Source organism: Methylobacterium sp. 285MFTsu5.1, from assembly GCF_000383455.1.
GTDB lineage: Bacteria > Pseudomonadota > Alphaproteobacteria > Rhizobiales > Beijerinckiaceae > Methylobacterium.
In genome coordinates this window covers 220,475-275,466 of record NZ_KB911270.1, presented here as the reverse complement: position 1 = coordinate 275,466, position 54,992 = coordinate 220,475, and the positions used below count along the sequence as shown (strand labels likewise).

Sequence of the window (54,992 nt, the reverse complement as noted above, 5' to 3'; positions counted from 1 at the left end):
TCAGGAGCGCGATCACGAGCGCACCCTTGAGGTCGAACAGCACCCGGTAGCGCTTCAGGCCGGCGCCCAGCGCCACCAGGGCGCAGGTGGAGGCCGTGCCGGCGAAGGCGTCGATCAGCGACTGGGCGATGCCGACCGGCGCGAGGCCGAGGGCCTTCATGGCCATGCCGATCAGCAGCGCCACGAAGATCGGGTTGCGCAGCAGCACCAGGGCGAGCCCGCGGATCCGCGCCAGGACCGGCAGGCCGGAATCGGACTCGATCAGGAAAGTGGCGCTGCCCATCATCAGGGGCAGGTGGACGGCCAGCAGCATGAACAGCGGGAAGGCACCCTCCTCGCCGTAGGCCTGGAGGATCATCGGGACGCCCACGAACACCGTGTTCGACTGGCTCGCCGCGAAGCCGTGGAGGATCGCACCCCGGCGCTCGATCCCGGCCCGCCGCCGGGCGATCAGCGTGCCGACGGACCACGAGATCGCCGCGCCGCCGAAATACGCGACCCAGTAGGACCACGCGATGGTCCCGCTCATCCCGGGCTTGGTCAGCGTGGCGATGATCAGCGCCGGGACGGCGACGGCGAAGACGTATTCCGACAGCCCGTCGCTGACCTTGTCGGAGAGGAGCCCCGCGAGGGCGGCGGCCCAGCCGATCAGGACGATCCCGAAGATCGGGGCGATGATGGCGAGGGCGTTCACGGGGCCGGCGGGAGCGGGGGCTGGTGCGCGGGGGGAGGACTCGGCCCATAGCACGCCCGCGCGCCGCGTCGCGCCCCGTCGGAAGCTGTGCTGGCATGCCGGACGAGAGGGGGGAGAATCACCGCGCCGCCGAGCGCGCCCGGGTCGCCGCGGCGGTGCGGGCCCTCATCGCGGGCACCCAATAACGCGCCGGCCGCGAGACCGTCGACCTCCCCTCCGTCACCAAGGCCGACAGCGGCGCGTGACGGCGCCCGCGCCGCCTACTTGTTCTCCAGCACCTGGATCGGATCCGTGCGCTGGCTCGCGGGCGGTTCCTTGGTCAGGTTGGCGCCGCCCTCCCGCTGCACCTTGACGTCCTTCGGCGCACCCGGCCCGCCCACCGCGCGGCCGCCCTCGGCGCTCTGGGTCGGCACCGTGCCGGACGCCAGTTCCAGGCAGGTCACCATCTCGACGTAGGAGGGGAAGCCGCCCGCCTTGAATTGGTTCTGGCACTGGCTCTTCGCGGCGGGCGTGTAACTGCTCCAGTGGCGCTCAGCCTCCTTCTTGGCATCGCGCTCGGAGCGGATGCAGCCGTCGTAATTCGCCTTGTCGCTGATGCTCGTGTTGGCGACCTGAGCCGACCGGCAGGTCCGCTCGACGTCGAGATCGGGCACCGCGTCGGCCCGGGCGGAGGCCGGCGCGAGCGCCAGCATGAGCAGCGCGAAGGTGCCGGGGACCAACGTGCGGGAACGGGTCGTCATGTCGTCAGACTCGCGATCTGTGGCGGTTCGCGCCGCCGGAACTGCCGGCACAACGCGCCAGGAGCCGGTTCGGCACCAAGCGCCCGCGACGATCAGCCCGCGTGGGCGCCGCGCAGGGCCTGGTCGAGATCGCCGTACAGGTCGTCCGTGTCCTCGATGCCGGTGGACAGGCGCAGCAGGTCCGGCGGGCAGGGGCTGCCCGGGCCTTCCACCGAGGCGCGGTGCTCGATGAGGCTCTCGACGCCGCCGAGCGAGGTCGCCCGCTTCCAGAGCCGCACCCGCGCCGCCGTGGCGATGGCGCCGGCCTCGCCGCCGGCGACCCGGATCGACAGCATGAAGCCGAACCCGTCCCGCATCTGCCGGCAGGCGACCGCGTGGCCGGGATCGTCCGGAAGGCCCGGGTAGAGGACGCGGGTCACGTGCGGGTGCCCGCTCAGGCGCCCGGCGAGGCGCAGGGCGCCCGCCGCCTGCGCGGCCGCCCGCAGGTGCAGGGTCCGGAGCGAGCGCATCAGCAGGTAGGCCTCGAACGGCCCGAGGATGCCGCCGCTACCGGCGCGGATCCCCCGGATCCGTTCCCAGAACGCGTCGGCCCGCGCGCCCGCCAGCACGCCCGCCACCACGTCGGAATGGCCGTTGAGGATCTTGGTGGCCGAGTGCATCACGATGTCGGCGCCGAGTTCCAGGGGCCGCGTGTGCACCGGCGAGGCGGCCGTGGAATCCACGGCCAGCCGCGCCCCCGCCGCGTGGGCGATCTCGGCCGCCGCGGCGATGTCGGTGACCGTCCAGAGCGGGTTGCCGGGGGTCTCGATCCAGACGAGCTTGGTCCGGCCGGGCTCGATCACGGCGCGCAGGGCGTCCGCATCGTCCGTGTCCACGAAACTCAGTGTGAGGCCGCGCCGGGGCGCCTCCTCGCGCAGCCAGCGCTTCAGCGCCCAGTACATGACCGTGCCGGCGACCACGTGGTCGCCGGGCTCCAGCGCGCCGAACACCGCGGTCGCCGCCGCCATCCCCGAGCCGAACAGCAGCGCGCCGGCGGCGGCGCCCTCCAGCATCGCCAGGACCGACTCCGCCTCGCGCACCGTGGCGTTGTCCGGCCGCGCGTAGCTGTAGCCGGAGCTGTAGCCGTTGTCGGGATCGCGGATGAAGGTGGTGGCGACGTGGAGCGGCATCACCACCGCCCGCGTCTCCGGCTCGATCCGCCCCATGGCCTGGGCGGCGAGGCTCCGGCGCGTGTATTCCGGCTCGGCGTCGCTCCGGGTATCCGACGGACCCTGCGGCGCGTAAGGCTGTGACATCTGGCGATTCTCGGCGGATGGAGACGGGCGCGTGCCACGGCGCGCGGGTGCCGGCAAGCCGCGCCACATGCCGGGCCACATGCCGCGCCACATGCCGCGCCCCGTGGAGACAGACGATCATGACCGCCGCCACACAGGTCCCCGAGGGATCGCCCCTGCCGCGCTGGCTGCGCCTCGCCGCCGCGATCCTGCCCGTCGCGGCCACGGCCGCCGTCGGCTCGGTGTCGACCCAGGCGGAGATCCCGGGCTGGTACGCGAGCCTGAACAAGCCGGCCTTCAACCCGCCGAACTGGGTGTTCCCGGTCGCCTGGACGATCCTCTACACGATGATCGCGGTCTCGCTCTGGCGCCTGCTCGGCGCCATGCCGCGCACGGGACCGAGCCGCCAGGGCTGGTGGCTCGCCCTCGCGGCGTTCGTGGTGCAGATCGCGCTCAACGCCGCCTGGACGCCGGTCTTCTTCACCGCCCACGCGATCGGCGCCGGCCTGATCGTCGTCGCGATGCTGCTGGTGATGGTGCTCTGGACGATCCGGCTGACCTGGCGGTTCGACCGGCTCGCGGCGTGGCTCCTCGTCCCCTACACGGCCTGGGTCGCCTTCGCGACGCTCCTCAACGCCGCGATCCTGCGGATGAACTGATTTCCAATTCCGGTTCGGTTTCCTTCCGTCATCGCGAGCGAAGCGACCCAGTGCAGCGTTACCTCGGTCGGCGTGGCGCAACTGGATTGCTTCGCTGCGCTCGCAAGGACGGTCAGGGCAATCCGGACGCCGTCAGGCGTACGGATCAGTGCAGGTCCTTCGTGAACGCCGCGAAGGCGCGCGGATCTCAGGACACGTGCTCGGGCTTCTCCTCGCCGGCCGGCTTGCCGTCGTCGCGCGCGCGGTGCAGCAGGAAGATCGCGAACACCATCGTGAGGATCAGCCCCGCCAGCACGCCGAGCTCGATCATCGAGGCCTGGAACAGCGCCTGCTTCTCCGGCGACCAGTCCTTGGCGTGCATGATCTCCGACGATTGCAGGGTGATCACCAGAACCCGCCGGATCGAGGCGATCAGCCCGACGATCAGGAACGGCTCGCAGGTCAGCGTCCCCGACCGCATCGAGACCCGGACCGTGTGCAGGATCTCGATCAGCATCAGCAGGAACAGCAGCCGGTCGATCACCTCCAGGATCTGCTGCGCGCCGCCGAGCGCCCGCATCGCCTCCCAGGTCATCCCGGCGGCCTCGATCAGCGCCACGAGGGCGGTGAGCGCCAGCAGGATGCCGAGGGCCGCGTAGATCGCGTGCTCGGTGTGCAGGAAGATCGCGCTGGCGACCTTCGTCAGGCGTCCCTGGTCTTCTGAGTGTTCCGACATCATTCCCCCCTGGAATGCGCCGAGACGATCAGCTTCCGGACCGCGCGTCCAGCCCGGCGACGCTTGTGCTCGATCGATCGGGATCGGGGGTGGCGTTACGTCGCTGCCGGCGGCCGGGGCCGCTCAGTGGAAGAACGGCAGGGCGTGCGGCGCGAGGTAGCCGAAGCCGAGCAGCGCCGCCCCGGCGAGGCCCAGGAAGCCGCCGGCGAAGACCAGCAGGCTGATCCCGGTGATGACCTCGGCCGAGGCCAGCACGATCCCGATCTGGAAGGCCGCCGAGGCCAGCTCGTAGTGGTGGTAGCGCAGCAGCGCGAGGTCGCGCCGGCCCTCCGAGGCGCGGGCCTTCTCGGACAGCTCCTTGCGGCCCTCGCCGGTCGACGGCTCTGAATCCCAGCGTGCCAGCGTCTTCGACCACTCGGCGCGCTTGGCGGCGATGGCCTCCTGGTTCGGTCCCGGGGGCACCAGCGCCAGGGCCTCGTCGGCGGTCTTGAGCACCGTCGCGCGGATCGTGCGGGCCTGGAAATAGGCCCACTGGTTCGCGGCCTCGACGTTGGCGCCGATCGAATCCGTCTGGGACGCCTTGCCCAGTGTCTCGCTGAACGCGAGGAACAGCGCCAGCACCGAGATCAGCAGCGCCACGCGCTTGTTCGACCCCTCGACCGCCCCGTGACCACCCGACATCGTCTCGCTCGTCTCCGTTGATTCGGCGGGGCCGAGTCACAGCCCATCGCGGCGCGCGACGCAATCCGCGACACCGATCCGGCACCCGCTCTCCGCGCCGACCCGCTCTACTCCGCGGCGATCCGCGGCGGCGGCGGGTGCCCGTCATTGGCCGGATGGGCCGGATCGAAGACGGAGGCATCCTCCGGATCGTCGCGCTCGCCGATGAAGCGGCCGAACAGCCGCGTCAGCAGGCGGGACAGGTCGTCCATCAGCACGAAGATTGCCGGCACGAAGACGAGCGACAGCACCGTCGAGACGATCAGGCCGCCGATCACCGCCACCGCCATGGGCGAGCGGAACTCGCCGCCGATTCCGTAGGCCATCGCGGAGGGGACCATGCCGGCCGCCATGGCGATGGTGGTCATCACGATCGGCCGGGCGCGCTTGCGGCCGGCATCGACGATCGCGACGTTCCGGTCGACGCCGGCGCGGATCTGCTCGACGGCGAAATCCACCAGCATGATGGCGTTCTTGGTCACGACGCCCATCAGCATCAGGATGCCGATCACCACCGGCATCGAGATCGGCATGTGGCAGATCAGGAGCGCCAGGATCGCGCCGCCGATGGAGAGCGGCAGCGAGAACAGGATGGTCAGCGGCTGCAGGAAGTTGCCGAACAGCAGGATCAGCACGCCGAAGACCATCATCAGGCCGGCGCCCATGGCCAGCGCGAATCCCTCGAAGACCTCGCCCATCACCTCGGCGTCGCCGGTCTGGCTGATCGTGACGCCGGGCGGCAGGTTCTTGGCGGTCGGCAGGTTCATCACCTGGCCGATCAGCGCGGCGAGCGCGTCGGTGCCCTGCATGTCGCCCTCGAGCGCGACGCGCACGGCGCGGTCGTAGCGGTCGATGCCGGTCGGGCCCTGGCCGAGGCTGATGTCGGCCACGGTCGCGAGCGGCACGGCCGTCCCGCCCTTCACCGGCACCTTCAGGGTCTCGAGGTCGGAGAGCCGGCCGCGCACGCTCTCGGGGAGCTGCACGCGGATCGGGATCTGCCGGTCCGTGGCGTTGAACTTGGCGAGGTTCATGCCGATGTCGCCGATCGTCCCGACCCGCACGGTCTCGGCGATGGTGTCGGTGCTGACGCCGAGATCGGCCGCCACGGCGGGCTTCGGCCGGATCCGGACCTCGGTCCGGTCGAGGGGGGCCGTCGACATGACGTTGACGAGGTGCGGGACCTGCTGGGCCTCGCGCTGGAGCTTGGCCGCCGTCTCGGCCACCACGGCCTTGTCGGGGCCGGCGATGATCAGCGCGAGGTCGCGCTGGCCGCCCTCGCGCAGGGCCCAGAAGCGCAGGTCCGGCTCCTCCCGGAGGATCGCCGCGACCTCGGCGTCGATCTGCTTCTGCGTCTTGTCGCGGCTGTTCTTCGGCGTGAGGTTGATGGTGAGGCTCGCGAGGCGCACCTCCTTCTTGGCCGGCAGCTGGCGGCCGCCGTCCACGAACACGCTCTTCACCTCGGGCAGCGCGCGGATCTTCTCCTCGATGCGGTCGGTGACCCGGACCGTGTCCTGGAGCCGGGCGCCCGGCGGCAGCTCGACCACGAACAGGGTGCGGGCCTGGTCCTCCGCCGGCAGGAAGCCCGCGGGCAGCAGGCCCGTGGAGGCGATGGAGCCGGCGAAGCACGCGAGGCCGAGCACCAGCGTGATGAACTTGTGCCGGACCGACCACGCCACGAGGCGGGTGTAGCCGCGCATGACGACGCCGTCCCGCTCGTGGTCCGGCCCGTGGTCGCGCAGGAAGTAGGCGGCGAGCAGCGGCGTGATCAGGCGCGCCACGAGCAGCGACATGAACACCGCGGCCGCGATGGTCAGGCCGAACTGCTTGAAGTACTGGCCGGCGATGCCGCCCATGAACGACACCGGCGAGAAGATCGCGATGATCGTCGCGGTGATGGCGATGACCGCGAGGCCGATCTCGTCCGCGGCCTCGAGCGACGCGCGGTAGGGCGATTTCCCCATCCGCATGTGCCGGACGATGTTCTCGATCTCCACGATCGCGTCGTCCACCAGGATGCCGGTGACGAGCGTGATCGCCAGCAGGCTGACGGCGTTGAGCGAGAAGCCCAGGGCGCTCATCACCCAGAAGGTCGGCAGCACCGAGAGCGGCAGCGCCACCGCGGCGATCAGGGTCGCGCGCCAGTCGCGCAGGAACAGCAGCACCACCACGACGGCGAGGAGGGCCCCCTCGATCAGGCCCATCATGGCCGAGTGGTAGTTGCCGATCGTGTTGACGACGCTGGTGTCGATCAGGTCGAACCGCACGTTGGGATTGGCCGCGTGCAGCGCCGCGATCTTCTTGGCGACGCCCACCGACACGTCGGCGTCGCTGGCGCCGCTGGCGCGGGAGATCGCGAAGGCGACCACCGGCTCGCCATTGAAGCGCGCGAAGGTGCGGGGCTCCTCGGCGGTGTCCGATAGGGTCGCGAGCTCGTCGAGGCGGACCTTGCGGTTGCCCGGCACCACGATGGAGGTCTTGGCGAGCGTCTCGAGACTCGCCGAGGCGGCCAGCGCTCGGATGGACTGCTCCTGGCCGCCGACCTCGGCCCGGCCGCCGGCCATGTCGGCCGAGGTCAGGCGCAGCTGCCGGTTCACGTCCGCGGCGGTGATGCCCAGCGCCAGCAGGCGGTCGGGCTTCAGGGTGACGCGGATCTCGCGGGCGACGCCGCCGAGGCGCTCGACGCCGCCGACGCCCTTCACGCTCTGCAAGCCCCGGGCGACGACGTCGTCCACGAACCACGACAGGTCCTCGGGCGTCATGGCGGGTGCTGAGGCGCCGTAGACCATGATCGGCAGGCCGGCGATCTCCACGCGCGAGACGATCGGCTCGTCGATCGTCCGCGGCAGGTTCTGGCGGATCTTGGCGATCGCGTCCTTGACGTCGTTGGTCGCCCGATCCTGGTTCACCTCCAGGCGGAACTCGATCGTGGTGGTGGAGGTGCCCTCCGTGATCGTCGAGAGGATGTGCTTGACGCCCTTCACGCCGGCGACCGAATCCTCGACCCACTTGGTGACCTGGGTCTGAAGCTCGGCGGGCGCGGCGCCCGACTGGGTGATCGTCACCGAGACGATCGGGATGTCGATGTTGGGGAACCGGGTGATCGGCAGCGCGCGGAAGCTCACCAGCCCGAGGATCATCAGGACCAGGAACAGGACCACCGAGGGCAGGGGCCTTCGGATCGCCCAGGCGGAGACGTTGAGGCGCATGGCCGGATCCTTCGACTCGTCCTACCGCGGGGCCGCGTCGGCGATCGGCGTGCTGGTGGGCGCCGGCACGGGGCGCACCCGGTCGCCGTCGCGCAGGAAGCTCCCCGCGCGGGCCACGACGCTCTCGCCGGCCGCGACGCCGGAGCGGAGCTCGGTGAAGCCGTCGGCCGAGAGCCCCGCGGCCACGGGCCGCGCCTCGACGCGCCCGTCCTTCACCACGAGGACGCTGGCGCGGCCGTCGGCCGCGTAGAGCAGGCTGGAGACCGGCACGGCGACGCCGGTGCGGCGCGCGATCTCGACGTTGCCGCGCGCGAAGGCGCCGATGCGCAGGGCCGGATCGTCGCCGAGGCGGATGCGCACCTTGCCGAGCCGCGTGGCCCGGTCGACCTCCGGGTAGACCCGGCGAACCTTGCCGGCGAGGCGGCGGCCGTCATCGAGGTCGAGGCTCGCCGGGTTGCCGACGTGGATGCGCGCCAGCGACGTCTCCGGCACCTCGCCTTCCAACTCGATCTCGCCCCGGGCGATCAGCCGGAACAGCGGCTCGCCCACCGCGGTGGCTGTGGCGCCGATCCGGGCGGTGCGGCGATTGACGATGCCGGCCTCCGGCGCCCGGATATCGGTGCGGGCACGCCGCAGGGCGATCTCGGCGCCGGCCGCCCGGGCGGTGGCGAGGTCGGCCTGGGCCGATTGCAGGCCGCCCCTGGCGGCGGCGAGGCGCCCTTCCGCCCCCTGCGCCGCCGAGACGCGCTGTTCCAGCACGGCCGCGGTTGCGTTCCCGGTCTTGGCGAGCGCCTGGGCCCGCTCCAGCGACTGCTTGGCTTCGACGTTGGCCGCCTCCGCCTGGACGATCTGGCTCTGGGCCTGGACGATGGCCGCCTCGGCCCGGGCGATCGCCGCGGCGTTCGAGGCCTCCTGGGTGACGATCATCTCCAGCGACAGCTTGGCGAGAACCTGTCCCTTGGTGACGCGGTCGCCCTCCTCGACGAGGAGATCGGTGATGCGCAGGCCCTCGACCTCCGGGGAGACGAGGATCTCGTCGCGTGGGACCAGCGTGCCGGTAACGACCGCCCGCTCGACGATCTCGCGGTTCTCGGCCGGGACCACGGTGACGGCGGGCGCGATGGCGGCCGCGTCGGGAACGGCGGCGGTCTCGACGGCCCTGGCCGGCGCCCCGGCGAGGATCGCGAGCCCGCACAGGAGAGTGAGGCGGGGCGCGCGCCAACGGACGGAGTTCACGACGGGGGCCTCGCAATCGGCGCTGGACTGGTATTGCCTCTCCCTCGCTGGGCAGGTCGGCGTTTTCATGGCGAGCCACTCCACCGGAGGTCGAGCATAGCGCCATCCGGCGGGGCCGTCGCCGGGCCTCGCGCCGCAGGTGATCGGGGCGGCCGGAGCGCGGCCGTTCACGGCGCTCAACCTGCAACCAGCCACGAATAGCGACGTTAATAGGCCGATGGTCTTCTCGGGACCGGGGAGGGGTCGATGAGCATTTTCCAGATTAGGCAGACGAAGAGCGGCGCGGTGCTCTGGACGGGGGCGGCCGACGACGAGCAGACGGCCCTCGACGCCATGGCGCGCGAGGCGGGCTATCGCGACTTCTCGTCCCTGCCGGACACGATCCGCGCCGACGGGATCGAGGCCGCGAAGCTCGACCTGATCTCCTGAGTCCGGACATGAGTGCGGACTGAGGCACCCGCGCCGGCGCGGCGACCGCCCGCTCCGTCGCGGCCCGGCCGTTCAGAGATCCGCGATCAGGGTCTGGATCGTCGCGGCGCAGGTCCGGACCGCGTCCGGGTCGTGCAGGCCGCCGATCACCGATGGGTCGATGGCGCGGGCCGCCGCGATGAGGCCAGGCCACGCCGCGGCCGAGGGCCAGCCGGGATGAACGATCGCGGCCCCGAGCCGGGCCAGAGCCTCAGCCTTCTCGGTCTGCTCCCCGTAGGCACGCTCCTCCGGGAGGCAGACGAAACGCTTCCGCTGCGCGGCCGCCAGGGCGACCACGCCGTCGCCGCCGCCGCCCACCAGCAAAGCCGCCCGGGCGACCCGCGCCTCGACGTCCGGGACCCAGCCGTGCAGGTGCAGGTTGCCGGGGACGGCGCCCGAGCCTGATACCGGTCCCAACACGTGCCACGGCCGGTCCGGCACCGCCCGCGCGGCCGCGGCGAGATCCCCGAGGTCGCCCCCCGCGCCGCCGCGGCCGAACACGACCACGATCTCGCGTCCCGCCTCGATCGGGGCCTGCGCCGGCGCGCCCAGGAAGCCCGCGTAGAGCGTCTTGGCCCGGACCCAGTCCGGCACGGCCGCGCCGTCGAGCGCCGCGGGGAAGGGGGCCAGCAGCCGCGTCGCGCCGCGGAAGGCCTCCAGATGCGGCCGGTCGGTCCGCGTCCCCGCGAGCCGCACCACCAGGGTCGGCACCGACAGGAGGCGCGCCAGGAGCGCCACCTCCACCGAGACGTCGACGACCAGGAGGGCCGGCTCGGCCCGCTCCGCCCAGGCGGCGATGCGCGCCATCCGCGCGCGGACCCCCGGATGGTTGAGCGGCGCGTAGTGCAGGGCCTCGGGCCGCCCGGTCGCGCCGTCCCGGCCGTCGAAGGCTCCGTCGCCGAGGGGGCGGTCGTCGGGCAGGTCGACGATGTCGAGGCCGGCGGTGTCGAACCCGGCCAGCGTCCCGAGGATCGTGCAGGGCCGGTCCAGGGCGCGGGCGACGGCCCGGGCCCGCTGGAGATGGCCGGCGCCCTGGTGATGGACGTACCAGCCGATGCCCCGGGTCACGCGGCGTCCCTCAGGGACGACGCGAGGGCGTCGAGATCGGCGACCGCCTGGTCGAGGGCGCAGTCCCGCGCCGGCGGGCTGCGCGACTCGAGGATCCGGTCGGCCCGCTCCACGAAGGCGATGTCGTTCGGGCAGGCCCCGACGGCGGCGAGGTCGTCGGCGTCGAGACCGAGCCGTGCGCAGGCCGCGGCGCGGGCCTGCGGGTCGAGGTGGAAGGCCCGGCGCAGGGCCGCGCGGCGCAGGATCAGCGCCTGCCAGTGCGCGGCCTCCGGCAGCAGGTAGGCCTCCCCGTCGAGGACGCGGGTCCGGCGCAGCATCTCGGTGGCCATGCCGCCCGAGACCCGCCCCTGGTGGCGGGACGAGACCAGCACCTGCACGTCCGGGCAGTGGCGCAGGCGCGCGCCGTTGGCGCGCAGCAGCCCGACGAGGGCGTTGTCCTCGCCGCAGGGCAGCGCCGGCAGCCCGCCGACCGCCCGGTACAGGATCGCGGGAACGGCGAGGCTCGCGCCGGTATGGTCGCCGTGACGGGGGGCGGGATCGTAGGGCGGCGGGTCGAGCAGATCCTCCAGGCGTCGGACGCCGGACCAGTAGCGCTCGATGCGCGCGTGCAGGTCCGTCAGGGCGGGGTCCGGCGTGCCGTCGTCGTCGATCACCAGCCGGCCACCGACGATGTCGGCGGCCTCCAGCGCGCGGAGGTTGGCCGCGACCCACTCGGCCGGCAGGCGGGCATCCGCGTCGGTGGTGAGGAGGATGCCGTCCGGCTCCCCGTCCGCCTCCAGCCACTCGGCCCCGGCATCGAGCGCCATGCGCCGCGCCGTGCCGACATGGGCGTCCGCGCCGCCGAGCTCGACCGCGATCAGCCGGAGGGTCAGGGTCGCGAGGATGCCCGAGGCCTCAACGTCCCGCACCGCCTGGACGGTCCCGTCCGTGCAGTTGTTGGCCAGCACCACGACGCGCAGGGGCGCCCGCGCCGAGACGCCGTTCTGCGCAGCCAGGGAGGCGAGCAGGCGCGGCAGGCGCTCGGCCTCGTTCCGGGCGGGGATGCAGACGACGCAGGGCGGTGGGGCCGGATGGTCGGCGTCGGTGGTCATGGCAGGTCTCCCGTGGCACCCTCGTGCGCCGCGGAGGTCGTGGGCGGCCCGTCATGCCGCCGGGCTCCGGGCTCGGGTGCGGATTGCGGCGCGCGGATCCGCGCCGTTCAGCCGCGTCCTCCGGCGACGCGCAGGGCCGGCCGCGCCCGCTCGGCGCAGCGCGCGATCACGGCGTCGTAGGCCTCCAGGTAGCGCCCGGTCATGGCGGCGGCATCGTAGAGCGCCTCGGCGCGGTCGCGACAGGCCCGGCGCGACAGGCCGGCGGCCTCCCGGATCGCCACCGAGAGATCCTGCGGGTCGTCCGGGCGGGCGAGGCGGCCGCAGGACGCGTCCAGGATGTCGGGCATGGCGCCGCGCCGGAAGGCGGCGACCGGCGTGCCGCAGGCCAGGGCCTCCGCCACGACGAGGCCGAAGGGCTCCTCCCAGCGGGGCGAGACGATCGCCACGCGGGCCCGGCCGAGATGATGGGCGAGGTCCCGGTGGGAGAGATGGCCGAGATGCGTCAGGTCCGGCCCGAGACGCGGGGCGATCTCTGCGGCCCAGTAGCCGGGATTGAGCTTGGGACCCGCGAAGGTCAGCGGCAGCCCGGCGGCGCGCGCCGCGTCGATCGCGAGGTGCAGCCCCTTCTCGGGCACGATCCGGCCCGACCAGAAGGCGAAGGGCGTATCGTCGGCAGCGTGTGAGAACGCGAAGGTCGAGAGGTCCACGCCGTTGTCGACCACCTGGGCGCCGGGCACGAGATGCGCCCATTCCTGCGCCAGCGACGGGGACACCGCCAGGAAGGCCATGTCGGGGTCGGCCTGGACGACGCCGCCGACCAGGGAGTCGAAGGGCGGCGTGTGCAGCACGGTGACCCAGGGCAGGCCGAGCCGGGCGCTCTCGCGCAGCGGCAGGGCGTGCAGCGCGTTGTTGTGGACGAGATCGAAGCCTCCGGCCGCGACCATCTCCATCATGCGCCGGTAGGCGTCCTCCTCCTCCCGGTCGATCGCCTCCTCCCGCTCCGGGTCGAGGAGCGCGTCCCCGGTCGGATCGCAGAGCATGACCGGGTCGAGCGCCGGGTCGGACCCGCGGCTCGCGAACAGCGTGACGTCGTGCCCGTGCCGCTTCAGCGCGACGGTCAGGAGATGCGTGTGCATCTCCAGGCCGCCGGCGTAGGGCTGGCCGATCGGGTATTTCAGATGTGCGAGGACAGCGATCTTCACGCGCGCACCGAGTCCGGTTGGGTGGGGATTTCTGCCGCCCGCAGCGGCGCGAAAGGACTTCTTTCCGCAGCGAGGGTGGCGGGGATCATGCCGAATATTTCTTCAACAAGCGTTGCGTTGACGGGGTCCGAGCGACGACGAACGCGACGCTTGCCGGCTTCCTAAGCGCGGCGGCCTGAACCATTGATGATCGACATCCGCGGGTGACCGTTCACGCCGCGGCGCGGCACGCCTCCGGGCTGCCCCGCGGACACGCGGTCGCGGAGCCCCGATCGGCCTGTTAGGCTGCGCGGCCGCGCCGGCCGTGGCGCCGTCAGGGGAGGGGTGTCGATGGGGCTTCCGTTGGGGCTGAGCGTGTTCGCCGTGGGCTTGGCGGTGCTGGCGATCATCACCCTGGCCGCGGGCGTGAAGATCGTGCCCCAGGGCCACGTCTACACGGTGGAGCGCTTCGGCCGCTACGCCCGCAGCCTCGACGCCGGCCTGGGCCTGATCACGCCCTTCGTCGAGCGGATCGGCCGCAAGGTCAACGTGATGGAGCAGGTCATCGACGTGCCGAGCCAGCAGGCCTTCACCCGCGACAATGCCGGCGTCACCATCGACGCGGTGGTGTTCTACCAAGTGCTCGACGCGGCGCGCGCCTCCTACGAGGTCTCGAGCCTCGACCTCGCGGCCACGACCCTGACCATGACCAACATCCGCACCGTGGTCGGCTCGATGGATCTCGACCAGCTCCTCGCCCACCGCGACGAGATCAACGAGCGCCTGCTCCGGGTGATGGACGCGGCGGCCTCGCCCTGGGGCGTCAAGATCAACCGGATCGAGATCAAGGACATCGTGCTCCCGGCCGACCTCGCCGGGGCGATGGCCCGGCAGATGAAGGCCGAGCGCGAGAAGCGCGCCTCGATCCTGGAGGCGGAGGGGCAGCGCGCCGCCGAGATCCTGCGGGCCGAGGGGCGCAAGCAGTCGGCGATCCTGGAGGCGGAGGGCCGGCGCGAGGCCGCGTTCCGCGACGCGGAGGCGCGGGAGCGCTCGGCCGAGGCCGAGGCGGCCGCGACCGGCATGGTCAGCCGGGCGATCGCCGAGGGCGACATCGCGGCGGCGAACTTCCTCGTGGCCGAGAAGTACGTCGACGCGGTGCGGGCGATCGCCACCGCGCCGAACCAGCGGGTCGTGGTGGTGCCGATCGAGGCGGCGGCCCTGGCCGGCACCCTCGGCGGCATCGGCGAGCTCACCCGCACGGTCTTCGGCGACGGCGCCGCGGCGCCCCGGCGCGCGGGGAGCCCGCCGAACGTCGCTCCGCCGCGGGCCTGACGCCGGTGACGCTCGATTCCCTCGCCGGAACCCTCGGGACCCTCGGGGCGGCCTGGAGCTGGGTCATCGCCGGCCTCGTGCTCGCCGGTGCCGAGATCCTGCTGCCCGGCGTGTTCCTGATCTGGCTCGGCCTCGCCGCCGTCGCGACCGGCCTCGCGGCCGCGGCGCTGCCCATGCCCTGGCAGGGCCAGACCCTGCTGTTCGCCGGTCTCGCCGTCGCCCTGGTGGCGCTCGCGGCGCGCCTCCAGCACCGCGGCAGGCGGGCCGGGCCGGACCTGAACCGCGCCGACCGCGGCCTGATCGGGCGCGAGGGCGTGCTCGACGAGCCGATCGTGCGGGGCGCGGGCCGGATCCGCTTCGACGACACGCTGTGGCGGGTCGAGGGGCCCGACCTGCCGGCGGGCCGCCGGGTGCGCGTCACCGGGATCGGCGGCACGGTCCTGCGGGTGGAGGCGGCCTGAGGGCCGCGCCTACCCGAACGCCCCGACCTCGTGCTGGATCATCCCCGAGATCTCCCGCACCTGATCGAACATCCGGCGGATCGGCTGGAACAGGTTGGCGTGCTCCGCCTCGTAGGTGCCGACGTCGCGCGGGCCGGCCGGCTCGCCGAAGTTCAGGCCCAGCGTCGGGTCCGGCGTGACCGGGAAGATCGCGTCGAGGAGCTTCAGGCAGCCGTCGATGTCCAGCCGCAGGAAGCGCTCCAGCAGCTGCTCGCGGGAGATGCCCGCCTGCGGCCGGAAGCCCGGGATGTGCACCGCCAGGAACCAGATCCGGTGGATCAGGGCGAGGCGCAGGGCGTGGAGCAGCGTCAGCCGGGCCGACATGGCGGGCAGGTCCGGGGCGGCAGCGCTCAGGGCGAGCCAGTCCCGGGTCAGGCGTCCGAACAGGTTCCGCAGCGCAGGAGCGAGGTCGAGGCGTTCCAGCGCTCCCGAGATCACCACCAGCTCGTCCCGGCGGAAATCCTTCTGGGTGCGCCGCGCCCGCTCCAGCCACACGGCCGGGTCCAGGGTGTCGATATAGGCCCGCAGCACGTCGAGGTCGCCGACTGAGGCGGCGTGCTGGACCAGCCGGAAGGCCCGGGAGAAGCGTACCGAATCGCGCCGCATGTCGCGGAACAGGTCGGGGCCGCGCTGGGCCGCCCGGCCGATCCCGTGGAGGGAGTTCGCCAGGAAGCCGAGCTGGTGCAGGATCGCGTTGTTGGGGATCGCCCGCATCTGGCGCGGATGGGTGATCCGCGCCGGGCCGCCGTTGTCGGTCTGGCGCGCCACCGGGCGCGACCCGGTCCGGTCGATCAGGCTCGGGCCGAAGGTGCCGAGGAGCGCCGCGTAGCCCGGGTCGTCGACCAGCGACTCCATGTCCTGGCGGGCTGCGGTGAAGAATTCGAGGGCGAAATCCGGCTCGGCGTAGATCGGGTCGACCTTGCCGTCGGAGGCCTTCGGCCGGTCGTTCAGGGCGTAGTCCGGGAACGAATCCTCCTCCGTCACGTCGAGGGCGTAGACGTGCTCGGCGATGCGGGCGACGCAGGCGCGCGCCAGCGCCTCGGTGCCGTACAGCAGGTAGCCGTCGGTGCCCTGGAAGCTCGATTCGAGCCGGACGCGGATGCCGGCCTTGCGGGCCCGGTCCCGGGCATCCTCCGGGGCGAGGTAGGCGAGGCGGTCGCGCAGGGAGGTCGGATGCGCGCCGCGCCCGATCGACTCGCCGTGCGTGTCGAAGATCGCGAGCTCGACGTCGGACAGGCCGTTCTGGACCAGCATCTCGGTGATGCGCAGCCGCAGCCGCTCGATCCAGAAGGTCGCCGCGAGCTGGCCGACGTAGCGGCCCGAATCGGAGTAGCCGAACTGCACGGTGAGGCGGCCGATGCGCTTCAGGTACTGGCGCCAGTGCGGGTTGCGCAGGGCGTCGTCGAGCACCCGGATGCCCTGCTCCAGCGCGCTCGCCGTCTCGAACAGCGGCGTGATCTCGAGCTTGTCGGCGATGCCGTAGTGGCGCGCGAGCCAGAGGGCGGCGAGCAGGGTGTAGCCGGTCTCGGTCTCGGCGATGAGGAAGCGCACCGGATGGGTGCCGTCGACGTGCTTGAGGATCTGGGCGATCGTCATCATCAGCCGCGCCGCCGAGGCCCGCTCGGCCGCGAGCGCCCCGAAATCGACCGCCACCGGGCGGACGTCGTTCAGCAGCGTGTGGATCGTCGCGAGGTGCGAGCGGCGCCGGGCCGCGTCGGTGGGCTCGCCCTCCAGGTCGATCACCCGCCGCACCGCGTTGTGGATCTGGCTGGCGTTCAGCCGGAAATGCGGCAGGGCGTTCGACAAGCCGTGCGTCGCGACGCCCGCGCGCAGGACGGCGATCCGGCGCTGGTCGGCCGCGTCGTCGGCGGCCTCGAGGGCCTTGGTCAGCGCGGCGACGAGGGCGCCGGCATCGGTCTGGGCGCGCTCGCGCTCGATGATGAGCGCCAGGGCGAAGCGGTGCACCGCCTCGAGGGACGGCTGGTCGCCGAGGCGCGGCGCCACCGTGAGCTGGCGGTTCACCGCCGCCAGGGCGTTCTCCGCGAGGGCCCGGACCTCGCGGCAGGCGGGGATCTCGGGCAGGTCGCGCATCACCCGGTCGAACTGCATGCGCTTCGAGATCAGCCGGTAGCGCAGGGTGTCCCACCAGCCGATATCGGTCCGCCCGTCGGTGTCGCAGCCGACCCAGCTGGCGATGGCGAAGGGGCGGGGCGTCAGCTCGGTCCAGCGGTCGGGCCAGCGGGCGCGGGCGGCGTCGAGCAGGGCGCCGTTGAAGGCGTCGAGGGCGAGCCGGCCGTTATTGGCCGCCGCACAGGCCTGCTCGAACTCGACATCCAGGGTGATCGGGGCGTCCGGCCGGGTCGACAGGGCCGCCGCGCGCGCGATCAGCCCGGCGCGGTCCCTGGCGTTGGGCAGGCTCGCGGCCTCGGCGAGGAGGCCCGCGACGGCCCGCGGCATGCCGAAGGTGGGGTGGGCCGTGAACACCACCGCGAAGGCGGTGCGGTGGATCAGGGCCGCGAAGGCCTCGACGCCGTCCGGCCGGTCGGGTGCCGCCGCCACGAGCCGCGCGGGGATCGCCGCCTGCGGATCCTCCGGCCCGGCATCGAGCCCGACATAGGCCCGCAGCCGTTCCGCCCGCGCCGCCAGCGCTGCGGCACGCAGGCGCACGAACAGGCCGTCGAGGTCGCCCGTCGAGATCTCGTTCCGGTCGAAGCGCCGGGTGATCGCCAGGGTCACCGCCAGGACGGGATTGCGGAACGGGTCCTCCCGGGCCTGATCCCGGGCGGCCTCGATCAGTCCCAGGAGGTGCGCCTCCAGTTCCTCGGGCTCGCGGCTCGGCTCGTGTTGCATCGGTCGGTCCCGGCTCCGGTCTGCCCGCATCTACCCGGTCCGCCGGCCCACGCAAGGAGCGTTCCGCACGTGACCCGGGACTGACCGGCTACTGACCGAGGATGTGACGTTGGACGTGAGGGGACACACAACCGCGACGCGGCGGGGCGATATCGACGATGGGATGGGGTGGCGGCGGCCTGAACCGCAGGCTAGAGCTGACCTCCTGATGGAGCGCCTGTTCATCATCCTGGCTATTCTGGTCATCGCTGTCGCCATCGTCGCCGTGGCCGCGATGGCGGCGCGCGGCCGGCGCGAGCCCCTGCGCATGGGTTCCGAACTCGACATCGAGGACGAGGACCTCGTCATCGGCTCGGTCGGACCGCGCAAGAGCCCGATCGACCGCAGCGCCCAGGTGCTCGACCCGCGGGTGCTCGATCTGGACGCGATCGAGTTGGAGCCGATCCGCGCCCTCGACCGGACGCAGCGCGACGTGCCGCTCCGCCGGGACCCGCCGGGAGCTGGGCGATGAAGCTGTGCGCGCGCGGGGCGGCCGGGCTGCTGCTCGCCGGCCCTCTCTGCCTGTCGACGATGACGGGCGTTACGGCCGCGCCCGCCGGTAAGCCGGCCGCGGCGGCCATTCCGGCGCAGGCCGCGCCTCCCCAGGCTTCGCCCGCGCAAGTCGCGCCTGCACCGGCCGCGCCCGCCGCGACGCCGCCGCCAGGTGAAGCCGCCCCTCAGGCGGCGAGCCCCACGCCCGCCGCCGGCCCGACCCTCGAGCAGCCCTGCGGGACGCAGGCGGCCCGCTTCGAGAGCGCCAAGGGGTTCAAAATGGTGATCACGCGGGCCGGGCAGGTCCGCACGACGAACCCGCTCAGGCCGCTGACGACCGAGGTGAACGAGGTTCTCCAGGTGGTGATCGCCGGAAAGGTCGCCACGGCCTACGGGCCCGATTTCACGACGCTGCGGCGCGGCGGCGCCGCGTCGGGTATCGAGGCGATGCTGGGCGGTTCGATCCACTGGGAGCCGACGCTGCCGACCTTCCCCGATCCGATCGCGATCGTCAGCGAGGAGGGGACGCCCCTGGCGCAGCTGACCTTCCGCGCCTGCGAGGCGGCGCCCGCCGTCAAGGCGCCGAAGGTGCCGAAGGCCGAGGCCCGCAAGAAGGCGCCCCGCCAGGCGGCACCGAAGGCGGCGGCCCCGAAGACGCCCCCCGGCTTCTCCATGCCTCAGGGGGCGATCGCGGAGTAGCGGCTACTTCTGCTTGGCGATGACCTTGTCCTTGATGCCGTCGTAGACGTTCTGCGGGATGATCTTCTTGGAGACGAGATCGTCCTTCCCGCGATACGGCCGTTCCTTGATGATCGCGGCCGCGCGCGCCGCGCCGATGCCGGGCAGCGCGTCGAGCTCCTCGGTGCTGGCGCTGTTGAGATCGATCAGCGCCCCCTTGGCGGCGTTCGGCGATCCGGCGACGGGCGCGCTCGGGGCGGCGGGCTTCGCGGGGGCCGTCGGTGCCGCGGTCGTCGGCGCCTGCGGCGCCTGCGCCAGGGCTGGGGCCGCGACGAGGCTCGACAGGAGGGCGAGGAGGGCGAGGGTCTTGGTGGAGGAAGCCATGGCGTTCTCCCGAGAGGCGCGGCCCGCACCGCGGTGCCGTCCGGCCAGATCTGCGCCGCTCCGCTTGAACCCGCCCTTAACGGTTGTGGTCCGGCACCCCTAGTCACGGGCCGGCGCCGGAGCTATAAGCCCGGCCTCATCCGTATCCCGCGGTGTGCGTGGCGATCCTCGATCGAGGAGCCGCCCGCGCGCCGCTTTGTCCGCGGCGTCACGAAGGATCCAGCCATGGCCGTTCCGAAGCGAAAGACCTCCCCCTCCCGCCGCGGCATGCGCCGCTCGGCCGACGCCCTCAAGGCGCCGACCTACGTCGAGGACAAGGATTCCGGCGAGCTGCGCCGTCCGCACCACATCGACCTGAAGACCGGCATGTACCGCGGCCGTCAGGTCCTGAAGGTGAAGTCGGCCGAGGCCTGAGCCTCGCGAAGGCGGCGCCTCAGGCGAGGCGCCGCGCGGCCTCCGCGTAGCGCGCGGCGGCCATCCGGGTCCGTTCCAGGCGCGACGGCAGCAGCGTCGGATCGCCCGCCGTCAGCAATTGCGCGATGAAGCCGGCGCGGGGTCTCCCCGCGGCCGTGCGTTCCGCTGTCCGGGGGGCGGGCGGCTCATCGGACCGGCCCCCGTCGATCAGGGCGAGCGCCTGGACCTCCGTCCGCGCCGCCTCGGGGGAGGCGTCCGCGTCCGGGACCGGCGCGCGCCGGGTGGAGCGGACCTGTGTCGGGCCGAGACGGCTGACTGTTCCGATACGCACCATGCGCACATTCTCCGCACGTTTCCGTGCCCGTGTCGCAAAGGTGGGGCCGACGTTTACCGATCGTCAACCCTTCGTCCGGTCGGTCCGGCCGAATTACTTTTTCGCGAGCGCCTCCAGGCGCTGCTGCATCTCCAGCATCTGGCGCTTGAGATCGTCCAGCTCGCCGCCCCCGTAGGATGTGGGCTGAGTCGCGGCCGGCGCGGTCGGCTGGGCTCCCGGCGCGGGCGGGGCGAAGCCCGTGAACATCTTCATGGCATCGCCGAAGAAGTTCATGTTGGTGCGCACCTGCTGCTCGATGGCGTTCTGGAACGCCGCCGGGCCGAAGCTCTGGGCGAATTTCTCGCGCAGGCCGTCCTGGTCCTTGGCGAAGTTCGCCATCGAGAACTCGAGGAAGCTCGGCACCATCGTGCGCATGCTGTCGCCGTAGAAGCGGATCAGCTGGCGCAGGAACGCCACCGGGAGCAGGTTCTCGGCGCCGGCCTTGTTCTCCTGCTCGAAGATGATCTGCGTCAGGACCGAGCGCGTGATGTCGTCGCCCGTGCGCGCGTCGTAGACGACGAAATCCTCGCCGTTCTGCACCATCGTGGCGAGGTCCTCCAGCGTCACGTACGTCGAGGTGCCGGTGTGATAGAGGCGCCGGTTGGCGTACTTCTTGATGACGGTCTGGGTGGCCTTGACGGTATCCGCCATCGGGAACGGCCTTTCTGGACTCGGGACCGGGGGGCGTTGCAGACGCGCGGTGCTGTCTGACGGGGGCTGTCTTCGCGCCCGCAACACGATCCTTAAAGCCTTCCCCGGGCGCAGAAAACAGCAAACTGCAGCTGTTCAACGCAGAATAATGCAGAGCGGGCGGGACGGTCGCGCCATTTCAGTCTCGCGGTCGCGTCATCGGCGCGTTTGGCGCGTTGATCCACAACCTTGACTTCGCCCACCTCAGGCCCTTCATCCCAGGGCCGGCACAGAGCGCGCCCCGGGACGTGGAAGGCGCGCCGGCTCGCGAGAGGAGAACGTTCACATGGCAGGCAGCGAAGAGATCGTCATCGTCGGGGCGGCGCGCACGCCGGTCGGCTCGTTCGGCGGCGCCTTCGGGGCGGTGCCGGCCCACGAGCTCGGCGCGACGGCGATCAAGGCCGCCCTGGAGCGCGCCAAGGTCTCGCCCGACGAGGTGGACGAGGTGATCTTCGGCCAGGTCCTCACCGCGGGCGCCGGCCAGAACCCCGCCCGGCAGGCGGCCATCAAGGCCGGCATCCCCGAGAAGGCCACCGCCTGGAGCCTCAACCAGGTCTGCGGCTCGGGCCTGCGCACGGTCGCGATCGGCATGCAGCAGATCGCCAACGGCGACGCCAAGGTCATCGTGGCCGGCGGCCAGGAATCGATGTCGCTGTCGCCCCACGCGCAGTACCTGCGCGGCGGCCAGAAGATGGGCGACGTGAAGCTCGTCGACACGATGATCAAGGACGGGCTCTGGGACGCCTTCAACGGCTACCACATGGGCCAGACCGCCGAGAACGTCGCCCAGGCCTTCCAGCTCACCCGCGAGCAGCAGGACCAGTTCGCGACCCGCTCGCAGAACAAGGCCGAGGCCGCCCGCAAGGAGGGCCGGTTCAAGGACGAGATCGTCCCCGTCACGGTGCCGGGGAAGAAGGGCGACACGGTCGTCGACACCGACGAGTACATCCGCGACGGCGCCACCCTGGAGGCGATGGGCAAGCTGAAGCCGGCCTTCACCAAGGACGGCACCGTCACGGCCGCCAACGCCTCGGGCCTCAACGACGGCGCCGCCGCCCTGGTGCTGATGTCGGCCTCGGAGGCCGAGCGCCGCGGCCTGACCCCGCTCGCCCGGATCAAGTCCTGGGCGACCGCGGGCGTCGACCCGAAGGTCATGGGCACCGGCCCGATCCCGGCCTCGCGCAAGGCCCTGGAGAAGGCCGGCTGGAAGCCGTCCGACCTCGACCTGATCGAGGCCAACGAGGCCTTCGCGGCCCAGGCGCTGGCCGTGAACAAGGACATGGGCTGGGACGACGCGAAGGTGAACGTCAACGGCGGCGCCATCGCCATCGGCCACCCGATCGGTGCCTCGGGCGCCCGCGTCCTCGTCACCCTGCTGCACGAGATGAAGCGCCGCGACGCCAAGAAGGGCCTCGCTACGCTCTGCATCGGCGGCGGCATGGGCGTGGCGATGTGCGTCGAGCGGACCTGATCGGTCTGTCACGACAGTATCGGCCCACAACATAGACTTAAGGCCGAAGTCAGAAAAAATCGCGTGCGGACGCCATCCGCACGCGGCATCAAGTGATGCGAACAGGAGGAAACAATGGCTCAAGGACGCGTCGCCCTCGTGACGGGCGGCACCCGCGGCATCGGCGCGGCGATCTCGAAGCGGCTCAAGGACAAGGGCTACAAGGTCGCCGCCAACTACGCCGGCAACGACGAGGCGGCCAACGCCTTCAAGGCCGAGACCGGCATCCCCGTCTTCAAGTTCGACGTGGGCGATCTCGCGAGCTGCGAGGCCGGCATCAAGGCGATCGAGGCCGAGCTCGGCCCGGTGGACATCCTGGTGAACAACGCCGGCATCACCCGGGACGGTGCCTTCCACAAGATGACGTTCGAGAAGTGGCAGGCGGTCATCAAGACCAACCTCGACTCGATGTTCACCTGCACCCGTCCGCTGATCGAGGGCATGCGCAGCCGCAACTTCGGCCGCATCATCATCATCTCGTCGATTAACGGCCAGAAGGGCCAGGCCGGGCAGACCAACTACTCGGCCGCCAAGGCCGGTGTGATCGGCTTCGCCAAGGCGCTCGCGCAGGAGAGCGCCTCGAAGGGCATCACGGTCAACGTGGTGGCGCCGGGCTACATCGCCACCGAGATGGTGATGGCGGTGGCGGAGGATATCCGCAACAAGATCATCTCCACGATCCCGACCGGCCGCCTCGGCGAGGCCGACGAGATCGCCCACGCGGTCGAGTATCTGGCGAGCGACGAGGCCGGCTTCGTGAACGGCTCGACGCTGACCATCAACGGCGGCCAGCACTTCGTCTGATCGCCGCGGGCGCGCCGGTTCGACCCGGCGCGCCCGCCCTGTGGGCGAGCCGCCCCACCGCGCCGGACGCGCAACTCTCCGTCCGGTGAGCGTTCCTTCCGACACTCCGCGCGGCCGAGCCCGACGACGGCGCTCCCCGCGCCGGCCCCACCTGCCGGCGACCGTCCCGGGCCGCGCCGGTTCGGCCCACGCGCCGCGCGCGCCGCCGGCCGTGGTCGCGAGCCCGGACCATCCGACCCATCAAGCGTGACGAAAGTCCTTCCCCGCGTGCGGAATCGCGCGTCGGGCGGGATAACGGGCATTGCGGGCAGCGATCGAGCCTCCGGCCCGCGTGTTCTGAGACACGAACAATTCGAACGGCCTCGTATAGACCTCCTTCCATCGGCTCACGGATGGTCCTGCCGATAGAAATCGAGGTTTCGAGGATCATGAACAACTGGTTTCACGGTAAATTCGGCGTTAAGTTTATCGGCGCGAGCCAGAATTGTTCTTCCCGCACGACCGCGATGCGTGACGACCGCTCCGCGGCCCGCCGCCCCGCGCTGCCCGCAATCGCGAAGCTCGGGCTCGCGGCGGCCTGTGCCCTGGGGCTGGCGGCCTGCGTCACCCCGCAGGAGCGCCACGCGCTGGATCAGAACCAGTGCTACGCCTTCGGCTTCGAGCCCGGCACCGACGGCTTCGCCGAGTGCATGATGGGGCTCCACCAGCAGCGCGCCGTCGCCCAGACCAACAGCAACCTGTACTGGCAGGCGCAGCTCGCCGAGCAGAACCGCCGCCGCGAGGCCCAGCAGGACCTCTACAAGGTCATGAGCCTGCAGCGCACCGGCGACGCGCGGTTCCCCGTCTGCGGCGCCTCCTCGGACGGCGGCATGGATCGCCGGACCATGACTTGGTACGGCCCGAACTGCCGCGCCCGCTGATCCGGATCGAGGGAGGTTCCCATGTCTGACGTGACGACGCGCGGCCCGCGCAACCCGAGCCGGATCATCTTCGTGACCGTGGCCCTGATCGGCATCGCCGTCGGGTTCGCGACCGCCAGCCTCGTGTGGTTCACGCTGGCCGTTCTCGGCTCCGCCGCGCTGACCTGCGCGGGGTACGGCCTGATCCGGCGGCGGCTCGGCTGGAAGCCGCTGAACGGCGAGTACCTGTCCAACCTCCTCTACGTGCTGAGCCCGTACTAGACGGACACCACGCATGCCCCCGCGGTCGCGCCGCGGGGCTCATCGGCGGGCGGCGCAGGTCCACGAAGACCTGGCCGCGCCGCGCACCCATCCCCCAGACCGCGCCGCCTCCGAGGCCACCATGACGCTCGCCCTCATCATCACCGGCTTCCTGATCGTGAACTTCGTGATGGCCGGCCTCTTCTCCCTCGTGGCCCTCTGGGCCGACTGAGCGGCGGCGCTAAGGAGCGCCGACGCAGTTGGCGTAGAAGGTCGTGGTCGCGGGCCAGTCGGAGAAGACCCCCAGCACGCCCACCTGACCGTGCAGGACGTCGAGCAGCCGCAGGATGTCGCCGTCGCCGGTGACCACCGGCTTGATCGACTGGTAATAGTACCCGCCGCCGCCCTTCAGGGGGCCCGAGCGCTCCAGCGACCACGCGATCAGCCCCAGCCCGGCCGCCTTGGCCTCCCGGGCGTAGGTCGAGGGCTCGATCGTCCCGTCCGGGCCGGGCCGGACCAGCATCCACAGCGGCGGCGCCAGGATCTTCACGCCCTTCCGGGCGAGCTCGGCCATGCCGGGCTGCCACGTGGCGGGCTTCTCCGGGTCGAAGCCCTTCGCGGTCTCGTCCCGGTCGTCGAGGAAGACCGCCTGGCGGCCGAATTCCGGATCCTTCTCCAACCAGTAGAGGATGTCGCGGAGCTGGAAGCTCTGCGGGTAGACGTCGGAGGCCGGGATCCCGGCCTCCCGGTACTCGTCGACCAGCTGCTGGGCGTACATGTCCTGCGTGTAGGTGCCCTGGAACGGCATCGGGACCTGGGGCGCCTTCAGCTCGGGGGTGAATTTCCGCCCCATCCCCTTCACCAGCGCGATGTACTCCTTGTGCGACATCAGCGTGCCGGTGCCGGCGTAGAGGTCGGTGCGCCAGCGCGGCGTGGCGTTCATGTAGGCCGCCACCGTGGTGGCGTCCGGGTCGGACGCGTCCATCTTCCCGTTCAGCGACTTGAATTCGTCCAGCGTCAGGTCGCTGGTGCAGCACTTGGCCGAGGCCTTCCGCCCGGTGGCCGGGTCGGCCGGCGTGAAGCCCTGCGTGCACTTCGCCGCGAGCTCGGGCCGGGCGAGGATGTCGGTGGTCGTGTGCAGGTCGCACTGGCTGTGGCGGCAGACGAGCTGGCGGTCCTTGGTGAAGGCCACGTCGCACTCGATGATCCCGGCGCCCATCCGGTACGCGGCGAGCAGGCCCTCCCGGGTGTGTTCGGGAAACATCAGCGGCGCGCCGCGGTGCGAGATCGAGAAGGTCCGGGGCGTGTAGGTCCGGTCGACGCCGCAGGCGGCGAGCCTGTCCTTGAGCGGGCCGGGCTTCAGCTGGTCGACGAGATAGAAGGGCCGGGGGCCGAGCTGGGCGGCCTCGCCGGCGAGCGCGGGGCCCGCTCCCAGAAGCAGCCCCAGCCCCAACATGATCGCACGCATCGCGAACCTCCCGTTTCAGGCCGCCGGTAGAGGGGGAGGGTGACAGGGGCGTGACCCCGCACGCCCCGGCGCGCCGCCGCCATGATAGCGGCGGATCATCCGCGCGGCGTCGGCCGCCAGTCGGGCGGCGCCATCTCGAAGCCGGCGAAGTCGAAGCCCGGCGAGACCGTGCAGCCGACGAGCGTCCAGGCCCCCAGGCTGGTGGCGGTCTGCCAGTGGCCGGCCGGCACGACGCATTGCGGGCGCTGCCCGGCGGCGAGGTCCGGCCCGAGATGCCGGGCCTCGGCGTCGTGCCCGTTGGGGCTCGTGGTGATCACCAGCGGCGCGCCGGCGTGCCAGTGCCAGATCTCGGTGGCGTCAACCCGGTGCCACGCCGAGACCTCGCCGAGGTCGAGCAGGAAGTAGATCGCGGTGCCGACCGAACGGCCGTCGACGGTCCGTGGATCGCGGAACGTCTCGCGGTAATGGCCGCCCTCCGGATGGGGCTTCAACCCCAGGGTCGCGATCACCTCGGCTGCCGTCATGTCCAGCTCCCTGTCGGTCCCGGCCGCGCGGATCGTCCGCGGCTTGCCGGCACTTGGCACCGATGCTACCGGCCGAAAACCCCGCAAGGTCCGAGAACGATGCCGAGCCCGACCGTACGTCTCCACCGCGGCGACCTGCCCGCCACCTACGACGCGGGGCGGGCGGTGGCCATCGACACCGAGACGCTCGGTCTCAACCCGCATCGGGACCGCCTCTGCGTGGTGCAGCTCTCCACCGGCGACGGCACGGCCGACGTGGTGCAGATCCCGCAGGACGGGCCGGAGCCGGTCGTGCTCAAGCGGGTCCTGGCCGATCCCGGCATCCTGAAGATCTTCCACTTCGCGCGGTTCGACGTGGCGGTCCTGTACAGGGCCCTCGGCGTCATGCCGAGCCCGGTCTACTGCACCAAGATCGCCTCGAAGCTCGCGCGCACCTACACGGATCGCCACGGGCTGAAGGACGTGGTCCGCGAGCTGGTCGGCGTCGACCTGTCGAAGCAGCAGCAATCCTCGGACTGGGGCGCCGAGACCCTGTCGCAGGCCCAGCTCGACTACGCGGCCTCGGACGTCCTCCACCTCCACGCGGCCCGGGAGCGGCTCGACGCGATGCTGGCCCGGGAGGGTCGCACCGACCTCGCGTCCGCCTGCTTCGGTTTCCTGCCGACGCGCGCGCGCCTCGACCTCGACGGCTGGCCCGAGACCGACATCTTCGCGCACACCTGATCGTCCGGCGGGGCCTGCACACTTCCTGTGCGGAGTGAGACTTTCCTGTCACCGCACCGCGATAAGTCGCTGGTAGGTTGTGGCTGCCTGGGCTTCCGAGTCCCGGCCAGGCCCTCCTCGCCGGTCGCCCACCCGATCAGGCCGGCGAGGAGGGTCCGTCGCCCTCAGGTCAGGTTCCGCGGACCCGACGGCGTGCTGATCCGGGCGGTCCAGCGCGGGCCCCGGCCGGCCACAACCTGCGGTAGAGCGACGAGGCCCAGCGCCGCGTGAAGCCCCGCGACGGCGTCGGGATCCGGATCCGTTAGGACGAGCGCCTCCAGACCGGCGCCGAGATCCGGCATCGTCGCGGCGGGATTGCCGCGCGGTCCCCACGCCATCGCGCAGGGCGCGGCACCGTCCGCCGGCCACGCCCCGCCCGGGGGCACCGCGAAGCGCCAGGACAGGTCGCCCCGGGTCATCGTCGCCGCCGCGCCGAGGAGCGCGCCGTGCGCGGCGAGGAGGCCGTCGAGATCGTCCGCGCGGGCGACGAAGCCGCGCAGCCGCCGGCCCGAATCCCAGTCGGCCCGCACCCGCGCCGCGTCGCCGAGGCCGAACCAGCGGGCGCCCGACGGCGGCGGCGCCTCCGGATCGACGGCGATCACCTCTAGGAACAGGGCGTCGCCGAGGCGCAGCAGGTGGTTGCGCGTGCCCATCTCGCGGTGGCGACCGCCCTCGGGCATGGCGAGGCCGAGGCAGTCCCGCACATGGGCCACGCCCTCCGCGAGGTCGGGCGCGACGACGACGAGGTGGTCGAGGGTGAGCATCGTTCGGGCTCCGTGTGCGCGGGCACCTATGCAGCCGGCCGCCGGGCATGCCCGGGACCGCACCGGTCCCGACCCGGTCTCGGCGCTCACGGGCTGCCTCGGGTGAGGTGGCGAGGGGTAACGTCTGAGCGTCCCCAAGAAAAAGGCCGGGGCCCCGCGAGAGGCCCCGGCCCGGAGGTGCGTGCCGGGCCGGGCCTCGTGCCCGGCCGGCTCTCACATCACAGCGAGTAGTACTGCACGAACTCGATCGGGTGCGGCGTCATCTCGTAGCGCAGCACCTCGGTCATCTTCAGCTCGATGAACGAGTCGATCTGGTCGTCCGAGAACACGCCGCCCTCCTTGAGGAAGGCCCGGTCCTTGTCGAGGCTGTTCAGGGCCTCCCGGAGCGACCCGCACACGGTCGGGATCTTCTTCAGCTCCCGCGGCGGCAGTTCGTACAGGTCCTTGTCCATGGCCGGGCCCGGGTCGATCTTGTTGCGGATGCCGTCGAGGCCGGCCATCAGCAGCGCCGAGAAGGCGAGGTAGGGGTTCGCCATCGGGTCGGGGAAGCGGACCTCGACGCGCTTGGCCTTCGGGCTCTTGGTCCACGGGATGCGGCAGGAGGCCGAGCGGTTGCGCGCCGAGTAGGCGAGCAGCACCGGCGCCTCGTAGCCCGGCACCAGGCGCTTGTACGAGTTGGTCGACGGGTTGGTGAAGGCGTTCAGCGCCTTGGCGTGCTTGATGATGCCGCCGATGTACCAGAGGCACTCCTGGGACAGGCCGGCATACTTGTCGCCCGCGAAGACCGGCTTGCCGTCCTTCCAGATCGACTGGTGGACGTGCATGCCCGAGCCGTTGTCGCCGTAGACGGGCTTGGGCATGAAGGTCGCGGACTTGCCGTAGCTCTGCGCGACGTTGTGGATGCAGTACTTGTAGATCTGCATGTGGTCGGCGAGCAGGGTCAGCGTGTCGAACTTCATGCCGAGCTCGTGCTGGGCCGAGGCCACCTCGTGGTGGTGCTTCTCGACCTTCACGCCCATGGACTGCATGGCCGCGAGCATCTCGCCGCGCATGTCCTGCGCCGAGTCCTGCGGCGGCACCGGGAAGTAGCCGCCCTTGGTCTGGACCCGGTGGCCGAGGTTGCCGCCCTCGTAATCGGTGAAGCCGTTGGTCGGCAATTCGGTGGAGTCGAGCTCGAAGCCCGTGCGGTACGGGTCGGCGCCGAACTTCACGTCGTCGAACACGAAGAACTCGGCCTCGGGGCCGACGTAGATCGTGTCGCCGATGCCGGTCTGCTGCAGGTAGGCCTCGGCGCGCTTGGCGGTGCCGCGCGGGTCACGGCCATAGGGCTCGCCGGTGGCCGGCTCCAGCACGTCGCAGACGATCGACATGGTCGCGGCCGAGAAGAACGGGTCCAGCGTGGCGGTGACGGGATCCGGCATCAGCAGCATGTCGGACTCGTTGATCGCCTTCCATCCGGCGATCGAGGAGCCGTCGAACATGGTGCCCTCGTCGAAGATCTCCTCGTCGATGAGCGACACGTCGAACGTGACGTGCTGCCACTTGCCGCGCGGGTCGGTGAACCGGAAGTCCACGTAACGCACGTCGTTGTCCCGGATCGTCTTCAGCACCTCGGCCGCAGTCGTCATCGTGGGCATCCTCCAGGGATCTCTGAATCGGCTCTCGTGGCGCACCCGCACGCGGTCGCGCGCCGGCAAGCGGCGCTTGATATCCGGCGCGGGCGTGCCTTGCCACCCGCCGGACAGCGGAATCGGCCGACGGATGAGACGATCGGCCCGTTCGCGCACCCGATCTCGTAACCGTGATCGGCAGCTCCGTTTCTAGGGCACCGTTGTTCTCCGGCAATGGCCTTCCTGGCACGATCCATGCAATTGCGGCCGCAGCCGTCGACGAGGCGGCAAGCCGTTCGCGTCTTCCCGGGTTGCCCAGGTCGCGCATCGATACGGACGAGAGAACCGGAATGACCAAATACAAGCTCGAGTACATATGGCTCGACGGGTACACGCCGACCCCGAACCTCCGCGGTAAGACGCAGATCAAGGAATTCGACAGCTTCCCGACCCTCGAGCAGCTCCCGATGTGGGGCTTCGACGGCTCGTCCACCAAGCAGGCCGAGGGCGGCAGCTCCGACTGCATGCTGAAGCCCGTGCGCCACTTCCCCGACCCGGCCCGCAAGAACGGCGTGCTGGTGATGTGCGAAGTGATGATGCCGGACGGCGTGACCCCGCACGAGTCCAACAAGCGCGCCACCATCTTGGACGATGCCGGCGCCTGGTTCGGCTTCGAGCAGGAGTACTTCCTGTACAAGGACGGCCGCCCGCTCGGCTTCCCGGCCTCCGGCTACCCGGCGCCGCAGGGCCCGTACTACACCGGCGTCGGCTACTCGAACGTCGGCGACGTCGCCCGCAAGATCGTCGAGGAGCACCTCGACCTCTGCCTCGACGCCGGCATCAACCACGAGGGCATCAACGCCGAGGTGGCCAAGGGCCAGTGGGAGTTCCAGATCTTCGGCAAGGGCTCCAAGAAGGCCGCCGACGAGATGTGGATGGCCCGCTACCTCCTGCAGCGCCTCTGCGAGAAGTACGGCATCGACGTCGAGTACCACTGCAAGCCGCTCGGCGACACCGACTGGAACGGGTCGGGCATGCACTGCAACTTCTCGACTGCGTTCATGCGCGAGCACGGCGGCAAGGCCTACTTCGAGAAGCTCATGGAGGCGTTCAAGAACGCCCGCGAGGAGCACATCGCCGTCTACGGTCCGGACAACCACATGCGCCTGACCGGCAAGCACGAGACCGCCTCGATCCACGAGTTCTCGTACGGCGTGGCCGACCGCGGCGCCTCGATCCGCGTGCCGCACTCCTTCGTGAACAACGGCTACAAGGGCTACTTGGAGGACCGCCGTCCGAACTCGCAGGGCGACCCCTACCAGATCGCCTCGCAGGTGCTGAAGACGATCGCTTCCGTGCCGACCGAGGCCGCTGCAGCCGCGTAAGACGCGGAGCTTCGACAGACGATACGAAGCCGGGCCCTCGGGTCCGGCTTCGCCGTTTCCGGGGTAACGGGCTTCCGATCTACCACGTCCTCGGGGTTGGAGCGCGGCGCAGGCCTCGACGGAGGCCTCCGGGGATCGCGCGGACCGTCGGGCGCCCTCTCGGGGCCCGCTGGCGCGGGCACGTCAGGATGAGTGGGTCGGGTGAGGGAGCCCGTCGGGCCTGCTCGACGGCCGCAGGGGCGCCATCGCTCCCGAATTCCTCCGCCTCAGGACCGCCGCGGGCGCTCGTCCTCGCGGATGGCGGCCTCGTGGTACCACGCGCCCCCGCCGAAGCTCGGCACGGGCGCGGGCTTCACGTCCGGAGCCGGCCGGGCGGCCTCGCGCGCGCGTCGGAACGCGGACAGATCGTAGATCTTGGCGGTCTCGCGCGGGTCCGTGGCGGCCATCGCACTTCCTCCTGCATCCGGTTTAAGCGGCCGATCGGGCCGGCCGTTCCCGATGATGTGGGGTGCGGGAAGCGGCGCTCCAGGGCCGGAGGCGCCGATGCCGGACATTCGCGCAGTGCGAAATCTTAGGCAGGTGTCGCGCGGTGCGCGGCCGCCGGCGGTCTCACGACCGCGGGCGGGCTCGGGTCAGATCGCGTCCGTGCCGGTCTCGCCGGTGCGGATGCGGATCGCCTCCTCGATCGTCGAGACGAAGATCTTGCCGTCGCCGATGCGCCCGGTCTGGGCCGACTTGCGGATCGCCTCCACGGCGCCCTCGACCAGGGCGTCGGACAGGACGATCTCGAGCTTCACCTTGGGCAGGAAGTCGACCACGTACTCGGCGCCCCGGTAGAGCTCCGTATGGCCCTTCTGACGGCCGAAACCCTTCGCCTCGATGACGGTGATGCCCTGGAGGCCGACCTCCTGGAGCGCCTCCTTCACCTCGTCGAGCTTGAAAGGCTTGATGATCGCTTCGATCTTCTTCATGCCGCTCGGGCCTGCGCTGCGGTGCCTGGCATTTCTAACATCCTCGTGACGCCTTCGCCACGCCGTTTTCGCGGCGCGTCCGACCATAGTGCCTATTTGCTGTGCGATGCACGCACATCCTTAGAGCGCTTCACCGGAATCTGGCGCGATTTTAGTCAGGGCTGATCGGTGCACGGGCAGAGGCGGAGACGGATATGCGGTTGCTGACGGTCGCGGCAATGAGGCGGGTCGATGCCGCGGCAATCGAGGGCGGCGTGCCGGGCCTGACGCTGATGGAGGCGGCCGGGGCCGCCGTGGCCGGGCGCGCCCGGGCGAGGCTCCCGGCCGGTGGCCGCGTCGTCGTCCTGTGCGGGCCGGGCAACAACGGCGGCGACGGCTACGTGGCCGCGCGCCTGCTGGCCGAAGCCGGCTACGCGGTCGAGCTCCTCAGCCTCGGCGCGGTGTCGGCGCTGACGGGGGACGCCGCGCTCGCGGCCGCGGCCTGGACGGGGCCGGTGCGCCCGGCCGAGGGCGGCGCGCTGCCGTCCGGCGACCTCGTGATCGACGCGCTGTTCGGCGCCGGCCTGTCGCGCGACCTCGACGGCGCCGCCCGCGCGCTCGTGGAGGCGGTGAACGAGGCCGGGATGCCGGTGCTCGCCGTCGACGTGCCGAGCGGGGTCGACGGCGATTCCGGCGCGGTGCGCGGCGCCGCCATCCGGGCAGTGGAGACCGTGACCTTCGTGACCTTCAAGCCCGGGCACCTGCTCCAGCCCGGGCGGGGCCTGTGCGGCCAGCTCAGCCTCGCCGATATCGGGACCGGCCCGGCGGCGCTGGAGGCGGGCCTGGCCGCCGGCGCGCCCCTCGACCGGAACGGGCCCGACCTTTGGGGCCGGGACGTCCCGCACCTCACCGGCGCGAGTCACAAGTACACCCGCGGCCACGCCCTGGTCCTGTCCGGGCCGGCCACCAAGACCGGCGCCGCCCGGCTCGCCGCCCGCGGCGCCCTGCGGGTCGGGGCAGGGCTCGTCACCGTCGCGTCCCCGACCGCCGCGCTGCCCGAGAACGCCGCCCAGCTCACGGCGATCATGCTGCGGCCCTGCGAGAGCGCCGACGACCTCGACGACTTGCTCACCGACGAGCGGCTGAACGTGATCCTGGCGGGACCCGGGCTCGGCACCGGCGAGCCGACCCGGGAGCGCGTGGCCGTGGCGGCCGCGGCCGGGCGCGGCCTCGTCCTCGATGCCGACGCGCTGACGAGCTTCGCCGGCAAGGCGCCGCTGCTCGCCGCCCATCTCGCCGACGGGGATGCGCGGGCCGTGCTGACCCCGCATGCCGGCGAGTTCGCGCGGCTCTTCGACGGGACGGACGCGATGGCCGAGGGCGCCGACAAGGTCGCCCGGGCCCGCGCGGCGGCCGCGCTCACCGGCGCCGTGGTGGTCTTCAAGGGGGCCGACACGGTGATCGCGGCCCCCGACGGCCGTGCGGCCATCAACGACCACGGCAGCCCCTATCTCGGGACGGCCGGGTCCGGGGACGTGCTCGGCGGCCTGATCGCCGGCCTGCTCGCGCAGGGCATGGAGCCTTTCGCGGCCGCCGCGGCGGGCGTCTGGCTCCACGGGGATGCCGGCCTGCGCCACGGGCCGGGCCTGATCGCCGAGGACATCCCCGAGCTGATGCCGGCGGTCCTGCGCGACCTCGTCGCGTCGACCGGGGGCTGACCCGGCGGCTGACCGCTCAGGTAACCTCGAACATCGTCCAGAGGCCGGTGTCGAACCGCTCCAGCACCGTGGCGCTGATCAGCCAGCGCCCCGGATTGTCCGCCAGGAAGCCGATCCGGGCCGTCCGCCCCTCCAGGAGCTGGAACGTGTCGAGCCAGTAGGGCTCCCAGCCGTCGTCCAGGGGATGAAGCAGGCGGAAGCAGTGGCCGTGCAGGTGCAGGGCCTGCGGGAAGGCGGTCTCGTTGCGCAGGGCCAGCACCACCACCTGCCCGCGCTTCACCGAGAAGATCGGCGCGAGGCCGGCGGTGCCGCTCGCGCCGTTCACCGACCAGATCTTCTGCGGGTCGCCCGTGTAGACCGGATCGGGCGCGGGGCCGTCCTTGGCTCCGTCCTTCACTCCGTCCTTGCCCTTCGGCACGAAGGCGCCGCCGGTGATCACCACGTCGCGGCGCAGGGCGTTCTGGAGCTTGATCTCGGCCGGCAGGCGCTTGTTCTCGCCGATCGGCCCGATCGGGGGCCGCTTCTCGGTGATCCGGGCACCCTTGGTGACGACGCTCGCCAGGACCAGGCCCTTGCCGATCAGCGCGTGGATCTCGCAGGTGGCGCCTTCCTCCTCCGGCAGGTCGACCAGCAGGTCGTAGCGGGTGCCGGGCGGGAAGGGCAGGGTCGCCCGCAGGGGCTCGAACGTGTCGGTGGGCTGGCCGTCGACCGCCGCCACGTAGACCTTCACGCCCTCGAACTTGATGCGCGTTGCCCGGGCGTTGCAGGCATTGCCGAGACGCAGGCGGATTCGGGAGCCGGGCCTCGCCTCGAAGGCGCCCGGCACCGGCTTGCCGTTGACGGTCACGAGATTGCCGAGGCGCCCGTGCGCGGCCGCGAGCGCCGTCTGCCCGAACGGCATGAGGGTGCCGTCGTCCTGGAGCCGCCAGTCCTGCAGGACGACGCTGACGTCGGCGTCGACCGCGGGCGGGTTCGTCTCCTCGACGACCAGCATGCCCGCGAGGCCCCGGCCCGACGGCTCGCTCGCCCCGCCGACGACCAGGGGCCGGATCAGGTAGGAGCCGGCATCCGGCGGCGTGAAAATGTAGAGGAAGTCGCTGCCCGGCGGGATCGGCGCCTGGGTCACGCCGCCGACACCGTCCATGGCGTTGACGTTGCGCACCCCGTGCCAGTGCAGCGACAGCGGCTTGTCGGTCCGGTTCTCGACCTTGAGGCGCAACGCCTGCCCGAGCTTCACCCGGACCACGGGCGGCAGGGCCTTGCCGTCGAAGCACCAGACCGCCGTCTCGGGTGCGGGGTCCGGCCTGAACCGGGCCTTGCCGGGCGCCGCCGGCAGGGCCGCCGGCGCGGGCTCGGGCTGCGGCTGGACGGGCGCGGATGTCCCCGGCGCGGCGGCCGGCGCCTGGGCCCGCGCGGCCTCCGGCGCGAGCCCGAAGGCCGCCGCGGCGGCGAGCAGGGTTCGTCGCGACGGCGTGCCGGCGCGCGAATCGGTCGGCGGCACGGTGCGGGATGGCGGCATGGGATCTCGGCTGCGGCTCGCGACGGACCCGCTCCTTAGCGGCGCGCGGGCTCCCGCGCCACAGGGGCAAGTTTTTTGCTGCGGGCCCGCCGGCCCATGCTATAGGGCGCGCTTCCGGCGGCCGGCGATGCGCCGGATGTCGGCGCGCGCGGGCGTGGCGGAACTGGTAGACGCGCTGGATTTAGGTTCCAGTGTCGCAAGACGTGGGGGTTCGAGCCCCTCCGCCCGCACCAGGACCTCTGCTGAGGTTGCGGTCCCCTCGGGACCCTCCGCCCCGTACCCGACATCTCGGCATCCCGGTCCGCGCGAGCACGACGCCGGCCCGGCCGGCGAACCCAGGTTTCTTTGAAGAGCGACGACGACGATGCAGGTGACCGAGATCAACGCCCAGGGGCTGAAGCGCGAGTTTCAGGTTCTGCTGGCCGCCCAGGAACTCGAGGAGCGCCTGACCAACGAGCTGTCCGGCATGAAGGACAAGGTGCAGCTCAAGGGCTTCCGTCCCGGCAAGGTGCCGGTCGCGCACCTGCGCAAGGTCTACGGCCGCTCCGTGATGGCCGAGGTGGTGCAGAACGCCGTCAACGAGGCGAACCGCCAGATCGTCACCGATAACGGCCTCAAGCTCGCCCTGGAGCCGCAGGTCGAGTTCCCGACCGACCAGGCCGAGGTCGAGAAGGCGCTCGACGCCAAGGGCGACCTCGCCTTCAAGGTCGCCCTCGAGGTGATGCCGAGCTTCGAGCTCGCCGACCTCTCCGACGTCAGCCTGACCAAGCTCGTGGCCAAGCCCGCCGACGCCGAGGTCGACGAGGCCCTGGAGCGCATGGCCGGCCAGAGCCGTCCGTTCACCGAGCGCGAGGAGGGCGCCGAGGCCCAGAGCGGCGACCGCGTCACCATCGACTTCGTCGGCCGCATCGACGGCGAGGAGTTCCAGGGCGGCAAGGGCGAGGGCATCGACCTGGAGCTCGGCTCCGGCTCGTTCATCCCGGGCTTCGAGGAGCAGCTCGTCGGCGCCAAGGTCGGCGACAAGCGCCTCGTGAAGGTCACCTTCCCGGCCGAGTACGGGGCCGAGCACCTCGCCGGCAAGGACGCCGAGTTCGACGTGACCGTCACGAAGATCCAGGCGGCGGGCGAGGCGAAGATCGACGACGAGCTCGCCAAGTCCATGGGCATGGAGTCGCTGGAGAAGCTCCGCGAGGCCGTTTCCGAGGCGATCGGCCGGGATTTCGAGGCCGCCTCGCGCCGCCGGCTCAAGAAGGAGCTCCTCGACGCGCTGGACGGCAAGTACGCCTTCGAGCTGCCCCCGTCGCTGGTGGCCCAGGAATTCGCCGCCGTCTGGGCCCAGGTCGAGCAGGACCTCAAGACCCGCGGCAAGACCTTCGAGGACGAGGACACCACCGAGGAGAAGGCCCAGGCCGAGTACCGGAAGATCGCGGAACGGCGCGTCCGTCTCGGTCTCGTGCTTGCGCAGGTCGGCGAGAGCGCCGATATCAAGGTCTCGGACGAGGAGGTGAACCAGGCCCTCATCGCCCGGGTCCGGCAGTTCCCGGGCCAGGAGCAGCAGGTCTGGGACTTCTACCGGAAGAATGCGCAGGCGCTCGCGGAACTCCGCGCGCCCTTGTTCGAGGAGAAGGTCGTCGACCACGTCCTCGGGCAGGTCAAGCTCGTCGAGGAGCCCGTCTCGAAAGAGGCGCTTTTCGCGGACGAAGATGACGACGACACGACCGGCGGCAAGCCGGCAGACAAGGCCGAGGCCAAGGGCGAGTCCAAGACCGAAGCCAAGGCCGACTGAGTCCCGCTCTGTCCCAGGACGGCGGGCAAGGGTTAGGCGATGGTTAAGCATCGCCGGTGTTCGCTGACATGCCCGGGGCTGCCCTGATTCGCGGCAGCCCCGGGCCTCACTCCGGGGCAGGATGAGATGAGAGATCCGATCGACGTCTACAACAACGCGCTCGTGCCGATGGTCGTCGAGCAGTCGAGCCGCGGCGAGCGCGCCTTCGACATCTACTCCCGCCTGCTCCGCGAGCGCATCATCTTCCTCACCGGCCCCGTGGAGGATTACGGCGCGTCGCTGATCGTGGCGCAGCTGCTCTTCCTCGAGGCGGAGAACCCGAAGAAGGAAATCTCCTTCTACATCAACTCCCCCGGCGGCGTGGTTACCTCGGGCCTGTCGATCTACGACACGATGCAGTTCATCCGCTGCCCGGTGACGACCCTCTGCGTCGGCCAGGCCGCCTCGATGGGCTCCCTGCTGCTCACCGCCGGCGAGCCGGGCCACCGCTTCGCCCTGCCGAACGCCCGGATCATGGTCCACCAGCCGTCCGGCGGCTTCCAGGGTCAGGCGACCGACATCCTGATCCACGCCCGCGAGATCGAGGCGCTGAAGCGGCGCCTGAACGAGATCTACGTGAAGCACACCGGCCGCGACTACGACACGATCCACACGGCGCTGGAGCGCGACAACTTCATGACCGCCGACGCGGCCAAGGAGTTCGGGCTCATCGACGAGGTGATCGAGAAGCGTCCCGAGCCGGCGGCCGCCTGACCGGCCCGCGTCGCCTGACCGCCGCGGCGCGGCCTTGATCCCGCCGCGGCAGCGTGTTTGCATCGAGGTTCGGGCCCTTCGGTCAAAGGCGCGCAGCACACTGTTTCTTTAAACGGGCCCCCTACATTCATGCGATGCGCGTCCGCCCCTTGCCGGCGGCGGACGCGAGGAATCGGAGACCGATATGAGCAAGACTGGCGGCAACGACTCGAAGAGCACGCTGTATTGCTCGTTCTGCGGCAAGAGCCAGCACGAGGTCCGCAAGCTGATCGCCGGCCCCACGGTGTTCATCTGCGACGAGTGCGTCGAGCTGTGCATGGACATCATCCGCGAGGAGTCGAAATCCTCGCTGGTGAAGAGCCGCGACGGCGTGCCGACGCCCAAGGAGATCCGCCGCGTCCTCGACGACTACGTCATCGGCCAGGACTTCGCCAAGAAGGTCCTCTCGGTCGCGGTGCACAACCACTACAAGCGGCTCGCCCACGCGACGAAGCACAACGACGTCGAGCTGGCCAAGTCCAACATCATGCTGATCGGGCCGACCGGCTCGGGCAAGACCCTGCTCGCGCAGACGCTGGCCCGGATCCTCGACGTGCCGTTCACCATGGCGGACGCCACGACGCTGACCGAGGCCGGCTACGTCGGTGAGGACGTCGAGAACATCATCCTCAAGCTGCTCCAGGCCTCGGACTACAACGTCGAGCGGGCCCAGCGCGGCATCGTCTACATCGACGAGATCGACAAGATCTCCCGGAAGTCCGACAACCCGTCGATCACCCGCGACGTGTCGGGCGAGGGCGTGCAGCAGGCGCTCCTGAAGATCATGGAGGGCACGGTCGCCTCCGTCCCGCCCCAGGGCGGAAGGAAGCACCCGCAGCAGGAATTCCTGCAGGTCGACACCACCAACATCCTGTTCATCTGCGGCGGCGCCTTCGCGGGGCTGGAGCGGATCATCTCCCAGCGCGGCAAGGGCACCTCGATCGGCTTCGGCGCGACCGTGCAGGCCCCGGACGACCGCCGCACCGGCGAGATCTTCCGCTCGGTCGAGCCGGAGGACCTGCTGAAGTTCGGCCTCATCCCCGAGTTCGTCGGCCGTCTGCCGGTCCTGGCGACCCTGGAGGACCTCGACGAGGCCGCGCTGAAGAAGATCCTGCAGGAGCCGAAGAACGCCCTGGTCAAGCAGTACCAGCGGCTGTTCGAGATGGAGAACGTCGACCTGACGTTCCAGGACGAGGCGCTGTCGCTCGTCGCTCGCAAGGCGATCGAGCGCAAGACCGGCGCCCGCGGCCTGCGCTCCATCCTGGAGACGATCCTGCTCGACACGATGTACGACTTGCCGGGCCTCGAGTCCGTGGAGCAGGTGGTCATCGGTCCGGAGGTGGTGGAGGGCAAGTCGCGCCCCCTCTACATCCACGGCGACCGCAACAAGGACACGCCCGCGAGCGTCAGCGCGTAGGCACTCGGCAGGGTTGCATCAGGCGCCCGGCCCAGGCCGGGCGCGCTGCGGGGATCGCCTTGAAAACGCGCTTCCTCGCAGCCACCTCAGGCTCAGCGCGGTGGCCGCACGCTCCTTCGAGGTCCGGTCCGCGTCGCCAGCCGCAAAGTTAGCGAAATCCGACCCTCGCGGCCCGGTCGGCACCCGGCTGTAGGCGCGCTCCGTGCATGGGGGCGCCGAACCCGGGCGTCCCTGAGAGGAAGTCACATGTCACAGTCGAAATCGCGCCAGCCGGTGGTCCCGGGTTCGACGGGCACCTACGCCGTCCTCCCCCTGCGCGACATCGTCGTCTTCCCGCACATGATCGTGCCCCTGTTCGTGGGCCGCGAGAAGTCGATCCGCGCCCTCGAGGAGGCCGTCCGCACCGACCGCCACATCCTGCTCGCCACCCAGATCAACGCGGGCGACGACGACCCGGCGACCGACGCCATCTACAAGATCGGCACGCTCGCCTCGGTGCTCCAGTTGCTGAAGCTGCCCGACGGCACCGTGAAGGTGCTGGTCGAGGGTGTCGGCCGCGCCAAGGTCGTCGACTTCACCCGCTCGGACGAGTTCTACGAGGCGACCGCCGAGGCGCTCCACGACGAGCTCGGCGACCGCGTCGAGGCCGAGGCGCTCGCGCGCTCCGTGCTCTCGGAGTTCGAGAACTACGTCAAGCTGAACAAGAAGATCTCGCCCGAGGTCGTCTCCGCCGTGACCCAGATCGACGAGCCGTCCAAGCTCGCCGACACGATCGGCTCGCACCTGCTCGTCAAGATCTCCGACAAGCAGGGCATCCTGGAGACCCCCACGGTGGCGCAGCGCCTCGAGCGCGTGCTGTCGCTGATGGAGAGCGAGATCTCCGTGCTGCAGGTGGAGAAGCGCATCCGGACCCGCGTCAAGCGGCAGATGGAGAAGACCCAGCGCGAGTACTACCTGAACGAGCAGATGAAGGCGATCCAGAAGGAGCTGGGCGACTCCGAGGATGGCCGCGACGAGCTGGCCGAACTGGAAGAGAAGATCGAGAAGACCAAGCTCTCCAAGGAGGCCCGCGACAAGGCCACCGCCGAGCTGAAGAAGCTGCGGCAGATGTCGCCGATGTCGGCCGAGGCGACCGTCGTGCGCAACTACCTCGACTGGATGCTCGGCATCCCGTGGAGCAAGCGCTCGAAGATCAAGAAGGACCTGCTGGGCGCCCAGGCGCTGCTCGACGAGGATCATTTCGGCCTCGACAAGGTCAAGGAGCGGATCGTCGAGTACCTCGCGGTGCAGCAGCGCGCGAACAAGCTCACCGGCCCGATCCTGTGCCTCGTCGGTCCTCCCGGCGTCGGCAAGACCTCGCTCGGCAAGTCCATCGCCAAGGCGACGGGTCGCGAGTTCGTCCGGATGTCGCTCGGCGGTGTGCGCGACGAGGCCGAGATCCGCGGTCACCGCCGGACCTATATCGGCTCGATGCCCGGCAAGATCGTGCAGTCGATGCGCAAGGCCAAGACCTCGAACCCGCTCATCCTGCTCGACGAGATCGACAAGATGGGCATGGACTTCCGCGGCGATCCGTCGGCGGCGCTCCTCGAGGTTCTCGACCCTGAGCAGAACAGCACCTTCAATGACCACTACCTGGAGGTGGATTACGACCTCTCGAACGTGATGTTCGTGACCACGGCCAACACCCTCAACATCCCGGGCCCGCTCATGGACCGGATGGAGGTGATCCGCATCGCCGGATACACCGAGGAGGAGAAGGTCGAGATCGCGCGCAAGCACCTGATCCCGAACGCCCTGAAGAAGCACGGCCTCGGGACGCACGAGTGGTCGATCGACGACGATGGCTTGATGATGCTGGTCCGCCGCTACACGCGGGAGGCGGGCGTCCGCAACCTGGAGCGCGAGCTGTCCAACCTGATCCGCAAGGCGGTGAAGGAGATCCTGATCACCAAGACCAAGTCGGTCGCGGTGACCCCGGACACCCTTCCGGTCTTCCTCGGCCCGCCGAAGTTCCGCTACGGCGAGATCGACGCGGACGATCAGGTCGGCGTGGTGACGGGTCTGGCCTGGACCGAGGTCGGCGGCGAATTGCTGACGATCGAGGGCGTCATGATGCCCGGCAAGGGCAAGATGACGGTCACCGGCAACTTGAAGGACGTGATGAAGGAGTCGATCTCGGCGGCGGCGAGCTACGTCCGCTCGCGGGCGATCGATTTCGGGATCGAGCCGCCGCTGTTCGACCGGCGCGACATCCACGTTCACGTTCCGGAGGGGGCGACCCCGAAGGACGGTCCGTCGGCCGGCATCGCCATGGCCACCGCGATCATCTCGACGCTGACCGGGATTCCGGTCCGCCGCGAGGTCGCGATGACCGGCGAGGTGACGCTCCGCGGCCGGGTCCTGCCGATCGGCGGCCTGAAGGAGAAACTGCTCGCCGCGCTGCGCGGCGGCATCAAGACGGTGCTGATCCCCGAGGAGAACGCCAAGGACATCGCCGAGGTGCCCGACAGCGTGAAGAACGGGCTGGAGATCGTGCCTGTGTCGCGGATGGATCAGGTGCTGGAGAAGGCGCTGGTCCGTCAGCCCGAGGCGATCGAGTGGGAGGAGCCGCTCCCGGTGGCGAAGCCCGCCCGGACCGAAGAGGACGGCGCTGCCTTCGTGGCGCACTGAGCCGCCCGATCGATTGAGACGAGCCCCCGGTGCCCCGAGCCCCGGGGGCTTTTTCATGCGCGAACGCGAGCGCGGAGGCCCGGATGCGCATCCTGCTGATCAACCCGAACACGAGTGCGCACGTCACCGATCTCGTCGCCGGCCATGTCCGCACCCAGCTCGGCGGCCGTGCGGAGCTGCGCGCCGTCACCGGCCGGTTCGGAGCCCGCTACATCGCGAGCCGGGCGGCGGCGGCGATCGCCGGCCACGCGGCCCTCGACGCTCTCGCGGAGCACGGCGCCGGCTGCGATGCGGTCTACCTAGCCTGCTTCGGTGATCCGGGCCTCCTCGCCCTGCGTGAGCTGTCGCGGGTACCGGTCATCGGCATGGCGGAAGCGGCCTGCCGCGAGGCCGCTGCGTCCGGTCGCTTCGGGATCGTCACCGGGGGCGCGGCCTGGGAGCCGATGCTGCGGGAGTTCGTGGCGGCCCTCAACCTCGCCGACGCCCTCGCGGCCCTCCGCACGGTGGCTCCGAGCGGCGGCACCATCGCCCGTGACCCGGACGCGGCCCTGGAGATCCTCGCCCAAGCCTGCCGCGCCTGCGCGGGGGCCGGCGCCGAGTCGGTCATCCTGGGCGGTGCCGGTCTGGCCGGGCTCGCCGCGCGGATCGCTCCCCAGGTTCCCGTTCCGGTGATCTGCTCGGTCGAGGCGGGGACCCGCGCGGTTCTGGCCGCGGGCGCATTCGGGCAGGCCCCGTCGAGGCCTGACCCTGTCGAGAGCATCGGCCTGACACCCGCGCTGGCGACGCGGCTCATCGACCCCTGATAAGGATCCGGGGTGCGGACCCTTGCACCGGACCGGGACCATGCCGTAACGGTCGCCAGCCGGGCGGTTAGCTCAGTTGGTAGAGCGTCTCCTTTACACGGAGAGGGTCGGGGGTTCGAGTCCCTCACCGCCCACCAAGATTGTTTCTCGTTTTCCATTGTTTGCTGATGTGAGGCCGGCAAATTCCGGCCTCAACAACCGTTCTGACGGCGCCTTACGGCACCGTGTTCCGGCTAGGCCGCGGCCCACAGGAGAGGACTGGTGAAGCCGCGGTCGACGGCTCGAGCGCCTCGGTCATCTTCTGGCCGTCGCGCTTGCGCTGCTGCGCCTAGGACACGCCGAGCCGAACCGAGCTGGTGCGCCTCAAGGGCGAGATGAAGGCGCTGGAAAAGGTCTCCGTCCAGAAGACATGCGGGATTAGTTCGAGCGGCAGGCTGCCCGCTGACCGGCTTGGCGGGGCGTGCTAACCTAAGCCGCATGCCCCGCTGGCTCCAATTCGCCCTCGGCCTCGTCACGCTGATCGCGCTCGCCGCGGGCATCGTGCGTACGCTCGTGCGTCACATGCCGGGCGCGGTCGCATCGTGGCTCGGGCCGTGGGCTTACGAGGCGTTGATCCTGCTGCTGGCCGTCAGCGTCGTGGCGATCATCGTGCGGGCCGCCCAGGGCTATCGCTCTCCTCGATCTGATAAGGTGCGGTAATGCTCCGCCGGCTCGCGATCCTCCTCCCTTTGCTCGTCTCCACGGTCGCGCACGCTGCGGGCCCCGGAGCCAGGGCGGTGGGCACCTTCGAGCACCAGGAGGACGGCTACGAGCAGGGCGTCGAGGTGAAGGCCGCGGGCGCAGCCGGCTTCACGGCCCAGTTCTCAACGGGAACCAAGGGCTGCGGCGGTGAGGTGACGATGAAAGGGCGGCCGACCGGACCCGACACGGTCGTCTTCAGCAAAACCAACGGTGGGCAAACCTGCCGGATCACCGCCCGCTACGCTTCGGATTTCCGGTCCGTCGTCCTGGAAGAACAGGGCTGCACGATGTGGCACGGCGCCTCGTGTGAGTTCCAAGGGACGTTGAAGCGAACGGGACGCTAGCTGCCCCGCTACGAGGCGGCGCGCCTGTGGAGGCACCGATAAATCTGACGAGGGCGAATATCAGTACTAGGACACAATTACAGAGTGGGCCTGTTGCAAAAGCAGGAGGATCTACGGATGCTTCGCCCTGATTCGAGGGCGGGCTCACGTGTCGATGGCGTTCAATCAGATTTTATTTTCGATTTTTGTGTATCTAGGTGCCGCTATTTGCGGGGCAGTGGTGGGTGGAATACTGGGTTTTCTCGTCGGTGCTTGGTATGTTGACATCATGAAGGTAACTCAGCGAGAAGGCACGGCCGGCTATATGGTCGTTTTGCTTTTCACGCCAATCGGGGCGTCCTTGGGAGCCGTTGCTGCCCTCATCGCGCTGATCATTCGCCGTCACTATTATTGATGAGTTCAATCAGGCATTGTCGGGCGCCAACTCGACCTGGCTGAACTGCCGCGCGCACTGCGCCACACCTTCGCGACGGGGGGCATGAGGGCGGGCGTGCCGTTCGGCAAGGTTGCTCGAGCACTCGGCACCAACGAGCAGGACGTGGAGCAGGTTTATGGCCACCACCTCCCGGAGCATCTGCGCGGCGTTGTGGAGACCGTGTCTCGGGGTGGTCGGGCGGAAGGCAGACAGGAACTCCATCGAAAAGCGACACAGAATCATGCACATAAGTGCAGAATAACAATCTTGATTACGGCTTAAATATTACTTTGGCCGCGCTTTTATCACATGTTGAACTGAAAAAAGGGCGGGCGCGATCCTGCAGAGCTGGCCGAGCACAAAACTCTTCTGATCTTGAGGGAGAAAGCGAAAGGGCGTGTAGCGGTATACGCCCATCCAGCCACCCGCGGCACCGCGAATATCTTCAACTTCATATCCCGCCGCCTCGAACAAACGACGTACACTCCTGCGCGTGAACCATCGGAGATGTGTGGCATCCATTATCCCGGTCGGCTTGTAGTTAAAATTTCCGAATAATAATTGCGCTCTTACGGTCCAATGCGCAACATTTGGAATAGAGGCCAGCACGCGACCATCTGGCGCCAGCGAATTTTTTACTTCTCTCAACATTTCTGCTGGGTCTACAAGATGCTCTAAAACGTCTGCAAATAAGATGTAGTCAAATTTCTCGTTTCTCTGTGCGAAAGTTTGATCATAAACACCAGTGATGACATTTAATCCTTCTGTGCGCGCTTGCTCGGCTCTCTCGGGATGAGGCTCAACGCCAACTACATCAAGAGAGAGAGCGTCTCTCAGTGTGGATGTGATCGTCCCTGTTCCGCATCCAACATCTAATAGCTTTTTGTTTTTTTTCATAAACGAAATCAATAATCCCGTGCTTTCGTATCGATTATTGTTTCTGCTGTTATACCTCAGAGAAGAAACATTCTGTTTGCTGAGTCCGGCGACGGCCTCTCGAGTATGTGTCATGTTCGGAAGCTCCATTCTGTCGCCTGCGTTGTTATAGGCATTTTCGGAATCGGCTTAGGGCCGATCCGTCAGCAGATTTTGATGCTCAAAAATATGGAAAAATCAGCATTCATGAGTGACAAATAAACAAACAACAGTCAAGAAGTCAGAGGTCCGCCAATAGGGTTTTTCAATCGTCCATAGGTCTATACGAGAGCTTGCCGACAAGCTGGCCGAGATCCGCGCCGGGGTCGCGCAGTTGGAACGGACTGCGGCGATCGCGACGTGCCGGGAGGTCGGGTGCGATATACGGCGCGCCGGCGGGCGCAATGTGGCCGGCGGCGTCAGGTGCTGTTCCGCGCTCGACAGCGTCTGTACCCGGTGCGGCGATAGAGACGATGGCGACAAGGCCGAAGCAGTCGAGCGACAAGCCGGGTGCGACGACCGCGTGACCAATTACGGGCCGACATGGGTGCGCTGTAGAACACGGGGAGCATCCGACGAACCGGCCCGGAACAGGTCTCCGGACATTTTCCGGAAACGAAGGCCCGACGGGCCTCCAGATGGCCCGCTACGTTTTTTTTCCTGTGCCGTCGCTCTACGGCCTGGGAATGCCAATCCTTCCACGGAGAGGGTCAGGAGTTCGAGTCCCTCACCGCCCGCCGGCGCTCCGGCGCCCGCCTCCGTCGACGGTGAGGGCGGGCGGCTACCGGTAGCCGCCGTTCGGCAGCCGTCCGTGATACGGCGTGTTGCGGCAATGGCCCCACGGTCCGCGCCAGTAGCCGGGCGGGCAGCCGTTCCCCGCTCGCACCTGATACCAGCCGCCGGGCAGCGGACCGACATAGGGCGTGCTGCGGCAGTGGCCCCAGGGGCCGCGCCAGGCGCCCGGCCCACATCCCCCCGCCACGAGCGTGATCGGCGCCGCGAGGCCCGGATCGGCCACGACCGGCATCGCCTGCGCGGCCGAGACCGGCAGCGCCGCCAGGGCTACGGCCGCGGCAGCTTGCGTTAAGATATTCATCATCACTCTCCGGGAAATCGGTCCGTATTGATCGCCCCGATCTTTCACAGAACTCATCAATACCCCCCGCAGATGCATTAAATATCGGCCATGAAAGAAAATGGTTCCGGAAATGCGATCAATCCGATGCATTGGCGCGGCGCTTCCGCGCCGGCATCGCCGGTCAGCGGGAGCGCCGCTGGCGACCGGCAGCCGCGTCCGGCCCCGGAAAGAGCTGCAACCGGAAATCTCAACCGGAGGTGGTTCATGATGAAGCTGAAGGCAAATGCCTGAGGCCGTGACGCTCAGTCATACCTAAGAATCGGTACTGTAAGCCTCGGAATAGACGTGGGCATCTTCGCGGAATCACTTCGAAGCGGAGAGTGCGATGCCAGTCACGATTCCGGATCGCCTGGGGCTCGGCGTCGCCGATGCCGGGAACGGCCTCTCCGCCCGCGCGGCCGAGGCACGGTCGCGGCTCGTCCGCTGGATCGTGGGTAATCGCGCGCAGGCGCGCGTCCCGACGCGGATCCTGACCGACGACGAGATCGCCGCGTTCCGGCGCAACGGGTTCGTCACCGTCCCGGCGATCACTACCGCCGAGGAGCTCGACACCCTGCGCGGCGCCTATGACCGTCTGTTCGAGGAGGCGCGCGGCTGGAAGGACGGGAGCCTGTTCGACCTCGTCGACGTCGACCGCGGCGCCAGCGAGGCGCGCTCGCCCCAGCTACTCAACCCGTCCCGCTTCGAGCCGCTCCTCCGGGACATCCTGTTCCGGGCCAACGCCCAGGCCATGTCGCGCCAGCTCCTGGGGAACCGCGCGGCCCTCGTCTTCGAGCACGCGATCCGCAAGCCGCCGAAGATCGGCGCCGCCACCGCGTGGCACCAGGACGAGGCGTTCTACGCCGCCTACACGAATTACCGGGCGATCACGGTCTGGATGCCCCTGCAGGACGTCTCGCCGGAGAACGGCTGCATGCTCTACGTCCCGGGCAGCCACCGTGAGCCGCTCCTCCCCCATCGCAGCATCGGCGGCGACCCGCGGATCCACGGGCTCGAGGCCCTCGGCGTTCCGGTGGAGCGCGCGGTCCCGTGTCCGCTCCCGGCGGGCGGCGCCACCTTCCACGATTGCCGGACCCTGCACTGCGCCGGGCCGAATCTCAGCGCCGGACCGCGGCGCGCCTACGCCCTCGGCTTCGGGGTCCGCGCGCCGGAGCACACGCTCCGCCACGAGCATCCCTGGAACGCCGAGAAGCGCACGCTGCGGCAGGAGCGCGAGCGGCAGGCCCGCGGCGGGCTGGCCCGGTTGAAGGCGGGCGCCAAACAGCAGATCAAGGCGCTCATCCGCTGAGGGAGGCCCCGCCCGCGGGGCTCGTGACCGGGTCCGTCAGGCCTCCGACCGCACCGCCAGGGCCGCGCGCACGACCGCGTCGGTCTGCAGGTGGTGCAGCATGTGGCCGGCCCCCGGAAGGGACTCGAATCGCGCCCCGGGGATCAGGCCGGCCGCGCGCCGGCCGTGCAACTCGGTGTTCACCACCAGGTCGGCGCTGCCGCCCAGGATACGGGTGGGCCGGCGCAGGGACCGGTAGCCGAGGACGCTACGCGCGAGCCCCGGCCAGAGCCAGCCCGCATCCTCGCCCTCGGCGGTGATCTGCGCCGGGCGACCCGCGAGGGCGAAGGGGAAGTCCCGCGCGAAGCGCGCCGGCATCGCCTCGGGGAAGAACATCGCGTTCCACAGGAGCGGGAGCAGCGCCCGGTCGCTGCTGGCGCCCAGGAACGCCGACAGCGCGTCGCCGCCGAAGGGCAGCGCCCGCGGCCCGAACAGCACCTGCTCCAGCCGCGGCTCGGGGAAGCAGATCGGCGCCAGGGCGACGATGCCGGCCACCTCGTTCGGATGGAGCATGCCGTAGGCGAGGGCGACGGCGCCCCCGAACGAGTGGCCCAGGATGACCGGGCGCTCCAGGCCGAGGCGCCGCACCGCCTCCCGGATGGACGCCGCCTGATCCCAGATGTCGGCGCCGCCGCCGCGCGGCCGGCGGCTGAAGCCGTGGCCCGGGCGGTCGACGGCGACCACGCGGAAATGCTCGGCCAGAGCCGGCACGGGCCCGAGCCAGACGTCCTCCAGGCACATCAGCGTGCCGTGGATCGCCACGAGGTCCGACCCGGCGCCGGTCTCCGCGTAGGCGATCGTCCGGTCGTCGGCCAGGGACACGATCCGGCGCGGCACGATCCGGGGATCGGCCTCGGTGCCGGTCCCGGCCTCCCGCGCCGGTCGGGCGGGGCCGGGCAGGGTCTCCGTCGCGACAGCCATTTACAGGCGCCGCCGGCGCCCGGACGAGGTGCCGAGCACCGCGAAGGCCGTGGCCGCGCCGACGCCGAGGAGGCCGGCCGCCGCCGCGAGGGGGTGCAGGGTCGCGCGGGTATAGGCGCTGGTCCGCATGACCGGGACGGACGGGTCGCCCCGCGTCTCGCCCGCCGAGACCGGCGAGTGCAGCGCGCCGTCCGGGTTGCGGGGCGCGCTCCGGCGCTTCTGGAGCGCGATGATGGCCGGGCCGAGATAGTCGTAGGCGCCGGGCGCGAATTCCTTGCCGGCCACGAAGGCCTTGCCGGCCCCGCCCACGAAGATGTCGCGCTGCGGGTGGACGGCCGCGTGCAGGATGGCGTTCGCCACCTCCTCCGGCGGGTAGATCGGCGGCGGCAGGCTCGGCTCGCGGTCCATGTAGTTGCGCGCCCGCTGGGGCAGGGGGGTGTCGATCGAGGCGGGCTTGATCAGCGTCACCGAGATCGGTGCGTTCTCGTCCATCAGCTCCATGCGCAGGGCGTCGGTGAAGCCCTTCACGGCGTGTTTCGAGGCCGCGTACATGCCCTGGAACGGGAAGGCGAGGTCGGAGGCGATGCTGCCGACGTTGATGAGGGCGCCGCCGTGTTGGCGCAGGTGCTCGGTCGCCACGAGGGAGCCGTAGACGGTCCCCCAGAAATTCGTCTGGATCAGGCGCTCGTGGTCGGCGTCGCTGATCTCGCGCAGCCGGCCGTAGATCGAGCCGCCGGCCACGTTCACCCAGGTGTCGAAGCCGCCGAAGGTCGCCTCGGCCCGGTCGGCGACCGCCTGCACGTCGGCCCGCCGGCCGACATCGGCGACGACGTCGATCGCCTTGCCGCCGACGCCCTCGATCTCGGCGCGGATGCGCGCCAGGGCGTCGCCGCTGCGCGCCGCCAGCACCACCCGGGCGCCGCGCTCGGCCGCCATCCGGGCCGTTGCGAGACCGATGCCCGACGAGGCGCCGGTGATCACGATGACCTGCTCGCGGAGCGGCTTGTGCTTCATGCGGTATCCCCAGCGCTGCGGCGCGGCCGCACGGGAGCGGCCACACGCTAGGCTATCGATCGGGGTGGCCGCATGTTCCGGGCGCGCCTGCGGGTGATCGGGTCGCAGGCTGCCCGGCCGGGCGCTCAGCGCCCGTAGATATCCTCGACGCGGATGATGTCGTCCTCGCCGGTGTAGGAGCCGACCTGGACCTCGATCAGCTCCAGCGGGATCTTGCCCGGGTTGGCCAGCCGGTGCATCGAGCCGATCGGCAGGTAGACCGCCTCGTTCTCGTGGACCAGCACCACCCGCTCGTCGATCGTGACCTCGGCGGTGCCGCGCACCACCACCCAGTGCTCCGCCCGGTGGTAGTGCTTCTGCAGCGACAGCCGCCCGCCCGGCACCACCTGGATCCGCTTCACCTGGAAGCGCTCGCCGAGGTCGATGCGCTGGTACCAGCCCCAGGGCCGATACATCCGCAGGTGCGCGTCCGCCTCCGGGGCGCCCTGCGCCCGCAGGGCGCCGACCAGCTCCTTCACCTTGCCCGAATGCGCCTTGGAGGCCACCAGCACCGCGTCGGGGGTCGAGACCACCACGACGTCCTCCAGGCCCACCACCGCGGTCAGGCCCTCGCCCTGGCTGTGCACGAGGCTGTTCTTCGTGCCGATCAGCGACACCCGGCCGCGCACGGCGTTGCCGGCCTCGTCGTGGTCCAGCACCTGCCAGACCGCGTCCCAGGTGCCGACATCCGACCACGCGAACGACACCGGCAGCACGCCGGCCCGGGCGGTCCGCTCCATCACCGCGTAGTCGATCGAGATCTTGGGCGCCTGGGCGAAGGCCGCCGCGTCGAGGCGCACGAAGTCGAGGTCGGTCACCGCCGCCTCCAGGGCCGCGCGCGCGGCCGCCAGCACCTCGGGGACGAACGCCTCCAGCTCGGCCAGCATCAGGTCGGCGCGGAACAGGAAGTAGCCCGAGTTCCACAGGGCGCCGTCGGTGATCAGCGCCTCGGCGCCGGCCCGGTCGGGCTTCTCGACGAAGCGGGCGACGCGGGCCGCGCCCGGGGCCTCGGCGATCGGCTCGCCGCGGCGGATGTAGCCGTAATCGGTGGCCGGCCGGTCGGGCTCGATGCCGAGCGTCATCGTGTAGCCGGCCTGGGCGCCGGCGGCCGCGCGCCGCACGGCGTCGACGAAGGCCGCCGTGTCGGGCACGACGTGGTCGGCGGCCATGATCAGCACTACGGCCTGCGGGTCGCTGGCGGCGGCGTGCAGCGCCGCCACCGCCACGGCGGCGGCGGAGTCGCGGCCCTGCGGCTCGAGCAGGATGTCGGCGGAGAGACCGAGCTGGTCGCGCTGCTCGGCGACGATGAAGCGGGCCTCGGCCGAGGCGATGACGGTGGGCGTGGCGAAGACCGTGGCGTCCGACACCCGCGCCAGCGTCGCCTGGAAGGTCGAGCGCTCGGCGTCGACCAGCCGGGCGAACTGCTTGGGCATGCTCTCCCGCGAGGCCGGCCACAGCCGCGTCCCCGTCCCCCCGCACAGGATCATCGGGTGGATCTGGATCGAAGGTCGGGACATGGTGACGTCTCCCGAGAGGGCTCGGCGGGGTCGGCGCGGCCGAGCCCGCCCCGCGCGGGTGCGATGGACTCTCGGGCGCCGATTTCAGGATCTGCCCTTACCGTCGGGCCGGGACCGGAACAACCTGCGCGCATTATCCGCGCGTCGACGGGCTGGCTCCGTGCACCGGGATGGTTATCTCTGGCCTGCCATGAACGCGCCCGTCCCCACCCAGCAGGCCGACGACCCGGCGCCGTCCCCGCGCCGAATTCCCGCGGTGGAGCGCCTCGTCGGCGGCGCGCCGCCGGCGGAGCTCGAGACCTACGGGCGGACGGCCTTCACGGACGCGATCCGGGCGGTGCTGGCCGAGATCCGGGCCGGGGGCGGCCCCGTCCCGGACGCGGAGTCGATCCGGGCCGCGGCGTCGGCGCGGCTCGCCGCCGAGCGCCGGCCGTCGCTGCGGCCGGTCTTCAACCTGACCGGCACGGTGCTGCACACCAATCTCGGCCGCGCCCTGCTGCCCCGCTCGGCTGCGGAGGCGGTGGCCGCCGTGATGGTGCAGGCGAGCAACCTCGAGTTCGATCTCGAGACCGGCGCCCGGGGCGAGCGGGACGACCATGTCGAGGGCCTGATCTGCCGCCTGACCGGCGCCGAGGCCGCGGTGGTGGTCAACAACAACGCGGCCGCGGTGCTGCTGGTGCTGAACGCGCTCGCCATGCGCAAGGAGGTGGTGGTCTCCCGCGGCGAGCTCGTGGAGATCGGCGGCTCGTTCCGGGTGCCCGACGTGATGGTGCGGGCCGGCTGCCGCCTGCGCGAGGTCGGCACCACCAACCGCACCCACCTGCGCGACTACGCGGAGGCCCTGGGACCCCGCACCGGCCTCGTGATGAAGGTGCATCCGAGCAACTACGCCATCGCGGGCTTCACCGCGGCGGCCGATCCCGTGGCCCTCTACGCCCTCTGCCGGGAGCGCGGCGTGCCGCTGGCGGACGATCTCGGCAGCGGCAGCCTCGTCGACCTCGCGGCCTACGGGCTGCCCCCCGAGCCCACGATCCGCGCCGCCCTGGAGCGGGCCGACGTCGTCACCTTCAGCGGCGACAAGCTGCTCGGCGCGGTCCAGTGCGGCATCGTGGCCGGCCGGAAGGACCTGATCGCCCGCGTGCGAAAGAATCCGCTGAAGCGGGCCCTGCGCGTCGACAAGATGACCTACGCGGCCCTCGAGGCCGTGCTGCGGCTCTACCTGCACCCGGAGCGGCTGCGCGCGGAGCTCCCGACCCTGCGGCTCCTCACCTGCGACCGCGACAGCATCGCCGCCCAGGCCGAGCGCCTCGCCCCCGCAGTGGCGGAGCGGCTCGCCGGCCGCGCCGCGGTCACGGTCGCCGAGTGCATCAGCCAGATCGGATCCGGCGCATTGCCGGTGGAGACGCTGCCCAGCGCCGCCCTGGTCCTGGCGCCGGCCTCGGCGGGCAGCCGCGGGGCGGGCGGCCGGTGCCGGCAGCTCGCCGAGGAGTTGCGCCGGCTCCCCGTGCCGGTGATCGGCCGGATCAGCGACGAGGCCGTCCGCCTCGATCTCCGGACGCTCGAGGACGAGGCCGGCTTCCTCGACAGCCTGGCGGCGCTCCCGCCCGTCGCGGGCGGGGGACGAACACCGAGACGAACCCCATAGGGTTGTTAAGAGAACGGGCCGGACGACCGGAGCTTGCGCGCCGGTATCCCGTGTTATGGTATGGTGACGAACCCGCGGTCGCGGTCGAGAATGGCGGTGCGTGGACCGCGATGGGCAAACGATATGGCGTATATTGCCGATACGGCTGAGGCGCAGCCGGAGACGGATCCGCTGCTTCTCGATAATCAGCTCTGCTACGCGCTCTATGCTGCCGCGCATCGGATGACCAAGTCGTACCGGCCGCTGCTCGAGCGGCTCGGACTGACCTATCCGCAATATCTGGTCCTGCTGGTGCTGTGGGAACAGGACGGCGTCACGGTCTCCGAGATCGGCCGGCGCCTGCGCCTCGATTCCGGCACGCTGACACCGGTGCTCAAGCGCCTGGAGAGCGCGGGCTTCCTGCTCCGGACCCGGCGCCAGTCGGACGAGCGCGAGGTCGAGATCGCCCTGACGCCGGAGGGCGCCGCCCTGCGCGCCGACGCGGTCTCGGTCCGCGAGAGCGTGATGTGCCAGCTCGAACTCAGCGAGCCGGAGATCCGCGCCCTGCGCAAGGATCTGAGCCTCGTCATCGAGCGGCTCAGCGTGAACGACTGAGCGGCCCGGACGCGATCGGGGTCACCGCCGCAGGCGGTTGCCGAGGACGAAGCCGTACAGCCCCATCAGGATGATGCCGACGCCGCCCTCGATGCCGACCAGCAGGTTGGTGACGCGGCCGGTGGGCTTCAGGCCGATCTCGGGCGGGTTCGCGGTCATCATGTTGAGCGCGCTGTAGCTCAGGAGATCGAGGGGATTGTAGGTCGGCCCGGCCTCCGGTCCCTCCACGATGAACAGGCCGCCCGTCAGGCCGAAGAGCCCGCCGAACAGCACGATCAGCAGCGCGAAGGCGCGGGCGATGCGCGACAGGCTCTCGCCGTAATCGCACAGCCACTCGACGAAGCGGTCGGCGGTCCAGCGATAGCCGTGCCGCAGGAATCCGGACCAGTCCCGGTCGGACCAGGCGGCGCGGGCCTGCTGCCCGGCATGGAACCGGCCCATCCGGCGGCCGCGCTTGTAGGCCCAGCTCGCCGCGTCGTGGCTGCCGATGCTCTTCCAGTTCTGCTCCAGGGCGAGGTAGCTCGCCTGGGCGGCGTCGTAGGCGCCGGCCACCTCCTCGCCGACCGCGCCGCCGAGCTGCTCGACGCTCATCCGCGTGCCGTTCAGCCACGCGCCGGCGAAGCGCGCGTGCCGCAGCCGGCAGGTCGCGAGGTTGAGCCGCACGAGGTCGGTGTCGGAGAGATCCGCCCCCGAGAGATCGGCGCCGTCGAGCTTCGCGCCGGTGAAGTGCGCGCCCCGCAGCCGCGAGCCGGCGAGACTCGCCTTGGTCAGGCTGGCCTCGGCGAAATCCGCGTGGGTCAGGTTGGCGTCGGCGAGCTTGGCCTCGTCGAGCCGCGCCCCGCGGAAGACCGTGTCGTCCGCGTCCGCCCCGGAGAAATCCGCGCCCCACAGATCGGCGCCGGCGAAGTCGGTCCCGTCGAGCAGGGCGCCGGACAGGTCGGCGAAGCGCATCGCGGCCTGGCCGAACCGGGCATCCTCCAGCATCGCCCCGGCGAACTTCACCTGCCCGGCGACGATGCCGGTGAAGTCCGCCCCCGAGAGATCGGCCTCCGACAGGTCGGCCGCCTCCAGGATCGCCCCGGTGAAGCGGGTCGAGCGCCCGACCGCGCCGGACAGGCTCGCCCCGCGCAGGTTCGCGCCGGAGAGATCGGCCTCCTCCATGCGGGCGCGGGACAGGTCCGCGCCGGCGAGCGCCAGGCCGCCGGATTCGGCGTCGGTGACGAGGCCGGCCTCCGGCACATCCGCGAGGGCGCCCGGCCCGGCGCTCAGATGCGACAGGTCCGCGCCCGGCTCGCGCAGGGGCGCCCCGGCGGCGATCCGGCCGACGAGCGCGCGCAGCCGCGATTCCACCGGAGCGTCCGGTCGCGCGTCGGGAGGAGTCGCCTGTTCCATGGTCGTTCCTTGCCGGAAGGCGCGACCGGACGCCAGACGCTCCGCTCAGGGTGCGGCGGTCGCGGCCGTCACCCGCACGGTGATCGCCTTGGCGGCGGGAGTCTTGGACTGCTCGTCGTAGTGCCAGAGCGGCAGCAGGACGTTCAACTCCGGGTAGTATCCGGCGCAGTTGCCCTCGGGGATGTCGTAGGCGATCACCCGCAGCCCGCCGACGCGCCGCGTCACCTGGTCGTCCGCCTCGGTCGCCACGTCGACGCTGATCCCGTCCCTCAGCCCCAGCCGCGCGATGTCCCGGCGGTTCATGAACAGCACGTCCCGGGTGCCCTTCACCCCGCGGAAGCGGTCGTCGTAGCCGTAGACCGTGGTGTTGAACTGGTCGTTCGAGCGCAGCGTGATGAGGTCGAGCACCTCCGGACCCCGGTCGGGCAGGTCCGGATCGGCCTCCAGGCCCTCGGGGACCGCGAAATTCGCCCTGCCGGTGTCGGTCTCCCACTTGCGGTCGCGGGCGCCCAGCGGCTTCAGCAGGCCGCCCGGGTGGAAC

Annotated in this window: 53 protein-coding genes and 2 tRNA genes (2 of these 55 running past the window's edge); 27 read left to right on the top strand and 28 right to left on the bottom strand. The window is 70.8% G+C overall.

Annotated elements, in window-relative coordinates; translation table 11 throughout:
* The 3 genes from H288_RS0101370 to H288_RS0101355 form a co-directional block, all read right to left on the bottom strand.
* Positions 1 to 694 carry the 5' portion of an AEC family transporter gene (locus H288_RS0101370; RefSeq protein ID WP_020090796.1) on the bottom strand. The gene continues 236 nt to the left of window position 1, outside the view, so the window shows 694 of its 930 coding nt (coding positions 1-694); it begins with the start codon at positions 692 to 694; its stop codon lies beyond the left edge, outside the window.
* 260 nt (positions 695 to 954) lie between these two features.
* The gene (locus tag H288_RS0101360) at positions 955 to 1,434 is read right to left on the bottom strand and encodes a hypothetical protein (RefSeq protein ID WP_020090794.1); all 480 of its coding nucleotides are present in this window, start codon (positions 1,432 to 1,434) and stop codon (positions 955 to 957) included.
* Between the two features lie 92 nt (positions 1,435 to 1,526).
* A complete protein-coding gene (locus H288_RS0101355; RefSeq protein ID WP_020090793.1) occupies positions 1,527 to 2,729 on the bottom strand; it encodes an aminotransferase class V-fold PLP-dependent enzyme in 1,203 nt (400 codons plus the stop codon).
* A gap of 119 nt (positions 2,730 to 2,848) precedes the next feature.
* On the opposite strand from H288_RS0101355, the gene H288_RS0101350 reads away from it, so the two are divergent.
* Positions 2,849 to 3,367, top strand: a complete 519-nt coding sequence (locus tag H288_RS0101350; protein ID WP_020090792.1) for a TspO/MBR family protein — start codon at positions 2,849 to 2,851, stop codon at positions 3,365 to 3,367.
* A 187-nt stretch (positions 3,368 to 3,554) separates the two neighbouring features.
* Here H288_RS0101350 and H288_RS0101345 read toward each other — a convergent pair whose 3' ends face one another.
* The 4 genes from H288_RS0101345 to H288_RS0101330 all read right to left on the bottom strand — a co-directional run bounded on the left by H288_RS0101345 (position 3,555) and on the right by H288_RS0101330 (position 9,313).
* A complete protein-coding gene (locus H288_RS0101345; RefSeq protein ID WP_043712027.1) occupies positions 3,555 to 4,082 on the bottom strand; it encodes a phosphate-starvation-inducible PsiE family protein in 528 nt (175 codons plus the stop codon).
* 123 nt (positions 4,083 to 4,205) lie between these two features.
* Positions 4,206 to 4,763 (bottom strand): DUF4337 domain-containing protein, encoded by a 558-nt coding sequence (locus H288_RS0101340; RefSeq protein WP_020090790.1) that lies wholly within the window; start codon positions 4,761 to 4,763, stop codon positions 4,206 to 4,208.
* A 107-nt stretch (positions 4,764 to 4,870) separates the two neighbouring features.
* A complete protein-coding gene (locus H288_RS0101335; protein WP_020090789.1) occupies positions 4,871 to 8,008 on the bottom strand; it encodes an efflux RND transporter permease subunit in 3,138 nt (1,045 codons plus the stop codon).
* 21 nt (positions 8,009 to 8,029) lie between these two features.
* Entirely contained in the window at positions 8,030 to 9,313 is a 1,284-nt protein-coding gene (locus tag H288_RS0101330; RefSeq protein ID WP_081636434.1) for an efflux RND transporter periplasmic adaptor subunit, read from the bottom strand.
* Between the two features lie 177 nt (positions 9,314 to 9,490).
* Here H288_RS0101330 and H288_RS0101325 point away from each other — a divergent pair, with 177 nt between their 5' ends.
* On the top strand, positions 9,491 to 9,673 hold the full coding sequence (locus H288_RS0101325) for a hypothetical protein (RefSeq protein WP_020090787.1): 183 nt from the start codon (positions 9,491 to 9,493) through the stop codon (positions 9,671 to 9,673).
* 72 nt (positions 9,674 to 9,745) lie between these two features.
* Here H288_RS0101325 and H288_RS0101320 read toward each other — a convergent pair whose 3' ends face one another.
* From H288_RS0101320 to H288_RS0101310, 3 genes are all read right to left on the bottom strand, one after another.
* The gene (locus tag H288_RS0101320) at positions 9,746 to 10,780 is read right to left on the bottom strand and encodes a glycosyl transferase (protein WP_020090786.1); all 1,035 of its coding nucleotides are present in this window, start codon (positions 10,778 to 10,780) and stop codon (positions 9,746 to 9,748) included.
* On the bottom strand, positions 10,777 to 11,871 hold the full coding sequence (locus H288_RS0101315) for a glycosyltransferase (RefSeq protein WP_020090785.1): 1,095 nt from the start codon (positions 11,869 to 11,871) through the stop codon (positions 10,777 to 10,779). The genes H288_RS0101320 and H288_RS0101315 overlap by 4 nt, the downstream gene beginning before the upstream one ends.
* Before the next feature lie 107 nt (positions 11,872 to 11,978).
* Positions 11,979 to 13,073 carry a glycosyltransferase family 4 protein gene (locus H288_RS0101310; RefSeq protein ID WP_020090784.1) on the bottom strand — a complete coding sequence of 365 codons (1,095 nt, stop codon included), beginning with the start codon at positions 13,071 to 13,073 and terminating at the stop codon, positions 11,979 to 11,981.
* A gap of 330 nt (positions 13,074 to 13,403) precedes the next feature.
* Between H288_RS0101310 and H288_RS0101305 the strand changes: the two genes are divergently transcribed.
* Positions 13,404 to 14,384, top strand: a complete 981-nt coding sequence (locus H288_RS0101305; protein ID WP_026604558.1) for an SPFH domain-containing protein — start codon at positions 13,404 to 13,406, stop codon at positions 14,382 to 14,384.
* Between the two features lie 5 nt (positions 14,385 to 14,389).
* A complete protein-coding gene (locus tag H288_RS0101300) occupies positions 14,390 to 14,845 on the top strand; it encodes an NfeD family protein (protein ID WP_020090782.1) in 456 nt (151 codons plus the stop codon).
* Positions 14,846 to 14,854: 9 nt separating this feature from the next.
* On the opposite strand, the gene H288_RS0101295 is transcribed toward H288_RS0101300, so the two are convergent.
* Positions 14,855 to 17,734 (bottom strand): phosphoenolpyruvate carboxylase, encoded by a 2,880-nt coding sequence (locus H288_RS0101295; protein ID WP_020090781.1) that lies wholly within the window; start codon positions 17,732 to 17,734, stop codon positions 14,855 to 14,857.
* A 208-nt stretch (positions 17,735 to 17,942) separates the two neighbouring features.
* On the opposite strand from H288_RS0101295, the gene H288_RS0101290 reads away from it, so the two are divergent.
* Positions 17,943 to 18,245, top strand: coding sequence for a hypothetical protein (locus H288_RS0101290; protein ID WP_020090780.1), 303 nt, complete (start codon positions 17,943 to 17,945; stop codon positions 18,243 to 18,245).
* The gene (locus tag H288_RS0101285; RefSeq protein WP_020090779.1) at positions 18,242 to 18,964 is read left to right on the top strand and encodes a hypothetical protein; all 723 of its coding nucleotides are present in this window, start codon (positions 18,242 to 18,244) and stop codon (positions 18,962 to 18,964) included. The genes H288_RS0101290 and H288_RS0101285 overlap by 4 nt, the downstream gene beginning before the upstream one ends.
* 3 nt (positions 18,965 to 18,967) lie before the next feature.
* Here the strand turns inward: H288_RS0101285 and H288_RS0101280 are convergent, their stop codons facing one another.
* Positions 18,968 to 19,327 (bottom strand): helix-hairpin-helix domain-containing protein, encoded by a 360-nt coding sequence (locus tag H288_RS0101280; RefSeq protein ID WP_020090778.1) that lies wholly within the window; start codon positions 19,325 to 19,327, stop codon positions 18,968 to 18,970.
* A gap of 225 nt (positions 19,328 to 19,552) precedes the next feature.
* Here H288_RS0101280 and rpmF point away from each other — a divergent pair, with 225 nt between their 5' ends.
* Complete coding sequence (gene rpmF, locus H288_RS0101275) at positions 19,553 to 19,741, top strand: 50S ribosomal protein L32 (protein WP_003601373.1); 189 nt, start codon at positions 19,553 to 19,555, stop codon at positions 19,739 to 19,741.
* Positions 19,742 to 19,760: 19 nt separating this feature from the next.
* Here rpmF and H288_RS0101270 read toward each other — a convergent pair whose 3' ends face one another.
* Together H288_RS0101270 and phaR are read right to left on the bottom strand one after the other, a co-directional pair.
* The gene (locus H288_RS0101270; protein WP_020090777.1) at positions 19,761 to 20,075 is read right to left on the bottom strand and encodes a hypothetical protein; all 315 of its coding nucleotides are present in this window, start codon (positions 20,073 to 20,075) and stop codon (positions 19,761 to 19,763) included.
* Positions 20,076 to 20,168: 93 nt separating this feature from the next.
* Positions 20,169 to 20,765: a polyhydroxyalkanoate synthesis repressor PhaR gene (phaR, locus tag H288_RS0101265; RefSeq protein ID WP_020090776.1), complete on the bottom strand. Its 597-nt coding sequence runs from the start codon at positions 20,763 to 20,765 to the stop codon at positions 20,169 to 20,171.
* A 325-nt stretch (positions 20,766 to 21,090) separates the two neighbouring features.
* Here phaR and H288_RS0101260 point away from each other — a divergent pair, with 325 nt between their 5' ends.
* The 4 genes from H288_RS0101260 to H288_RS0101245 all read left to right on the top strand — a co-directional run bounded on the left by H288_RS0101260 (position 21,091) and on the right by H288_RS0101245 (position 24,299).
* Positions 21,091 to 22,275: an acetyl-CoA C-acetyltransferase gene (locus H288_RS0101260; protein ID WP_020090775.1), complete on the top strand. Its 1,185-nt coding sequence runs from the start codon at positions 21,091 to 21,093 to the stop codon at positions 22,273 to 22,275.
* Between the two features lie 114 nt (positions 22,276 to 22,389).
* On the top strand, positions 22,390 to 23,118 hold the full coding sequence (gene phbB / locus H288_RS0101255; RefSeq protein ID WP_020090774.1) for an acetoacetyl-CoA reductase: 729 nt from the start codon (positions 22,390 to 22,392) through the stop codon (positions 23,116 to 23,118).
* A gap of 506 nt (positions 23,119 to 23,624) precedes the next feature.
* Positions 23,625 to 24,038, top strand: a complete 414-nt coding sequence (locus H288_RS33470) for a hypothetical protein (protein WP_020090773.1) — start codon at positions 23,625 to 23,627, stop codon at positions 24,036 to 24,038.
* Between the two features lie 21 nt (positions 24,039 to 24,059).
* Positions 24,060 to 24,299, top strand: coding sequence for a hypothetical protein (locus tag H288_RS0101245; RefSeq protein WP_020090772.1), 240 nt, complete (start codon positions 24,060 to 24,062; stop codon positions 24,297 to 24,299).
* 220 nt (positions 24,300 to 24,519) lie between these two features.
* On the opposite strand, the gene H288_RS0101235 is transcribed toward H288_RS0101245, so the two are convergent.
* Complete coding sequence (locus H288_RS0101235) at positions 24,520 to 25,746, bottom strand: glycerophosphodiester phosphodiesterase family protein (protein ID WP_020090770.1); 1,227 nt, start codon at positions 25,744 to 25,746, stop codon at positions 24,520 to 24,522.
* Positions 25,747 to 25,841: 95 nt separating this feature from the next.
* Positions 25,842 to 26,270, bottom strand: a complete 429-nt coding sequence (locus tag H288_RS0101230; RefSeq protein WP_020090769.1) for a cupin domain-containing protein — start codon at positions 26,268 to 26,270, stop codon at positions 25,842 to 25,844.
* A 99-nt stretch (positions 26,271 to 26,369) separates the two neighbouring features.
* Here H288_RS0101230 and H288_RS0101225 point away from each other — a divergent pair, with 99 nt between their 5' ends.
* Positions 26,370 to 26,993 carry a ribonuclease D gene (locus tag H288_RS0101225; protein ID WP_020090768.1) on the top strand — a complete coding sequence of 208 codons (624 nt, stop codon included), beginning with the start codon at positions 26,370 to 26,372 and terminating at the stop codon, positions 26,991 to 26,993.
* Positions 26,994 to 27,157: 164 nt separating this feature from the next.
* On the opposite strand, the gene H288_RS0101220 is transcribed toward H288_RS0101225, so the two are convergent.
* Together H288_RS0101220 and glnA are read right to left on the bottom strand one after the other, a co-directional pair.
* The gene (locus tag H288_RS0101220) at positions 27,158 to 27,796 is read right to left on the bottom strand and encodes a VOC family protein (RefSeq protein WP_020090767.1); all 639 of its coding nucleotides are present in this window, start codon (positions 27,794 to 27,796) and stop codon (positions 27,158 to 27,160) included.
* Positions 27,797 to 28,014: 218 nt separating this feature from the next.
* Positions 28,015 to 29,424, bottom strand: a complete 1,410-nt coding sequence (glnA, locus tag H288_RS0101215) for a type I glutamate--ammonia ligase (protein WP_012322030.1) — start codon at positions 29,422 to 29,424, stop codon at positions 28,015 to 28,017.
* Positions 29,425 to 29,756: 332 nt separating this feature from the next.
* Here glnA and H288_RS0101210 point away from each other — a divergent pair, with 332 nt between their 5' ends.
* A complete protein-coding gene (locus H288_RS0101210) occupies positions 29,757 to 30,791 on the top strand; it encodes a glutamine synthetase beta-grasp domain-containing protein (protein ID WP_012322031.1) in 1,035 nt (344 codons plus the stop codon).
* A 266-nt stretch (positions 30,792 to 31,057) separates the two neighbouring features.
* Here H288_RS0101210 and H288_RS0101205 read toward each other — a convergent pair whose 3' ends face one another.
* Positions 31,058 to 31,237 (bottom strand): DUF2735 domain-containing protein, encoded by a 180-nt coding sequence (locus tag H288_RS0101205; protein WP_020090766.1) that lies wholly within the window; start codon positions 31,235 to 31,237, stop codon positions 31,058 to 31,060.
* A 186-nt stretch (positions 31,238 to 31,423) separates the two neighbouring features.
* Positions 31,424 to 31,762 (bottom strand): P-II family nitrogen regulator, encoded by a 339-nt coding sequence (locus H288_RS0101200; protein ID WP_003600526.1) that lies wholly within the window; start codon positions 31,760 to 31,762, stop codon positions 31,424 to 31,426.
* A 194-nt stretch (positions 31,763 to 31,956) separates the two neighbouring features.
* Between H288_RS0101200 and H288_RS0101195 the strand changes: the two genes are divergently transcribed.
* Entirely contained in the window at positions 31,957 to 33,459 is a 1,503-nt protein-coding gene (locus tag H288_RS0101195) for a bifunctional ADP-dependent NAD(P)H-hydrate dehydratase/NAD(P)H-hydrate epimerase (RefSeq protein WP_020090765.1), read from the top strand.
* 16 nt (positions 33,460 to 33,475) lie between these two features.
* On the opposite strand, the gene H288_RS0101190 is transcribed toward H288_RS0101195, so the two are convergent.
* On the bottom strand, positions 33,476 to 34,978 hold the full coding sequence (locus H288_RS0101190; protein WP_020090764.1) for a multicopper oxidase family protein: 1,503 nt from the start codon (positions 34,976 to 34,978) through the stop codon (positions 33,476 to 33,478).
* 148 nt (positions 34,979 to 35,126) lie between these two features.
* Between H288_RS0101190 and H288_RS0101185 the strand changes: the two genes are divergently transcribed.
* The 10 genes from H288_RS0101185 to H288_RS34990 all read left to right on the top strand — a co-directional run bounded on the left by H288_RS0101185 (position 35,127) and on the right by H288_RS34990 (position 43,928).
* Positions 35,127 to 35,211 (top strand) — tRNA-Leu (locus H288_RS0101185).
* A gap of 131 nt (positions 35,212 to 35,342) precedes the next feature.
* A complete protein-coding gene (gene tig / locus H288_RS0101180; RefSeq protein ID WP_020090763.1) occupies positions 35,343 to 36,764 on the top strand; it encodes a trigger factor in 1,422 nt (473 codons plus the stop codon).
* 126 nt (positions 36,765 to 36,890) lie between these two features.
* Positions 36,891 to 37,517, top strand: coding sequence for an ATP-dependent Clp protease proteolytic subunit (locus tag H288_RS0101175; protein ID WP_012322036.1), 627 nt, complete (start codon positions 36,891 to 36,893; stop codon positions 37,515 to 37,517).
* 184 nt (positions 37,518 to 37,701) lie between these two features.
* Complete coding sequence (gene clpX / locus H288_RS0101170) at positions 37,702 to 38,973, top strand: ATP-dependent Clp protease ATP-binding subunit ClpX (RefSeq protein WP_020090762.1); 1,272 nt, start codon at positions 37,702 to 37,704, stop codon at positions 38,971 to 38,973.
* A 246-nt stretch (positions 38,974 to 39,219) separates the two neighbouring features.
* Entirely contained in the window at positions 39,220 to 41,646 is a 2,427-nt protein-coding gene (gene lon / locus H288_RS0101165) for an endopeptidase La (protein WP_020090761.1), read from the top strand.
* 83 nt (positions 41,647 to 41,729) lie between these two features.
* Positions 41,730 to 42,449, top strand: coding sequence for an aspartate/glutamate racemase family protein (locus H288_RS0101160; protein ID WP_020090760.1), 720 nt, complete (start codon positions 41,730 to 41,732; stop codon positions 42,447 to 42,449).
* Positions 42,450 to 42,510: 61 nt separating this feature from the next.
* Positions 42,511 to 42,586, top strand: a tRNA-Val gene (locus tag H288_RS0101155).
* 340 nt (positions 42,587 to 42,926) lie between these two features.
* Positions 42,927 to 43,148, top strand: coding sequence for a hypothetical protein (locus tag H288_RS0101150; protein ID WP_020090759.1), 222 nt, complete (start codon positions 42,927 to 42,929; stop codon positions 43,146 to 43,148).
* 77 nt (positions 43,149 to 43,225) lie between these two features.
* Positions 43,226 to 43,534: a hypothetical protein gene (locus H288_RS0101145; protein WP_128083349.1), complete on the top strand. Its 309-nt coding sequence runs from the start codon at positions 43,226 to 43,228 to the stop codon at positions 43,532 to 43,534.
* A gap of 148 nt (positions 43,535 to 43,682) precedes the next feature.
* The gene (locus H288_RS34990; protein ID WP_128083348.1) at positions 43,683 to 43,928 is read left to right on the top strand and encodes a hypothetical protein; all 246 of its coding nucleotides are present in this window, start codon (positions 43,683 to 43,685) and stop codon (positions 43,926 to 43,928) included.
* A gap of 306 nt (positions 43,929 to 44,234) precedes the next feature.
* Here H288_RS34990 and H288_RS33705 read toward each other — a convergent pair whose 3' ends face one another.
* Together H288_RS33705 and H288_RS0101135 are read right to left on the bottom strand one after the other, a co-directional pair.
* Positions 44,235 to 44,975 carry a class I SAM-dependent methyltransferase gene (locus H288_RS33705; RefSeq protein ID WP_081636425.1) on the bottom strand — a complete coding sequence of 247 codons (741 nt, stop codon included), beginning with the start codon at positions 44,973 to 44,975 and terminating at the stop codon, positions 44,235 to 44,237.
* A gap of 670 nt (positions 44,976 to 45,645) precedes the next feature.
* Positions 45,646 to 45,963, bottom strand: coding sequence for a hypothetical protein (locus H288_RS0101135; protein WP_020090756.1), 318 nt, complete (start codon positions 45,961 to 45,963; stop codon positions 45,646 to 45,648).
* Positions 45,964 to 46,327: 364 nt separating this feature from the next.
* Between H288_RS0101135 and H288_RS0101130 the strand changes: the two genes are divergently transcribed.
* Complete coding sequence (locus H288_RS0101130) at positions 46,328 to 47,290, top strand: phytanoyl-CoA dioxygenase family protein (protein WP_020090755.1); 963 nt, start codon at positions 46,328 to 46,330, stop codon at positions 47,288 to 47,290.
* 36 nt (positions 47,291 to 47,326) lie between these two features.
* Here H288_RS0101130 and H288_RS0101125 read toward each other — a convergent pair whose 3' ends face one another.
* The 3 genes from H288_RS0101125 to H288_RS0101115 form a co-directional block, all read right to left on the bottom strand.
* Positions 47,327 to 48,250, bottom strand: coding sequence for an alpha/beta hydrolase (locus H288_RS0101125; protein ID WP_020090754.1), 924 nt, complete (start codon positions 48,248 to 48,250; stop codon positions 47,327 to 47,329).
* Positions 48,251 to 49,264 (bottom strand): SDR family oxidoreductase, encoded by a 1,014-nt coding sequence (locus H288_RS0101120; RefSeq protein WP_020090753.1) that lies wholly within the window; start codon positions 49,262 to 49,264, stop codon positions 48,251 to 48,253.
* A 125-nt stretch (positions 49,265 to 49,389) separates the two neighbouring features.
* Entirely contained in the window at positions 49,390 to 50,820 is a 1,431-nt protein-coding gene (locus H288_RS0101115) for a mannose-1-phosphate guanylyltransferase/mannose-6-phosphate isomerase (protein WP_026604556.1), read from the bottom strand.
* A 190-nt stretch (positions 50,821 to 51,010) separates the two neighbouring features.
* Between H288_RS0101115 and selA the strand changes: the two genes are divergently transcribed.
* Entirely contained in the window at positions 51,011 to 52,465 is a 1,455-nt protein-coding gene (gene selA / locus H288_RS0101110; protein ID WP_020090751.1) for an L-seryl-tRNA(Sec) selenium transferase, read from the top strand.
* 123 nt (positions 52,466 to 52,588) lie between these two features.
* Positions 52,589 to 53,059 (top strand): MarR family transcriptional regulator, encoded by a 471-nt coding sequence (locus tag H288_RS0101105; RefSeq protein ID WP_020090750.1) that lies wholly within the window; start codon positions 52,589 to 52,591, stop codon positions 53,057 to 53,059.
* Between the two features lie 21 nt (positions 53,060 to 53,080).
* Here the strand turns inward: H288_RS0101105 and H288_RS0101100 are convergent, their stop codons facing one another.
* The gene (locus H288_RS0101100) at positions 53,081 to 54,451 is read right to left on the bottom strand and encodes a pentapeptide repeat-containing protein (protein ID WP_026604555.1); all 1,371 of its coding nucleotides are present in this window, start codon (positions 54,449 to 54,451) and stop codon (positions 53,081 to 53,083) included.
* A gap of 45 nt (positions 54,452 to 54,496) precedes the next feature.
* Positions 54,497 to 54,992: the 3' end of an FdhF/YdeP family oxidoreductase gene (locus tag H288_RS0101095; RefSeq protein WP_026604554.1), read on the bottom strand. Its footprint extends 1,823 nt past the window's final position; the window shows 496 of its 2,319 coding nt (coding positions 1,824-2,319); the start codon falls outside the window, past its right edge; it ends in the stop codon at positions 54,497 to 54,499.

Excerpts from the sequence above, each read along its gene's own strand:
- H288_RS0101360 (WP_020090794.1), bottom strand. The coding sequence starts at position 1,434 with ATGACGACCCGTTCCCGCACGTTGGTCCCCGGCACCTTCGCGCTGCTC.
- H288_RS0101355 (WP_020090793.1), bottom strand. The coding sequence starts at position 2,729 with ATGTCACAGCCTTACGCGCCGCAGGGTCCGTCGGATACCCGGAGCGAC.
- H288_RS0101350 (WP_020090792.1), top strand. The coding sequence starts at position 2,849 with ATGACCGCCGCCACACAGGTCCCCGAGGGATCGCCCCTGCCGCGCTGG.
- H288_RS0101345 (WP_043712027.1), bottom strand. The coding sequence starts at position 4,082 with ATGTCGGAACACTCAGAAGACCAGGGACGCCTGACGAAGGTCGCCAGC.
- H288_RS0101340 (WP_020090790.1), bottom strand. The coding sequence starts at position 4,763 with ATGTCGGGTGGTCACGGGGCGGTCGAGGGGTCGAACAAGCGCGTGGCG.
- H288_RS0101335 (WP_020090789.1), bottom strand. The coding sequence starts at position 8,008 with ATGCGCCTCAACGTCTCCGCCTGGGCGATCCGAAGGCCCCTGCCCTCG.
- H288_RS0101330 (WP_081636434.1), bottom strand. The coding sequence starts at position 9,313 with ATGAAAACGCCGACCTGCCCAGCGAGGGAGAGGCAATACCAGTCCAGC.
- H288_RS0101325 (WP_020090787.1), top strand. The coding sequence starts at position 9,491 with ATGAGCATTTTCCAGATTAGGCAGACGAAGAGCGGCGCGGTGCTCTGG.
- H288_RS0101315 (WP_020090785.1), bottom strand. The coding sequence starts at position 11,871 with ATGACCACCGACGCCGACCATCCGGCCCCACCGCCCTGCGTCGTCTGC.
- H288_RS0101305 (WP_026604558.1), top strand. The coding sequence starts at position 13,404 with ATGGGGCTTCCGTTGGGGCTGAGCGTGTTCGCCGTGGGCTTGGCGGTG.
- H288_RS0101295 (WP_020090781.1), bottom strand. The coding sequence starts at position 17,734 with ATGCAACACGAGCCGAGCCGCGAGCCCGAGGAACTGGAGGCGCACCTC.
- H288_RS0101290 (WP_020090780.1), top strand. The coding sequence starts at position 17,943 with ATGGAGCGCCTGTTCATCATCCTGGCTATTCTGGTCATCGCTGTCGCC.
- H288_RS0101285 (WP_020090779.1), top strand. The coding sequence starts at position 18,242 with ATGAAGCTGTGCGCGCGCGGGGCGGCCGGGCTGCTGCTCGCCGGCCCT.
- H288_RS0101280 (WP_020090778.1), bottom strand. The coding sequence starts at position 19,327 with ATGGCTTCCTCCACCAAGACCCTCGCCCTCCTCGCCCTCCTGTCGAGC.
- rpmF (WP_003601373.1), top strand. The coding sequence starts at position 19,553 with ATGGCCGTTCCGAAGCGAAAGACCTCCCCCTCCCGCCGCGGCATGCGC.
- H288_RS0101270 (WP_020090777.1), bottom strand. The coding sequence starts at position 20,075 with ATGGTGCGTATCGGAACAGTCAGCCGTCTCGGCCCGACACAGGTCCGC.
- phaR (WP_020090776.1), bottom strand. The coding sequence starts at position 20,765 with ATGGCGGATACCGTCAAGGCCACCCAGACCGTCATCAAGAAGTACGCC.
- H288_RS0101260 (WP_020090775.1), top strand. The coding sequence starts at position 21,091 with ATGGCAGGCAGCGAAGAGATCGTCATCGTCGGGGCGGCGCGCACGCCG.
- phbB (WP_020090774.1), top strand. The coding sequence starts at position 22,390 with ATGGCTCAAGGACGCGTCGCCCTCGTGACGGGCGGCACCCGCGGCATC.
- H288_RS33470 (WP_020090773.1), top strand. The coding sequence starts at position 23,625 with ATGCGTGACGACCGCTCCGCGGCCCGCCGCCCCGCGCTGCCCGCAATC.
- H288_RS0101245 (WP_020090772.1), top strand. The coding sequence starts at position 24,060 with ATGTCTGACGTGACGACGCGCGGCCCGCGCAACCCGAGCCGGATCATC.
- H288_RS0101235 (WP_020090770.1), bottom strand. The coding sequence starts at position 25,746 with ATGCGTGCGATCATGTTGGGGCTGGGGCTGCTTCTGGGAGCGGGCCCC.
- H288_RS0101230 (WP_020090769.1), bottom strand. The coding sequence starts at position 26,270 with ATGACGGCAGCCGAGGTGATCGCGACCCTGGGGTTGAAGCCCCATCCG.
- H288_RS0101225 (WP_020090768.1), top strand. The coding sequence starts at position 26,370 with ATGCCGAGCCCGACCGTACGTCTCCACCGCGGCGACCTGCCCGCCACC.
- H288_RS0101220 (WP_020090767.1), bottom strand. The coding sequence starts at position 27,796 with ATGCTCACCCTCGACCACCTCGTCGTCGTCGCGCCCGACCTCGCGGAG.
- glnA (WP_012322030.1), bottom strand. The coding sequence starts at position 29,424 with ATGACGACTGCGGCCGAGGTGCTGAAGACGATCCGGGACAACGACGTG.
- H288_RS0101210 (WP_012322031.1), top strand. The coding sequence starts at position 29,757 with ATGACCAAATACAAGCTCGAGTACATATGGCTCGACGGGTACACGCCG.
- H288_RS0101205 (WP_020090766.1), bottom strand. The coding sequence starts at position 31,237 with ATGGCCGCCACGGACCCGCGCGAGACCGCCAAGATCTACGATCTGTCC.
- H288_RS0101200 (WP_003600526.1), bottom strand. The coding sequence starts at position 31,762 with ATGAAGAAGATCGAAGCGATCATCAAGCCTTTCAAGCTCGACGAGGTG.
- H288_RS0101195 (WP_020090765.1), top strand. The coding sequence starts at position 31,957 with ATGCGGTTGCTGACGGTCGCGGCAATGAGGCGGGTCGATGCCGCGGCA.
- H288_RS0101190 (WP_020090764.1), bottom strand. The coding sequence starts at position 34,978 with ATGCCGCCATCCCGCACCGTGCCGCCGACCGATTCGCGCGCCGGCACG.
- tig (WP_020090763.1), top strand. The coding sequence starts at position 35,343 with ATGCAGGTGACCGAGATCAACGCCCAGGGGCTGAAGCGCGAGTTTCAG.
- H288_RS0101175 (WP_012322036.1), top strand. The coding sequence starts at position 36,891 with ATGAGAGATCCGATCGACGTCTACAACAACGCGCTCGTGCCGATGGTC.
- clpX (WP_020090762.1), top strand. The coding sequence starts at position 37,702 with ATGAGCAAGACTGGCGGCAACGACTCGAAGAGCACGCTGTATTGCTCG.
- lon (WP_020090761.1), top strand. The coding sequence starts at position 39,220 with ATGTCACAGTCGAAATCGCGCCAGCCGGTGGTCCCGGGTTCGACGGGC.
- H288_RS0101160 (WP_020090760.1), top strand. The coding sequence starts at position 41,730 with ATGCGCATCCTGCTGATCAACCCGAACACGAGTGCGCACGTCACCGAT.
- H288_RS0101150 (WP_020090759.1), top strand. The coding sequence starts at position 42,927 with ATGCCCCGCTGGCTCCAATTCGCCCTCGGCCTCGTCACGCTGATCGCG.
- H288_RS33705 (WP_081636425.1), bottom strand. The coding sequence starts at position 44,975 with ATGGAGCTTCCGAACATGACACATACTCGAGAGGCCGTCGCCGGACTC.
- H288_RS0101135 (WP_020090756.1), bottom strand. The coding sequence starts at position 45,963 with ATGATGAATATCTTAACGCAAGCTGCCGCGGCCGTAGCCCTGGCGGCG.
- H288_RS0101130 (WP_020090755.1), top strand. The coding sequence starts at position 46,328 with ATGCCAGTCACGATTCCGGATCGCCTGGGGCTCGGCGTCGCCGATGCC.
- H288_RS0101125 (WP_020090754.1), bottom strand. The coding sequence starts at position 48,250 with ATGGCTGTCGCGACGGAGACCCTGCCCGGCCCCGCCCGACCGGCGCGG.
- H288_RS0101120 (WP_020090753.1), bottom strand. The coding sequence starts at position 49,264 with ATGAAGCACAAGCCGCTCCGCGAGCAGGTCATCGTGATCACCGGCGCC.
- H288_RS0101115 (WP_026604556.1), bottom strand. The coding sequence starts at position 50,820 with ATGTCCCGACCTTCGATCCAGATCCACCCGATGATCCTGTGCGGGGGG.
- selA (WP_020090751.1), top strand. The coding sequence starts at position 51,011 with ATGAACGCGCCCGTCCCCACCCAGCAGGCCGACGACCCGGCGCCGTCC.
- H288_RS0101105 (WP_020090750.1), top strand. The coding sequence starts at position 52,589 with ATGGCGTATATTGCCGATACGGCTGAGGCGCAGCCGGAGACGGATCCG.
- H288_RS0101100 (WP_026604555.1), bottom strand. The coding sequence starts at position 54,451 with ATGGAACAGGCGACTCCTCCCGACGCGCGACCGGACGCTCCGGTGGAA.